This window comes from Flagellimonas allohymeniacidonis (genome assembly GCF_004296335.1).
In the GTDB taxonomy this organism is placed as follows: Bacteria; Bacteroidota; Bacteroidia; order Flavobacteriales; family Flavobacteriaceae; genus Flagellimonas; species Flagellimonas allohymeniacidonis.
Genome location: NZ_SGIU01000002.1, coordinates 648,267 through 704,803 on the forward strand (window position 1 = coordinate 648,267; position 56,537 = coordinate 704,803).

Annotated in this window: 59 protein-coding genes and 1 tRNA gene (1 of these 60 only partly in view); 35 read left to right on the forward strand and 25 right to left on the reverse strand. The window is 41.3% G+C overall.

From position 1 onward, the window contains the following. The 3 genes in view from EW142_RS11230 to mfd are tightly spaced (at most 54 nt apart) and all read left to right on the forward strand, a layout consistent with a single transcriptional unit that may run on beyond the window. Positions 1-1,484 carry the 3' portion of a ligase-associated DNA damage response DEXH box helicase gene (locus tag EW142_RS11230; protein WP_130613883.1) on the forward strand. 979 nt of this gene lie to the left of the window's left edge, so 1,484 of the gene's 2,463 nt are visible here — the last part of the coding sequence; the start codon falls outside the window, past its left edge; it ends in the stop codon at positions 1,482-1,484. Then, positions 1,481-2,113, forward strand: a complete 633-nt coding sequence (pdeM, locus tag EW142_RS11235; RefSeq protein ID WP_130613885.1) for a ligase-associated DNA damage response endonuclease PdeM — start codon at positions 1,481-1,483, stop codon at positions 2,111-2,113. Before EW142_RS11230 ends, pdeM begins: the two co-directional genes overlap by 4 nt. 54 nt (positions 2,114-2,167) lie before the next feature. Continuing rightward, a complete protein-coding gene (mfd, locus tag EW142_RS11240; protein WP_130613887.1) occupies positions 2,168-5,542 on the forward strand; it encodes a transcription-repair coupling factor in 3,375 nt (1,124 codons plus the stop codon). Positions 5,543-5,568: 26 nt separating this feature from the next. Here mfd and EW142_RS11245 read toward each other — a convergent pair whose 3' ends face one another. From EW142_RS11245 to EW142_RS11260, 4 genes are all read right to left on the reverse strand, one after another. Then, a complete protein-coding gene (locus EW142_RS11245; RefSeq protein WP_130613889.1) occupies positions 5,569-6,732 on the reverse strand; it encodes a serine hydrolase domain-containing protein in 1,164 nt (387 codons plus the stop codon). Between the two features lie 91 nt (positions 6,733-6,823). Continuing rightward, on the reverse strand, positions 6,824-8,806 hold the full coding sequence (locus tag EW142_RS11250; RefSeq protein WP_130613891.1) for a DUF3352 domain-containing protein: 1,983 nt from the start codon (positions 8,804-8,806) through the stop codon (positions 6,824-6,826). Positions 8,807-8,865: 59 nt separating this feature from the next. Then, the gene (locus EW142_RS11255) at positions 8,866-9,525 is read right to left on the reverse strand and encodes an aspartate kinase (RefSeq protein ID WP_130613893.1); all 660 of its coding nucleotides are present in this window, start codon (positions 9,523-9,525) and stop codon (positions 8,866-8,868) included. Positions 9,526-9,576: 51 nt separating this feature from the next. Beyond that, positions 9,577-9,936: a YraN family protein gene (locus EW142_RS11260; protein WP_130613895.1), complete on the reverse strand. Its 360-nt coding sequence runs from the start codon at positions 9,934-9,936 to the stop codon at positions 9,577-9,579. A gap of 171 nt (positions 9,937-10,107) precedes the next feature. Between EW142_RS11260 and EW142_RS11265 the strand changes: the two genes are divergently transcribed. From EW142_RS11265 to EW142_RS11290, 6 genes are all read left to right on the forward strand, one after another. After that, positions 10,108-11,616, forward strand: a complete 1,509-nt coding sequence (locus tag EW142_RS11265) for a DUF1800 domain-containing protein (protein WP_130613897.1) — start codon at positions 10,108-10,110, stop codon at positions 11,614-11,616. Positions 11,617-11,627: 11 nt separating this feature from the next. Continuing rightward, positions 11,628-13,343 carry a DUF1501 domain-containing protein gene (locus tag EW142_RS11270; protein WP_130613898.1) on the forward strand — a complete coding sequence of 572 codons (1,716 nt, stop codon included), beginning with the start codon at positions 11,628-11,630 and terminating at the stop codon, positions 13,341-13,343. Positions 13,344-13,497: 154 nt separating this feature from the next. Then, a complete protein-coding gene (gene metG / locus EW142_RS11275) occupies positions 13,498-15,573 on the forward strand; it encodes a methionine--tRNA ligase (protein WP_130613900.1) in 2,076 nt (691 codons plus the stop codon). Further along, positions 15,573-16,475, forward strand: coding sequence for a histone deacetylase family protein (locus EW142_RS11280; RefSeq protein WP_130613902.1), 903 nt, complete (start codon positions 15,573-15,575; stop codon positions 16,473-16,475). The genes metG and EW142_RS11280 overlap by 1 nt, the downstream gene beginning before the upstream one ends. Positions 16,476-16,505: 30 nt before the next feature. Next, positions 16,506-17,345 carry a phosphatase PAP2 family protein gene (locus EW142_RS11285; protein WP_130613904.1) on the forward strand — a complete coding sequence of 280 codons (840 nt, stop codon included), beginning with the start codon at positions 16,506-16,508 and terminating at the stop codon, positions 17,343-17,345. 69 nt (positions 17,346-17,414) lie between these two features. After that, positions 17,415-17,936, forward strand: coding sequence for a ferritin (locus EW142_RS11290; protein ID WP_130613906.1), 522 nt, complete (start codon positions 17,415-17,417; stop codon positions 17,934-17,936). A 257-nt stretch (positions 17,937-18,193) separates the two neighbouring features. Here the strand turns inward: EW142_RS11290 and EW142_RS11295 are convergent, their stop codons facing one another. The 3 genes from EW142_RS11295 to EW142_RS11305 form a co-directional block, all read right to left on the reverse strand. Further along, the gene (locus EW142_RS11295) at positions 18,194-18,616 is read right to left on the reverse strand and encodes a hypothetical protein (protein WP_130613908.1); all 423 of its coding nucleotides are present in this window, start codon (positions 18,614-18,616) and stop codon (positions 18,194-18,196) included. Between the two features lie 133 nt (positions 18,617-18,749). Then, on the reverse strand, positions 18,750-19,082 hold the full coding sequence (locus tag EW142_RS11300) for a single-stranded DNA-binding protein (RefSeq protein ID WP_130613910.1): 333 nt from the start codon (positions 19,080-19,082) through the stop codon (positions 18,750-18,752). 185 nt (positions 19,083-19,267) lie between these two features. Further along, positions 19,268-19,765 (reverse strand): hypothetical protein, encoded by a 498-nt coding sequence (locus EW142_RS11305; RefSeq protein WP_130613912.1) that lies wholly within the window; start codon positions 19,763-19,765, stop codon positions 19,268-19,270. 207 nt (positions 19,766-19,972) lie between these two features. Between EW142_RS11305 and EW142_RS11310 the strand changes: the two genes are divergently transcribed. Next, positions 19,973-20,389, forward strand: coding sequence for a DUF3052 family protein (locus EW142_RS11310; protein ID WP_130613914.1), 417 nt, complete (start codon positions 19,973-19,975; stop codon positions 20,387-20,389). A gap of 21 nt (positions 20,390-20,410) precedes the next feature. Here EW142_RS11310 and EW142_RS11315 read toward each other — a convergent pair whose 3' ends face one another. Next, a complete protein-coding gene (locus EW142_RS11315) occupies positions 20,411-20,803 on the reverse strand; it encodes a VOC family protein (RefSeq protein ID WP_130613916.1) in 393 nt (130 codons plus the stop codon). A gap of 98 nt (positions 20,804-20,901) precedes the next feature. On the opposite strand from EW142_RS11315, the gene EW142_RS11320 reads away from it, so the two are divergent. From EW142_RS11320 to EW142_RS11335, 4 genes are all read left to right on the forward strand, one after another. Further along, entirely contained in the window at positions 20,902-21,498 is a 597-nt protein-coding gene (locus EW142_RS11320) for a GNAT family N-acetyltransferase (RefSeq protein WP_205783260.1), read from the forward strand. A gap of 7 nt (positions 21,499-21,505) precedes the next feature. After that, positions 21,506-22,345, forward strand: coding sequence for a LytTR family DNA-binding domain-containing protein (locus tag EW142_RS11325; RefSeq protein WP_130613918.1), 840 nt, complete (start codon positions 21,506-21,508; stop codon positions 22,343-22,345). 175 nt (positions 22,346-22,520) lie between these two features. Further along, the gene (locus EW142_RS11330; protein WP_130613920.1) at positions 22,521-23,015 is read left to right on the forward strand and encodes a nuclear transport factor 2 family protein; all 495 of its coding nucleotides are present in this window, start codon (positions 22,521-22,523) and stop codon (positions 23,013-23,015) included. Between the two features lie 48 nt (positions 23,016-23,063). Then, complete coding sequence (locus EW142_RS11335; protein ID WP_130613921.1) at positions 23,064-23,459, forward strand: hypothetical protein; 396 nt, start codon at positions 23,064-23,066, stop codon at positions 23,457-23,459. Positions 23,460-23,468: 9 nt separating this feature from the next. On the opposite strand, the gene EW142_RS11340 is transcribed toward EW142_RS11335, so the two are convergent. Genes EW142_RS11340 through EW142_RS11350 form a run of 3 tightly spaced genes read right to left on the reverse strand, consistent with a single transcriptional unit; the run spans position 23,469 to position 27,584 of the window. Next, positions 23,469-24,608, reverse strand: a complete 1,140-nt coding sequence (locus EW142_RS11340; protein WP_130613923.1) for a glycerate kinase — start codon at positions 24,606-24,608, stop codon at positions 23,469-23,471. A gap of 10 nt (positions 24,609-24,618) precedes the next feature. Next, a complete protein-coding gene (locus EW142_RS11345) occupies positions 24,619-26,223 on the reverse strand; it encodes a sodium:solute symporter family protein (RefSeq protein WP_130613925.1) in 1,605 nt (534 codons plus the stop codon). A gap of 47 nt (positions 26,224-26,270) precedes the next feature. Next, on the reverse strand, positions 26,271-27,584 hold the full coding sequence (locus EW142_RS11350; protein WP_130613927.1) for an MGH1-like glycoside hydrolase domain-containing protein: 1,314 nt from the start codon (positions 27,582-27,584) through the stop codon (positions 26,271-26,273). Between the two features lie 140 nt (positions 27,585-27,724). On the opposite strand from EW142_RS11350, the gene EW142_RS11355 reads away from it, so the two are divergent. Next, a complete protein-coding gene (locus EW142_RS11355) occupies positions 27,725-28,423 on the forward strand; it encodes an SIMPL domain-containing protein (protein WP_130613929.1) in 699 nt (232 codons plus the stop codon). A 34-nt stretch (positions 28,424-28,457) separates the two neighbouring features. After that, positions 28,458-28,958 carry a DUF6265 family protein gene (locus EW142_RS11360; RefSeq protein WP_130613931.1) on the forward strand — a complete coding sequence of 167 codons (501 nt, stop codon included), beginning with the start codon at positions 28,458-28,460 and terminating at the stop codon, positions 28,956-28,958. On the opposite strand, the gene EW142_RS11365 is transcribed toward EW142_RS11360, so the two are convergent. The 3 genes from EW142_RS11365 to EW142_RS11375 are packed head-to-tail and all read right to left on the reverse strand — an operon-like array spanning position 28,955 to position 30,767. After that, positions 28,955-29,536 (reverse strand): TetR/AcrR family transcriptional regulator, encoded by a 582-nt coding sequence (locus EW142_RS11365; protein WP_130613933.1) that lies wholly within the window; start codon positions 29,534-29,536, stop codon positions 28,955-28,957. The two genes, EW142_RS11360 and EW142_RS11365, sit on opposite strands and share 4 nt — an antisense overlap. 4 nt (positions 29,537-29,540) lie before the next feature. Then, a complete protein-coding gene (locus EW142_RS11370; protein ID WP_130613935.1) occupies positions 29,541-29,993 on the reverse strand; it encodes an antibiotic biosynthesis monooxygenase family protein in 453 nt (150 codons plus the stop codon). Positions 29,994-30,017: 24 nt separating this feature from the next. Further along, complete coding sequence (locus tag EW142_RS11375; RefSeq protein WP_130613937.1) at positions 30,018-30,767, reverse strand: SDR family NAD(P)-dependent oxidoreductase; 750 nt, start codon at positions 30,765-30,767, stop codon at positions 30,018-30,020. A gap of 156 nt (positions 30,768-30,923) precedes the next feature. Between EW142_RS11375 and EW142_RS11380 the strand changes: the two genes are divergently transcribed. Genes EW142_RS11380 through EW142_RS11390 form a run of 3 tightly spaced genes read left to right on the forward strand, consistent with a single transcriptional unit; the run spans position 30,924 to position 35,017 of the window. Further along, positions 30,924-34,070: a VPS10 domain-containing protein gene (locus EW142_RS11380; RefSeq protein WP_130613939.1), complete on the forward strand. Its 3,147-nt coding sequence runs from the start codon at positions 30,924-30,926 to the stop codon at positions 34,068-34,070. 11 nt (positions 34,071-34,081) lie between these two features. Beyond that, positions 34,082-34,654: a pentapeptide repeat-containing protein gene (locus tag EW142_RS11385; RefSeq protein ID WP_130613941.1), complete on the forward strand. Its 573-nt coding sequence runs from the start codon at positions 34,082-34,084 to the stop codon at positions 34,652-34,654. Positions 34,655-34,663: 9 nt separating this feature from the next. Further along, a complete protein-coding gene (locus EW142_RS11390) occupies positions 34,664-35,017 on the forward strand; it encodes a hypothetical protein (RefSeq protein ID WP_130613942.1) in 354 nt (117 codons plus the stop codon). Positions 35,018-35,024: 7 nt separating this feature from the next. Here the strand turns inward: EW142_RS11390 and EW142_RS11395 are convergent, their stop codons facing one another. Next, positions 35,025-35,495 carry a CBS domain-containing protein gene (locus tag EW142_RS11395; protein ID WP_130613944.1) on the reverse strand — a complete coding sequence of 157 codons (471 nt, stop codon included), beginning with the start codon at positions 35,493-35,495 and terminating at the stop codon, positions 35,025-35,027. A 121-nt stretch (positions 35,496-35,616) separates the two neighbouring features. Between EW142_RS11395 and EW142_RS11400 the strand changes: the two genes are divergently transcribed. The 4 genes from EW142_RS11400 to EW142_RS11415 all read left to right on the forward strand — a co-directional run bounded on the left by EW142_RS11400 (position 35,617) and on the right by EW142_RS11415 (position 39,991). Further along, a complete protein-coding gene (locus EW142_RS11400; protein WP_130613946.1) occupies positions 35,617-37,896 on the forward strand; it encodes a M28 family peptidase in 2,280 nt (759 codons plus the stop codon). Next, positions 37,889-38,698: an SDR family oxidoreductase gene (locus EW142_RS11405; RefSeq protein ID WP_130613948.1), complete on the forward strand. Its 810-nt coding sequence runs from the start codon at positions 37,889-37,891 to the stop codon at positions 38,696-38,698. The genes EW142_RS11400 and EW142_RS11405 overlap by 8 nt, the downstream gene beginning before the upstream one ends. Positions 38,699-38,819: 121 nt before the next feature. Further along, positions 38,820-39,194: a hypothetical protein gene (locus tag EW142_RS11410; RefSeq protein WP_130613950.1), complete on the forward strand. Its 375-nt coding sequence runs from the start codon at positions 38,820-38,822 to the stop codon at positions 39,192-39,194. Positions 39,195-39,295: 101 nt separating this feature from the next. Further along, positions 39,296-39,991, forward strand: a complete 696-nt coding sequence (locus EW142_RS11415) for a hypothetical protein (RefSeq protein ID WP_130613952.1) — start codon at positions 39,296-39,298, stop codon at positions 39,989-39,991. 11 nt (positions 39,992-40,002) lie between these two features. Here the strand turns inward: EW142_RS11415 and EW142_RS11420 are convergent, their stop codons facing one another. Next, entirely contained in the window at positions 40,003-40,497 is a 495-nt protein-coding gene (locus EW142_RS11420; protein ID WP_130613954.1) for a nuclear transport factor 2 family protein, read from the reverse strand. Then, positions 40,487-40,984: a hypothetical protein gene (locus EW142_RS11425; protein WP_130613956.1), complete on the reverse strand. Its 498-nt coding sequence runs from the start codon at positions 40,982-40,984 to the stop codon at positions 40,487-40,489. Before EW142_RS11425 ends, EW142_RS11420 begins: the two co-directional genes overlap by 11 nt. A gap of 65 nt (positions 40,985-41,049) precedes the next feature. Between EW142_RS11425 and EW142_RS11430 the strand changes: the two genes are divergently transcribed. Continuing rightward, positions 41,050-41,994: an NAD-dependent epimerase/dehydratase family protein gene (locus tag EW142_RS11430; protein ID WP_130613958.1), complete on the forward strand. Its 945-nt coding sequence runs from the start codon at positions 41,050-41,052 to the stop codon at positions 41,992-41,994. A 15-nt stretch (positions 41,995-42,009) separates the two neighbouring features. Here EW142_RS11430 and EW142_RS11435 read toward each other — a convergent pair whose 3' ends face one another. The 3 genes from EW142_RS11435 to EW142_RS11445 all read right to left on the reverse strand — a co-directional run bounded on the left by EW142_RS11435 (position 42,010) and on the right by EW142_RS11445 (position 43,260). Continuing rightward, positions 42,010-42,312, reverse strand: a complete 303-nt coding sequence (locus EW142_RS11435) for a hypothetical protein (protein ID WP_130613960.1) — start codon at positions 42,310-42,312, stop codon at positions 42,010-42,012. A gap of 74 nt (positions 42,313-42,386) precedes the next feature. Further along, a complete protein-coding gene (moaC, locus tag EW142_RS11440) occupies positions 42,387-42,815 on the reverse strand; it encodes a cyclic pyranopterin monophosphate synthase MoaC (RefSeq protein WP_130613962.1) in 429 nt (142 codons plus the stop codon). Between the two features lie 4 nt (positions 42,816-42,819). Next, positions 42,820-43,260: a molybdenum cofactor biosynthesis protein MoaE gene (locus tag EW142_RS11445; protein WP_130613963.1), complete on the reverse strand. Its 441-nt coding sequence runs from the start codon at positions 43,258-43,260 to the stop codon at positions 42,820-42,822. Positions 43,261-43,401: 141 nt separating this feature from the next. On the opposite strand from EW142_RS11445, the gene EW142_RS11450 reads away from it, so the two are divergent. Further along, positions 43,402-43,473: transfer RNA gene (locus tag EW142_RS11450), tRNA-Arg, on the forward strand. 191 nt (positions 43,474-43,664) lie between these two features. On the opposite strand, the gene EW142_RS11455 is transcribed toward EW142_RS11450, so the two are convergent. Beyond that, the gene (locus EW142_RS11455) at positions 43,665-44,327 is read right to left on the reverse strand and encodes a collagen-like protein (protein ID WP_130613965.1); all 663 of its coding nucleotides are present in this window, start codon (positions 44,325-44,327) and stop codon (positions 43,665-43,667) included. Between the two features lie 935 nt (positions 44,328-45,262). Here EW142_RS11455 and EW142_RS11460 point away from each other — a divergent pair. From EW142_RS11460 to EW142_RS11490, 7 genes are all read left to right on the forward strand, one after another. Continuing rightward, positions 45,263-45,823: a helix-turn-helix domain-containing protein gene (locus tag EW142_RS11460; protein ID WP_130613967.1), complete on the forward strand. Its 561-nt coding sequence runs from the start codon at positions 45,263-45,265 to the stop codon at positions 45,821-45,823. 709 nt (positions 45,824-46,532) lie between these two features. Then, positions 46,533-46,862 (forward strand): cupin domain-containing protein, encoded by a 330-nt coding sequence (locus EW142_RS11465; RefSeq protein WP_130613969.1) that lies wholly within the window; start codon positions 46,533-46,535, stop codon positions 46,860-46,862. Positions 46,863-47,103: 241 nt separating this feature from the next. Next, positions 47,104-48,183: an N-acetyltransferase DgcN family protein gene (locus EW142_RS11470; protein ID WP_130613971.1), complete on the forward strand. Its 1,080-nt coding sequence runs from the start codon at positions 47,104-47,106 to the stop codon at positions 48,181-48,183. Then, positions 48,180-49,265 carry an alanine/ornithine racemase family PLP-dependent enzyme gene (locus EW142_RS11475; protein WP_130613972.1) on the forward strand — a complete coding sequence of 362 codons (1,086 nt, stop codon included), beginning with the start codon at positions 48,180-48,182 and terminating at the stop codon, positions 49,263-49,265. Before EW142_RS11470 ends, EW142_RS11475 begins: the two co-directional genes overlap by 4 nt. Then, complete coding sequence (locus EW142_RS11480) at positions 49,243-49,917, forward strand: M15 family metallopeptidase (RefSeq protein ID WP_130613974.1); 675 nt, start codon at positions 49,243-49,245, stop codon at positions 49,915-49,917. Before EW142_RS11475 ends, EW142_RS11480 begins: the two co-directional genes overlap by 23 nt. 142 nt (positions 49,918-50,059) lie before the next feature. After that, on the forward strand, positions 50,060-50,908 hold the full coding sequence (locus tag EW142_RS11485; protein WP_130613976.1) for a prohibitin family protein: 849 nt from the start codon (positions 50,060-50,062) through the stop codon (positions 50,906-50,908). Position 50,909: 1 nt separating this feature from the next. Next, entirely contained in the window at positions 50,910-51,158 is a 249-nt protein-coding gene (locus tag EW142_RS11490; RefSeq protein ID WP_130613978.1) for a hypothetical protein, read from the forward strand. 198 nt (positions 51,159-51,356) lie between these two features. Here the strand turns inward: EW142_RS11490 and EW142_RS11495 are convergent, their stop codons facing one another. The 3 genes from EW142_RS11495 to EW142_RS11505 form a co-directional block, all read right to left on the reverse strand. Then, the gene (locus EW142_RS11495) at positions 51,357-51,695 is read right to left on the reverse strand and encodes a hypothetical protein (protein WP_130613980.1); all 339 of its coding nucleotides are present in this window, start codon (positions 51,693-51,695) and stop codon (positions 51,357-51,359) included. A 209-nt stretch (positions 51,696-51,904) separates the two neighbouring features. Further along, positions 51,905-52,096: a cold-shock protein gene (locus EW142_RS11500; protein ID WP_130613982.1), complete on the reverse strand. Its 192-nt coding sequence runs from the start codon at positions 52,094-52,096 to the stop codon at positions 51,905-51,907. 78 nt (positions 52,097-52,174) lie between these two features. Beyond that, a complete protein-coding gene (locus tag EW142_RS11505; protein ID WP_165395265.1) occupies positions 52,175-53,308 on the reverse strand; it encodes a fatty acid desaturase family protein in 1,134 nt (377 codons plus the stop codon). A 694-nt stretch (positions 53,309-54,002) separates the two neighbouring features. Between EW142_RS11505 and EW142_RS11510 the strand changes: the two genes are divergently transcribed. From EW142_RS11510 to EW142_RS11520, 3 genes are read left to right on the forward strand one after another with little or no spacing between them, the layout of a single operon-like run. After that, entirely contained in the window at positions 54,003-54,197 is a 195-nt protein-coding gene (locus tag EW142_RS11510; RefSeq protein WP_130613984.1) for a small ribosomal subunit protein bS21, read from the forward strand. Positions 54,198-54,201: 4 nt separating this feature from the next. After that, on the forward strand, positions 54,202-54,939 hold the full coding sequence (locus tag EW142_RS11515; RefSeq protein ID WP_130613986.1) for an NYN domain-containing protein: 738 nt from the start codon (positions 54,202-54,204) through the stop codon (positions 54,937-54,939). 12 nt (positions 54,940-54,951) lie between these two features. Continuing rightward, positions 54,952-55,818 carry a sigma-70 family RNA polymerase sigma factor gene (locus tag EW142_RS11520; protein WP_130613988.1) on the forward strand — a complete coding sequence of 289 codons (867 nt, stop codon included), beginning with the start codon at positions 54,952-54,954 and terminating at the stop codon, positions 55,816-55,818. Between the two features lie 280 nt (positions 55,819-56,098). On the opposite strand, the gene EW142_RS11525 is transcribed toward EW142_RS11520, so the two are convergent. Beyond that, positions 56,099-56,500 carry a response regulator gene (locus tag EW142_RS11525; RefSeq protein ID WP_130613990.1) on the reverse strand — a complete coding sequence of 134 codons (402 nt, stop codon included), beginning with the start codon at positions 56,498-56,500 and terminating at the stop codon, positions 56,099-56,101. Between the last annotated feature and the right edge of the window lie 37 nt (positions 56,501-56,537).

A 56,537-nucleotide genomic window follows, 5' to 3' on the forward strand; every position in this document is an offset into this window, starting at 1 on the left:
ATTTGGGGGTGGATTTTGCACCTGTGGAAACAGTCATCCAGATTGGTGGACCCAAAGGAGTTGCCCGCTTTTTACAGCGAGCGGGGCGTAGTGGTCATCGACCTGGAAAAGAGAGCGTCATCTACTTTTTGCCCACCCATGCCATGGAACTGATAGAAGCTTCGGCACTCCAAGTAGCAGTCAAGGACAATGCGGTTGAAGATCGCATCCCTTATTTGAACAGTTACGATGTATTGGTGCAGTATTTGACCACCCTGGCAGTCTCCGATGGTTTTTACCCAGAAGAAATCTTTTCAGAAATTAAACAAACCTTCTGCTATCAGGGGATTACTGAAAATGAATGGCAATGGCTGCTCAATTTTCTAGTGATGGGAAGTCAGAGCCTTAAGACCTATGACGAGTACAAAAAGGTGGAAGTGGAACCCGATGGAAAGTTCAAAGTAAACAACAAGGGTATTGCCATGCGCCATCGTTTTCAAATTGGTACTATTGTCGGTGATGCCACGATTACGGTCCGCTATCAAAAAGGAGGATATATCGGTTCCATCGAAGAATACTTTATCTCCAAATTAACTGCAGGGGATGTTTTTACTTTTGCTGGTCGTAACTTGGAATTTATTCGGATAAAGGGCATGCAGGCCCATGTTTGGAACTCCACAAAGCGAACCAATAAAGTACCTTCTTGGATGGGAGGTCGCTTGAGTTTTTCGGCCCAAATGTCAAAGTTGCTTCGGGAAGAGTTGTACACTGCTGAACTGGAGTTTAAAAAGCAATCACAGGAGATTAAATCCTTGGAGCCCATGTTCAACAAACAGCGTGAAGAAAGTATTGTGCCCCAGCCTGGTGAATTTTTGATTGAGACCTTCAAATCACGGGATGGCTATCATCATATTTTCTATCCTTTCGAAGGAAGGGGCGTACATGAAGCCATGAGCAGCTTGCTTTCCTATCGTATTGGCCTGCTTGAGCCTATCACCTGTTCCCTGGCATTCAATGATTATGGTTTTGAAATGCTTTCTGATAAACCCATCGACATTCAGGCGGTGATTGATAACAACCTGTTCACCACCGAATATATGTTGGCGGACCTTCAAAAAAGTTTGAATTCGAACGAAATGGCACGTCGAAAGTTTCGAGACATAGCAGTAATTAGCGGGATGGTTTTTACCGGTTATCCAGAGAAGGGCGTAAAAATGAAGCACCTTCAAAGCAGTTCCCAATTGCTTTTTGATGTTTTTCGGGATTTTGAACCCGATAATCTGATGTTCCAACAAGCCTTTACCGAAACTTTTGAACATCAGCTTGAGGAAGGACGTTTACGAATGGCCCTGGAGCGTATTGCCACCCAAGAAATTGTTTGGAAAGCATGCACAAATGCGACCCCTTTTTCTTTCCCAATAATAACCGATAGATTGCGGGAGAAATTATCGAATGAGAAATTGGCAGACCGCATCAAACGGATGACCAAGATTTTGACGAAATGACGCTTCCGATAGAAATTAAAAATCAACAGTTTTTGCTTCACCCCTTGGGGGGTATTTTTTGGGAGGAAAAATCCTTGTTATTGATAAGTGATGTGCATTTGGGCAAAGTGGCCCATTTTCGGAAATTTGGCGCAGCGGTCCCGCGAAAAGCACTGCACAAAAACTACCTGCTTCTTGACGAGATAGTCGAACACTTTAATCCGTTTCAAATTTGTTTTTTGGGCGACCTATTTCATTCATCCTTAAACAAGGAGTGGGAGCTATTTGAAAATTGGGTAGCAAAAATTCCTTCTGAAATCATTTTGGTTTCAGGAAACCATGATATTATCTCCCCCCATAAATTTGAACAAATCGGCGTGCCCATTTTCCAGGAGCTTATTTTGGAAAACTTCTTGCTCACCCATCATCCCGAAGAACGGGAGGGACTCTTTACCTTTTGCGGACACATTCACCCGGCTGTTCGGCTTCAAGGTTTTGGCCGCCAGAAGTTGCGCCTACCCTGTTTTTTCAAAACCAATGCCCAATTGATTTTACCCGCTTTTGGGGAATTTACGGGCACCCATGTGCTCCAACCCAAAAAAGAAGATGAAGTATTCGCTATTGTTGAAAATGAAATCGTGAAAGTTTAAATTCAACTTGTCAGCCCATGTGCTTCGTTTTATATTTGCCACAAATTTTTTGGATTGACCCCATCATCCATTTCCCAAAGCTTTGAACAGTCTCCTGAACTAAGGAAACTAGGGGAAGCTATTGCCCAATCTGAAAATATCAGTCTAAAAGGTCTTACCGGTTCGGCCCTTTCTTTTGCGTTGGCTTCCACTTTTAAATCTGCAGAGTTGCCATTTCTGTTCTTATTGAATGATAAGGAAGAAGCTGCTTATTATCTAAATGATTTGGAGCAATTGATTGGGGAATATGATGTGCTCTTTTACCCCGGGAGCTATCGAAGACCTTATCAGATTGAGGAGACCGACAACGCCAATGTACTGCTCAGGGCTGAGGTGCTTAATCGCATCAACTCTCGAAAAAAACCGGCAGTGATCGTTACCTATCCCGATGCCCTTTTTGAAAAAGTGGTCACGCGAAAAGAACTCGATAAAAACACGCTCAAAATTAAATTGGAGGATACGCTCTCCTTGGATTTTTTGAACGAAGTGCTTTTTGAGTATCAATTCAAGCGGGTGGATTTTGTGACAGAACCGGGAGAGTTTTCTGTTCGCGGGGGTATTGTGGATGTTTTTTCCTTTTCACATGATGAGCCCTATCGAATCGAATTTTTTGGTGATGAGGTGGACAGCATCCGTACTTTTGATGTGGAGACCCAGTTATCCACGGACAAGGTGAAGCGGATTACCATAATTCCGAATGTTGAAAATAAGTTTCTCCAGGAATCCCGTGAAAGTTTTCTGAAATACATCTCACCGAAAACCGTCATTTATTCAAAGAATTTGGATTTGGTGTACGACCGAATCGATTCTTTTTTCTCAAAGGCCGAGGAAAGTTTTGCCAAGTTGGAAGGGGAACTCAAACATGCCCAGCCCGAAGAGCTTTTTGTTACTTCCGCATTGTTGAAAACCCAATTGAATGATTTCACTCTTGCAGAATTGAATGGAGTCTCCAGAGAATCTTCAGCAGGAATTCAATCCACGGAAATAGCATTCCAAACCAAGCCCCAACCCTCCTTCAATAAAAAGTTTGATTTGTTGATAGAAAACCTCAACGATAATCATGAAGCAGGGTATGCCAACTATATTTTCTGCTCAACCGAGCAACAGGCAAAGCGGTTTCATGACATTTTTGAAGAGATGGAGGAAAAGGTGCATTACAAAACCCTGGTCTTTCCGCTCTATAAAGGTTTTATTGCTGAGAATCTAAAGCTAGCCTGTTATACCGACCATCAGATATTTGAACGATACCATAAATTCAATTTGAAAAATGGCTACGCGAAAAAGCAGGCCATCACGCTAAAGGAACTTACCAAACTTGAAGTTGGGGATTATGTGACCCACATTGACCACGGAATCGGTAAGTTCGGCGGACTTCAAAAAATTGATGTCGAGGGAAAGCAACAAGAAGCCATTAAACTCTTCTATGGGGACCGCGATATTTTGTATGTCAGTATTCACTCCCTTCACAAAATTTCCAAGTATAATGGAAAAGATGGCATGGTTCCCAAAATCTACAAACTGGGGTCAGCGGCTTGGAAAAAACTCAAACAAAAGACTAAAAGTCGGGTCAAGCAAATTGCCTTTGACCTTATCAAAGTCTATGCGAAGCGACGAACGGAAAAAGGGTTTCAATATGCCCCTGACAGTTACCTGCAACATGAGCTTGAGGCCTCGTTCTTGTATGAGGATACTCCGGACCAAGGCAAGGCCACCCAAGATGTAAAAAAGGACATGGAGAGTGAACGCCCCATGGACCGTTTGATATGTGGGGATGTGGGTTTTGGTAAAACCGAAGTGGCCATTCGCGCAGCATTTAAAGCAGTCGACAATGGGAAACAGGTTGCGATTTTGGTCCCAACCACCATTTTGGCCTTTCAACACAACAAGACCTTCAAAAAACGTCTAGGCGAGCTTCCCGTAACTGTGGATTATCTCAACCGCTTTCGAACCGCAAAAGAAAAACGCGATATTTTAGAAGGCCTTGCAAATGGGAAAATAGATATCATTATTGGCACGCACCAATTGGTGAATAAAAATGTGCAATTCAAAGATTTGGGATTGCTCATTGTGGATGAAGAACAAAAATTTGGGGTAGCCGTAAAAGACAAGCTCAAGTCCATTAAGGAAAATGTGGACGTGCTTACGCTTACTGCAACTCCTATACCCCGAACCTTGCAATTTAGTCTGATGGCAGCTAGGGATTTATCCATCATCAATACCCCACCTCCCAACCGCTACCCCATTGAAAGTCGCGTTATTCGACTTAATGAGGAAATGATCCGTGATGCCATTTCGTATGAAATTCAACGAGGAGGACAAGTGTTTTTTATTCATAATCGTATTGAAAACATCAAGGAGGTTGCGGGTATGCTCCAACGTTTGGTGCCAGATGCCAAAATAGGGATTGGCCATGGGCAAATGGAAGGCAAAAAATTGGAGAAGCTTATGCTTGCCTTTATGAATGGGGAATTTGATGTTCTGGTTTCCACCACCATTGTGGAAAGTGGTTTGGATGTTACCAACGCCAATACCATTTTCATCCATAACGCCAACAATTTTGGATTGAGCGACCTGCACCAAATGCGGGGGCGTGTGGGCCGAAGCAATAAGAAGGCCTTTTGTTTCTTCATAACCCCGCCTTATGAAGCAATGACCACCGAGGCCCGTAAGCGAATTGAAGCTTTGGAACAATTCACCGAACTGGGTAGCGGCTTCCATATTGCCATGAAAGATTTGGAAATCAGGGGTGCCGGGGATTTGCTCGGTGGGGAACAAAGTGGTTTTATCAATGAGATTGGGTTTGAGACCTATCAAAAAATTCTTTCGGAAGCCATTGACGAACTGAAAGAAAATGAGTTTAAGGAATTGTATGATGAAGTGGAGGGTGACCGCGAAAAGGTTTATGTGAAGGATACGCAAATTGATACAGATTTTGAGCTTCTATTTCCGGATGACTACATCAACAATATCACTGAACGCTTAAATCTGTACACACAACTCAATGAAGTCCGAGATGAGGAAGGGCTGCAAGAATATGAAACCAAACTGGTGGACCGTTTTGGTGAACTTCCTGAACAAGCTGTTGACCTGTTGAACTCTGTTCGCATTAAATGGATTGCCAATAGTATCGGATTGGAGCGTGTGATTCTTAAGAAAGGTAAGTTTTTGGGCTATTTTATTGCCGACCAACAATCTGATTTTTATCAGAGCCCTGCTTTTACCCAAGTGCTGCAATATGCTCAAAATAATCCAAGGGCCTGTCAATTAAAAGAAAAACAGACGCGAAATGGCTTGCGGTTGTTGTTGGTTTTTGATGGGGTTGATTCCGTTGAGAAAGCACTAAAGGTATTGGAGCCTTTTCACAAAGAACTTCAACCCATTTCTAATTAGGAATAAAGAGTTCTTTTTTTGAAACATTATTGGTCAAGAGCGTCATAAACTTGCCGAACAAACTCCCCAATCTGTTTGGGTTCTAACCAACGAGTAACAATCACCAATCCAGCTTTTTGGTCTACCACAATAAAATTACCTCCAAATCCAGCGGCATAAAAAACGTGTTCAGGAACTCCCTCCCAATGCCGGTTGCCTTTTTGATTCAACCACCACATATAGCCGCAGTTTACGTTGGGTTTTGATGGGGTGGTAGCCTTGCTGATCCATTCCTCGCTCAATAGAGTTTTGTCTTTCCATTGGCCGTTATTGAGAAAAAGTAATCCGAAACGGGCCATGTCTTCTGCGCTAATAAAAATTCCTGCTCCTGAGTGTCCGCCTCCTGTAACCGATTTCATCTTAAGGCCATCAATGGTGGTCCAAGCATGGTCATAGCCATACCAACGCCAAGTGGTTGAGGCCCCAATGGGATCCATGATTTTTTCTTTGAGCACTTTGGGCATGGGGGTTCGCCATAAATGGGTAAGGGAATACGCCAACACATTTACGCGAACATCGTTGTACTCCATGACAGTTCCCGGTTCACGAAGTTCCCGAAACTTCCAATCGTCAAGGCCACCCTCTCTTGGGGGTCGGTCGGCCCAATCTTTCAATCCCCAGAGCTCCCCTGACCAATCCGAGTTTTGTTGCAACAAGTGCTCCCAGGTAATCTTTGAGTTGTGGGCACCATCAAAAGTGCCATCCCAAATGTATTGTCCCACCTTGTCATCCGTGCTAGAAATCAACGCTTTGTCAAACGCCAATCCTGCCATGGTAGACAAGAAACTTTTGGTAACACTAAAGGTCATATCCACCCGTTTGATGTCGCCCCAAGACGTTACCAAATATCCATTTTTTAAAATCATCCCGGCAGGCCCACCCCGTTTCTTGGTCGGGCCTAAGATTTCATGGAAGGGTTCTCTTTGAAATCCCTTTAAGATCGCTTGTCGCAAATCTCGTGACCCTGAATATTCATTTTCCCTGGCAAAGTCAACAGCCAAATTCAGTTTTTCTGTGTCAAAGGTGGATTGCATCTCCCCAGAGGTTTCCCAAGTCGCATTTCGCTCGGGAAAGTAAAACTGTTGCCCCATCAAAATGGATGAGCTTAATACAAACAAAACAGAGAATACAAAGGGTAAAATGGATTTCATGTCAGCAAATTTAGAACTGCATGAAGGTAACAAATGTTCGTGGATTGACTTACACTACTGTTCTAAGGATAATTGGGGATGGACAACGAGTTTAAAATCGCTTCTTCAGCAACAATTTACCCTCCTCATCAAAATAACGCCAGGTGCCTACCTGTTCATCATTGCGAAAACGCCCCGTCATTTTTTCGGTGCCATCCTGATAATATTCAGTATAGCTGCCATGTTTGAGGCCATCCTTCAGCTCAACCTCATACCGTTTTGCCCCATTGATGAAATTTTTGATGAATTTTTTGGCCGTAAGGTCCGTCGGATAAATAGGTCTTAGCCTGAAAATAGCTTCGGTAAGTTCTTGCTTTTTGGAAATTTGATTGTTGGCCGTGCTTGTCCATGGATTTTCTTGAAACTGTAAACTCTTTTTTACCTCTTCAACATTTTTATAGTTTGCAACCAAGCGGCTTTCAAAAAGATTATCTTCCGGGGTAAGCTGAAGCCCAATTTGGGGAAAGCAAATGATAAAATCCTTGTTTTTTCGCAATTGCATCCGAGTCTGGCCATCGGCCAAGGCATACATATTATTATATAAGACGGGAATATTACTGTAAACGAACAAGCTGGATTTTCTTTCAAAGCGTTTGTTGAAGGTTTCAAAATCTTCAGAGGTGGAAAGGGTCTCCTTATCTTCAACCCCATTGATCATACTTTTTAGCGTATTGGGGTTGTTGCTAAAAACAACGAAGTCATCAATAGTTGTGAAATAGGGTTTATCCAACTCATTGAAACGGTTGCCCAACAAAATTTTGAAAAATCCTTTGATGGACAGAAAATTGATTTCATATCCTCTATAGGATACGGCCTTAAACTTAACAGGGGTCTTTTTCTTGATTTGACCTAAGATGAAATCCAAATTGGTTTTGGCATCTTCCCTATTGTTTGTCTTTAACACAAGGGCAAGATCGTTTTTCCCTTTGGTTATTTTTGATTGTATCTGAAGCAGGGCAATTTCATCATCAATCCAGCTTACAAAATTCTCTTTAACATTGATTTTTAGAAACTTTTCGAGTTTCTGAATGCCCTCTTGATATGCTTTAAACTGTTCCGGATTGTCTTTCTGGATTGTTTCAAAGTTTTGGTAGAATTCTGAAAAGCTATCAAAACCATAGCTTATATACAGTGCAGTCCGCTTAGGAGCAATCTGCGGAATGGTCCTTGCAGCCGTCCCAGACTTTTGTAGGGCTTCTAAATAGTTTTCATTTTCGAAACTGATGTTCGTAAAGCCGTTGGCCGTAATTGTACCGTTCCGGTCGAGGTCGAAATGGAATCCTGAGAAAAGAAAGTTTTCGCTCAGGCGCTGTACCCATGGTCCGGGTTGATCCGAAAATCTTCGAAAATAATCATCAAAGTACTCGTATTGCAGATATAGACGGAACAAATCTTCATACCCAATGCGTTGGTTGACCTCCACAAAATTTAAGTCCCGTCCCAATATGGGTTCTTCATATTGATCTATGGAGGCTTCCACCAGTGAATGGGTATATGAGGCCACAAGTTGATTTTTGATAAACGAGAGGAACATGGTTTTTTTGTTCTTCTTATCGTACACTTCCAAAATTTCATGATTGTGATAGTCCCGTCTGCTCAGTGTATAGTTTTCGTTCAGTAGGGTATTGAGGTAGGTTTTCAGAAGCTTTAACTTGGCAATTCGTTTCAGGTCGAGCACATAAAAAAGACCGTAATCTTTTGGGGAAATCATATGAACCGAGATGAACAAGGAACGGCCATCAAGAAACTCAAAAAGCCTGCGTTGATCATTAAAAACGGTATCTACTTTTTGAATACTGCTGGTCAATTCTGAAAAATAGTCATTCTTCAGAAGATGTCCCCAGGCTTCGCTCTCGCTAACTTTCTTCCAACTTTCAACCGGTTGTTCCGACTCAATCACGAAGACCGCATCCTTCGGAATCAAATAAATGGACTGAAGATTGGTTTTGGGAGATAAAACAAGAAGGTAAACCAAATAGCCAATGTATACCAGCATCACTGCCAATACACCGAAAAGTATTCTTTTTTTGGTCATCGTTGAGTAGGTCTTCAACAACAACGAAAATGAAACTTGTTTAGTTTACATTCCTATAATTAAAGTGACTTTAAGTCCTTTATGGTCTTGAAAGCGACATCCACTTGTTCTTCGTTAACCAAAATGGTAAACTCGTTCGTGGTGGAAATCACTTCATATAGAACAATGCCCTCCCAAGCCAAGCGTTGAAAAATGAAGTAATAGATTCCCGGGACCGAGACGTTCTCAGAAGGAAGTTTGACCGTGATGGATGATAGGTTTTCGGCTTTTTGGGTGCAACGCTCATGGGCAAAATACTTTTCCACAACCGAATCCATCGTATTGCTTATCACAATATTGATTTCATTTACTCCACGAGAGGAGGTATAAAACACATCTTGATTGGTATTGACCTCCTCCAGAAGTTTCGCTTGCTGCTGTAATATGGTGTCGGAAGCCAAAAAAGTGTAATCGGTCAAACTCGACCGTACCGTAATCTCGCCAATGTTTTTAAGTACCTTAACAATGCGGTGTGTGGCACGAAATTCCAAATCGTCCGACAACCGTTTTAAGGCCATGACAACTGCACCATCCTTTACATCTTTGCCCAGGGCTTCGGAAATCTCCGGTTTTATCTGACGGGATAGGGAGGTTAAATTGATGATACCTTGCGCCAAGGCACTTTGTAAAAAAGGCTTCTTTTTAATATAATGCTCAACTACTGCCGAAATGGTTTTCATCAGGTTTGGTTTTGAGCAAAAATAACAGTTTGTTATAAATAAAACAAATGGTTAAAAGTGATGGAACGCATCTTCCAAATGTTCTACTTTAAATCCTGATTTCGTTTTGATGACAGTGATTACATCGAATCTGACCTCAACATCGAGGTTATTTTCCTGCACATAGTGATCGGCAGCTTTCACTAACAATTTTATTTTCTTGGGATTAATGAGGTTATTTAAATCCTTTACAAAGCCTTGGGACCTCGATTTTACTTCAACTATGGCCAAAATATCTCCTTTTTGAGCTACAATATCAACCTCAGCTTTTGCGTAGTAATAGTTTTTTTGGAGGATTTTATAGCCTTTTTGGATCAAAAAATTTTCAGCGACTTCCTCTCCAAGCCGCCCAAATTCGTTGTGATTGCCCATATATTTTGAAAAATAGGGAAAAAAGTGTGCATTTCGTCGAAAAATTTGGTGGTTCACCCCTTTCAATACGTTTACATTGTAATTTGTGGGCTCTTTTCGGAACCACACCAACGTTTACCTAGACATATAGTTGCCCCAAAACTATGGACCTAATTAACGCCAAACATTGCTATGGAGTACTTTATCAATTGTAACACTTCAACTTTGGCGCCGTATACAACTCCATTGGACGAGTTACGTGCTGCCCATTTGTATCGAAGGCTAGGTTTCAGCGCTTCGGTGCAGACCATCAACGCCGCTGTGGGACAATCAGCGGATGCCCTAGTGGATTCTTTGGTAGATCAGGCCTTGGCCTTACCTCCCATTCCTGCCCCGGCATGGGCCGATTGGACCAATGCCAACTATCCTGCCGATGACGACTTGGCCCGACAGCTGAGGCGCGCACAGCAGGAAGAATTTACCATTGCCTACGGAAATGCATTACTGGATAACAACTTAAGGGACAGATTGAGCTTCTTTTGGCACAATCACTTCGTAACTGAGTTGGATGTTTATCGTTGTAATTCATTCCTTTATTATTACATCAATTGTTTACAAAGGAATGCTATAGGTAATTTTAGAACCTTTGTTAGTGAAATCGGTTTAACCAGTGCCATGCTCTATTATTTGGATGGTGCCAGAAACCGAGGAAACAATCCTAACGAGAACTATGCCCGTGAGCTTTACGAGTTGTTTACGTTGGGTGAGGGCAACGGTTATACGGAAGAAGATATCATTGAAACCGCCAAGTCGCTCTCTGGTTATACCAACCGAGGTGAGGAAGGTTGTACACAGGTAACCTTTGACCCTACCGATTTTAATACAGACAACAAGACCATTCTGGGTCAGACCGGAAATTGGGGGTATGATGATACCATTGATATTTTGTTCAACCAACGACCCAACGAAATTGCTGGATTCATTTGCCAAAAATTATATGAATATTTTGTGCACCCTGATTCTGATGACGATGACGGAAATGCGCAAACCATCATTGCTGGAATGGCCAGTACTTTTGTCTCCAATAATTTTGAATTAGCACCGGTATTACGCCAGCTGTTCAAAAGCCAGCACTTTTTTGATGAGGACGCCATCGGTGTGATCATCAAAAGTCCATTCGACCTTTATATGGGCATCATCAAGGAAACCAATTTCGCCTATGACGATGCAACCGTGATCAATGTTGTGGACGCGTCACGATTGATCGGACAAGAAATGTTTGATCCTTTTGATGTCGCAGGTTGGCAAAGAGACCGCGAATGGATCAATACAAATTTCATCATTGGTAGATGGTTGACCTCCGAAGTGTTTTTGGAACGCTTTTTTCAAGCAAATCCAGAACAGTTCAGAACATTGGCCATGGATGCTGTGGGCGCCGCCGACAGCAACACCAGTAACCCTGAAATTGTAGTAAGAGCCTTGGTGAACAAGTTTACACCAAAGGGTTTATTGACGGATCAAGATTTTGAAAACGCCATGGATGCTTTCAAAATTGACGATGTACCTGAAATCTATTACTCTCCTGACTATATTCCTGGTGGACAGAGTTTATGGATGCTTGCAGTAAGTATGGAAGTACCTACACAGGTCTACGTGTTATTGCGTCACTTATCAAGAGAACCCGAATTTCAACTTAAATAACCCTTACTACTATGTGCGATACTCATAACAACCACGATACTACTCCATACAAAGGCATCGAACACGAAGGTCATGATTTGGAGCACAAAAATTGGAGCAGAAGGTCTTTTTTACAGGCCTTGGGAATTGCAGGTTCCGGTTCCATGTTTTTGGGAAGTAATTTATTGACAGCATCGGCCCCGTCGGCTTTAACGTCGGCCATCGCAGATGCAGAAACCGATAACATTCTCATATTGATTCGACTCTCGGGAGGTAACGATGGTCTAAGTACTGTTATCCCGATTCAACAATATGACACTTATGCCAATGCCCGTCCCAACATCTACATCCCTGAAAGTAAGATTTTAAAGCTTACGGATGACTTTGGTGTACCCACCTACATGAATGCCCTCGAACCTCTTTGGGGAGATGGTCAGTTTAAAGCTGTACATGGTGTGGGGTATCAAAATCAAAGTCTCTCCCACTTTACGGGATCTGATATTTATGCCAACACGGATTTGACCACCACAGGTTTTGATGGGTTGAACACCGGTTGGATGGGAAGACATTTCGAGCAATGTTATCCCGATTATTTGATAAATCCACCTGAAGCCCCAGCGGCCATCCAAATTGGAAACATCGCCAATCTGGTATTCCAAGGTGAGGAGACGAATTATGCATTCGTTACCAACAACATTGATCAATTGGAGGAGATTGCCCAAACTGGGTTCTTCTACGACATTGAAAATGCTCCTTTTGACAATTGTATGTATGGTGACCAGTTACGTTTCTTAAGAGGTGTGGCCAACACTACTTACGAATATGCTGGAAAAATCCACGAAGCCTATGAAAGAGGTCAAAACCAAGTGGAATACCAAGACAACGGTTTTGCACGACAGTTGGCGCTATTGGCTCGTTTGATCAAAGGTAACCTGGGAACAAAGGTTTATATGATCTCCATGGGAGGTTTTGACACCCACGGTAACCAGCCTTTGGCCCACGAAAGATTGATGTCGAATTTATCCATCGCTGTGAACAACTTCTACGAGGATTTGTCCTTCACAGAACAAGACGAGCAGGTTTTGAGTATGACTTTCTCAGAATTTGGACGAAGAATTTTTGAAAATGGTTCTTTGGGAACCGACCACGGTAAGGCAGCTCCAACCCTATTCTTTGGATCTGGGTTGAACGGTAGTGCTTTCATTGGCGATCATCCATCTTTGGAGGCTCCCAACGGTCGAGGTAACCTTGAGTATACCATGGACTTTAGAGATTTGTATGCCACAGTATTGGCAGAATGGCTCTGCGTGCCCATTCCATTGGTTGAGCAACATTTGCTAGATCACCCATACAATCCTGTTAACCTAGGATTCAATTGTAGTGGCGTTGATTTCCCAGATATTGCCATGGATAATGATCCTCCAACTTTACCCGATACTCCTCCGAGTGATCCTGATGGTATGGACCCAAATCCAGAGTTGGAAAGTGCAATTGTCCACAGACCTTATTATCCAACAGATCGAACTCCGCATATTTATTTGGAAATGCCTTTTGCAGCCCATGTTGATATTGAATTGTTCAATATTTTGGGTCAGAAAGTAGGTACAGTTTTTAACGAAATGATGTTGGAAGGTTCAGCAGAAATAAATATTCGTGAGAGAATGCGAGATAGTCTGTCCACAGGTAAGTATATCTATCGTATACAGGCCGCCGGTCAGAAAATGAGTAAGTCTGTCATGATTATGTAAGAAACTCCAATTAGCAAACATTCCAGAATCCTCCGGTTGTGCGATACCCCACCCCAATTTAGGTAAGCACAATTCGGAGGTTTCCTTTTTTGGGTACATAAGGTCATGGGCTTCTTTCAAAATCTGTATTTTTGGGGCTTAATTTAGCTAATCCATGTCCGAAGATACAGCTCCTTCAAGGTATACCATTACCGCAGCACTTCCTTACACCAATGGTCCTATTCATATTGGGCATTTGGCTGGGGTTTATGTGCCTGCGGATATCTGTGCACGATACCTACGGCTAAAAGGTCATGACGTTGCCTTTATCTGCGGCAGTGATGAGCATGGGGTTGCTATTCCCATGAAAGCCAAAAAAGAAGGTGTTTCTCCCAAGGAAATCATCGACAAATATCACGGAATCATAAAAAAGTCGTTTTCCGATTTTGGAATCAGTTTCGACAATTATTCTCGCACTTCTGCAGAAGTACATCATACGACCGCATCCGATTTCTTCAAAAAACTATACGACCAAGGAGATTTCATTGAAGAGATCACTGAACAACTTTATGATGAAGAGGCGCAACAGTTTTTGGCCGATCGATTTGTAATTGGCACTTGTCCCAGATGTGGATATGAGGAAGCCTATGGAGATCAATGTGAAAATTGCGGTTCTTCGCTCAATGCCACCGATTTGATCAATCCAAAGTCAACCATATCAGGTGCAATACCGACTTTAAAGACTACAAAGCACTGGTTCTTGCCTCTTGATCGCTATGAAGGTTTTCTGAAAGAATGGATTTTGGAAGGACACAAAAACGATTGGAAGCCCAACGTGTATGGGCAATGCAAATCTTGGATTGATGATGGGCTTAAACCCAGAGCGGTAACCCGTGACCTGGACTGGGGCATCCCCGTTCCCGTTGAAGGAGCAGAAGGCAAGGTGTTGTACGTTTGGTTCGATGCGCCCATTGGCTATATTTCATCTACAAAGGAGTGGGCAGAGCTTGAAGGCAAAGACTGGGAGCCTTATTGGAAGGATAAAAACACCAAGTTATTGCACTTTATCGGCAAGGACAACATCGTTTTCCACTGTATCATTTTCCCCAGTATGCTCAAAGCTCATGGGGATTTTGTTCTCCCCGAAAACGTTCCCGCCAATGAGTTTTTGAATCTAGAGGGGAACAAGCTTTCCACCTCAAAAAATTGGGCGGTGTGGTTGCATGAATACCTTGAAGATTTTCCTGATATGCAAGATGTGCTTCGGTACGCACTTACGGCCAATGCTCCGGAGACCAAAGACAACGATTTCACATGGAAAGATTTTCAAGCCCGAAACAACAATGAATTGGTGGCCATTTTTGGCAATTTTATCAATCGTGTTGCGGTCTTAACGCATAAATATTACACTGGTATTGTCCCCGAACCTTCTGCTTTGTTGGAAATCGACCAAGAGACCTTGAAGCAACTTCGAGAATTTCCAGCCAAGCTTTCCAATTCACTGGACCGATATCGCTTCCGCGAGGCCAGTCAAGAGCTGATGAACCTGGCGCGTTTGGGAAACAAATATTTGGCGGATGAAGAACCTTGGAAATTGATAAAAACAGACGAGGAACGGGTAAAGGCCATTATGTATGTGGCCCTTCAAATTGCCACAGGGCTTGCCATTTTAAGCGAACCCTTTTTGCCTTTTACTTCGAACAAACTTAAAAACATTCTCAATATCAGGTCGAGCGAAGTCGAGATCTCATGGAACGCGCTGAGCACTAAAGAAACCCTTCTACCCTCAGGGCATCAAATCAATAACAGTGAGCTATTGTTCCGAAAAATCGAGGACAAGGAAATAGAGCTCCAGTTGGCAAAACTGGAAGCCACAAAAAAAGCCAACGAACAAATGGATAAAGAAATAGAACCTCAAAAGGACATCGTCACTTTTGACGATTTCACCAAATTGGATATGCGGGTCGGAACCATTGTGGAGGCTGAAAAGATGCCTAAGGCGAACAAGCTTTTGGTCTTAAAGGTCGATACAGGTTTAGATATCCGCACCATAGTCTCAGGCATTGCTGAGAGCTTCAAACCCGAAGAAATAATCGGTAATAAAGTGACCGTTTTGGTCAACTTGGCTCCACGAAAACTGCGCGGTGTTGAAAGTGAGGGGATGATTTTGATGACGGAAAATCCAAAGGGAAAACTGGTTTTTGTAAATCCGGATGAAGAAGGGGTTTCTGACGGAGAATCCATCAGTTAATGCTCAAAATCGCTTATCACCCCATTTACAAGCATCCCCTGCCGAAAGGCCATCGGTTCCCCATGGAGAAGTACGAGCTGTTGCCGAGGCAATTGCTTCATGAGGGCACCTGTATCCCAGATAATTTCTTTGAGCCTACACTTCCAGAAGTAAGCGATATTTTGGCCGTACATGATGCCAATTATTATCAAGAACTAACAGAAATGACCCTTAAGCCCAGTGCCACCCGAAAAATAGGATTTCCACTAAGCAAAGAATTGGTACAAAGAGAGCACATCATTGCAGATGGCACCATCAAAGGCTGCTTATCTGCTCTGAAGCATGGCATTGCCATGAACATTGCCGGAGGCACACACCATGCCTATAGCAACCGGGGAGAGGCATTTTGTATGCTGAACGATCAAGCCATAGGGGCACGGTATTTACTGAGAAATAATTTGGCCGAGCATATTTTGATTGTCGATCTTGATGTTCACCAAGGCAATGGTACGGCAGAGATTTTTCAGGATGATGGTTCGGTCTTCACCTTTTCCATGCATGGACGAGGTAATTATCCCTTTAAAAAGGAGACTTCAGATTTGGATATCCCTTTGGAAAAAGGAACCTCTGACGCGACTTATCTTTCCCTGTTGAAAGAGACACTTCCATTACTGTTGGATAAAGTACGTCCCGACTTTATTTTTTACTTATGCGGGGTAGATATTCTTTCCACAGACAAGTTGGGAACTTTGGGTATGAGCATCGAAGGCTGTAAAGAACGAGATCGTTTTGTATTGCAAAGCTGTTTTGAATTGGGCATTCCAGTACAGTGTAGCATGGGAGGAGGATATTCCCCTGAAATCAAGACCATCATTGAAGCCCATGCCAATACCTTCCGTACGGCGCAGGATATTTATGCATAACTTCGCAGGTTCATAAATCAAAAAACTAAAATGAACTTTTTAAGAAACCTCATCATTCTTCTTGTTTTTCTTCCTTTGTCCGGACAGGAAATTCAGATTCAAAAAGAAAAAAACCTTTGGAACGACTTCACCTATGACATGGGTAATGTATTTGGCGGAATAGGGCACGCCTATAGTCGTCCTTTTCATTGGAAAGGGAAAGATTGGGCCAATTTTGGGTATCTCACTGCGGGTACCGCAATGTTGTTCACAGTAGATGATGAATTGGACAATTGGGTCGATGGTTTTCGGGATGATGTTCCTGATTTAATAATCGATTATGGAAATGAGTACGGCAGCCCTGAAAACAACTATATGCTCACGGGAGGTGTATATCTTGCCGGACTTTTTACCAAGAATGAAAAACTACGACGTACGGGGGTGTTGCTCATTGCTTCAGCGACTGCCGGTGGTTTTTTGCAACAAGTGAGCAAGCGGATAATTGGTCGTGCTCGGCCAAAAAGCGGCGATAGCTCCAGCGTTTATGACCCCTTTCATTTAGATCGTGTACGCAACTATGACTCTTTTCCTTCCGGTCATGCGATTCTGGCCTTCAGCAATGCCTATGCCATAGCGAAACAATTTAAAAGTCCTTGGGTAAAAGCAGGAATATACACCGTGGGAATGATTCCCGGTTTTTCAAGAATTATGGATGGTTTTCATTGGGTATCCGATGTGGCTTTCGGTACAGTGCTTAGTATTTTCATTGTGGAATCCATAGATCGCTATTTAGATTCCAAATACGACCAGAAATACAATGCTTCTGAAAAAAAGTTGAGTTGGAATTTGAATTTTGGCCCAGGTACCATGGGTGTTGTAGTGCGTTTTTGACAAAGGTTGTTGCTTTGGGCAGAAGAGTCCACTGCATTTCGTAATTTTACTTGTCAAAAAATTCAAAACATGTTATCAAAACGACTTGAAGAAGCACTCAACAACCAAATACAAATAGAAGCTGAATCCTCCCAAGTATACCTTTCCATGGCCTCATGGGCAGAAGTAAAGGGTTTGGAAGGTATTGCAGGCTTTATGTATGGACATTCCGATGAAGAGCGAATGCACATGCTAAAATTGATCAAGTATGTCAACGAACGTGGAGGGCATGCCCAAATCTCCGAGCTAAAGGCACCTAAAACGGAATTTGGTTCTTTTCAGAAGATGTTTGAGGAGCTATATGAGCATGAGATTTTTGTATCCAACAGTATTAATGATCTCGTTCATGTGACCTTAGAAGAAAAGGACTATGCCACCCATAATTTTCTACAATGGTATGTGGCCGAGCAAATTGAAGAGGAGGCATTGGCCCGAACCATTCTGGATAAGATCAACCTTATCGGAAATGACAAAGGCGGACTGTACCTGTTTGACCGCGATGTACAGCAAATAACCGTAGAAAGTGCTGCATCTGACACGGCCGGTGAATAATTGTTGATAAGTCGTTTATTTAGATTAATTTAAAATAATTATCTTTGGCCCCATCTGCATTTGGCAATGGGAAAAAAGAAGAACGATTCTAAGAAAAAGAAAAAGGCCGTATTGAGGGAACTTCCTCCGGCGAACTGCAAGATCAAATGCTGTAAGAAGTTCAAAAAAGGAGAAAACAAACGCTGTAAGCGTTGCCCTTGCTATGATTTGCTCAAAAAAGTAGCATAAAAAAACCGCCGATTGGCGGTTTTTTCATTTTAGTTTCTTTTTTTCAAACGGGTGGATTGAACCAATTTGCTTGGATACACCTCAAAAATATCTGTGGAATCGGGAATTGATAAATATTCCCTTGCCCTGCTCCAGTAATGTATGCTATGCGAGCAAGAATTGTCGCAGTTTTGCAAGTGGTGTTTATAAGCTTCTTTTTTACCCTTCATATACACTAAATAAAAGGTAAAGTTTGATTTCCCCAGCTGGCGCTCATAATCGCGTTGATCGTTCCAATAGTCCATTTCGTCTTGGGCATTGGAAGATCCCAAAACCTGCTCATACTGGGCATCCCTTGCAGCCAATTTCTCATAAAACTTAAGCCGAAGTGTGGACGAAGTGGTCTCTTGCGCCAAAGTGGGCACATTGAAGGCCAGTAAGGCCAAAACCAAGAAGAAACCACCATATTTCATCTTCTACACTTTATCTATTAGACGAAATAGCTTAAAAAACGTTGCTACCTTCTTTATTAATTTACCGTTAAACCTTGGATTTAAAAAAGAAAAGGGGCCAATGGCCCCTCTTTGTCGACAACCTGTCAATGATTTATTTTCCCAGCATCAAAAGCTCAGTACACCGTATTTCGGTGATAAAGCGTTTTTCACCTTCTTTGGTTTCATAACTCCTAGAAGTAAGTCTTCCTTCAATGGCCACTTCCTTTCCCTTTGTTAAGTAGTTTTCCACAATCTCGGCGGTCTTTCCCCAAGCGACCACATTGTGCCACTGGGTATCGGTTACCTTCTCCCCTTTTGCATTTTTGTAGGTTTCATTGGTGGCAACGGAGAATTTTGCCAGCTTGGTCCCATTTTCCATGAGAATGACCTCTGGGTCGTTTCCTAAATTTCCAATCAACTGTACTTTGTTTTTCAGTGCGTTCATGATTTAAATTTTTGCGTTAAACAGTTAATACTATCGAACTCTTATGTTTCGACAGGGCAAACCTAAGACCCCGCAAAAATCAAAATCGGTAATCAATCATTTGTTTTCGTTTGTAAATGGATGTAGTCGTTTGTTATTTATATGATTCTGGGAACTATATGCAAATCGGTTTTAAAAACCGTTCATCAAACGCGATCAAATCTAAGGATTACAAAAGCTTCATCATCAGAGCCGTCATCATCCACATCAAACTCTACGGGGCCCGTAATGGTGAGCACATCATTGTTCAAGGAACCTGCTAAGGTTTCAGGTTCGTTGGGCGCATCATCGTAGCGAACCGTAAACAAGCCCTCACAAAAAGCCAAATCACCTGTAGTGGTTTCACTGGGCGAGCCATTCGGGGTAATGACCAGAGTAAATCCTCCATTGGATTGCACATTAAGGGTCACTGTTCCACCATCGGCCACAATATCTACCTGTAATGTAGTCCCCGGAATATCAAAATTTGCTTGGGTCGCCACCCAATTACCGGATATATCGGAAATGGAAAAATTAGGTCCAGTTAATGAACAGGATGAAAAATCTATGTTTTCATCATCCTCATCATCACTGCTGCTGCAAGAAAAAAATAAGGGGGCTAGGACAAAAAATAGGGAAACAAGAAATGCTCTTTTAAACAACATAACTATACATTTTTAAATAGACGTTTGGAAATTTCTTCAATCCGACAACCAATGATCTTCCTAGGGGGAATGGATGAAACGGCTTCAGCTAGGGACAGTGCAAAACTTATGTAATGCTTTGATAGTCAGCTTTAAGTTACAAAAAAAGTTTTTCAAATTTCCCAACTTAAAGCTTTTTGGTACCTTATTTGCAAAAATTCGGCATCTGTGAGCACCTCTGGCTATTCCGGAACCCCATTGGCTAAGAAATTGGGTATTAAACCTGAATTCATAGTTCAGGTTTTTAATGCCCCTAAACCGTATTTGAGTTTTTTTCGAGAATTTCCTGATGGCGTACTACTACTTGACGCTTCCGATACTGCAGAAGTGGATCTCATCCATATTTTTGCAACGACCCATGCCGAGCTAACGTCCGCTTTTGCGAAAGCCCAACCCAATCTGAAAAAAAATGGTATGCTGTGGGTGAGTTGGCCCAAGAAAACTTCCAAAATCCCAACAGAAATAGACAAATTCGACGTGATGAAATGTGGTAAAGAGCAAGGTCTGGTAGATACGAAGGTGGCCGCTATCGACGATCAATGGAGTGGGCACAAGTTTATGTACCGCGTTAAAGACAGGAAATAAACTTTATGCTTGAAGCTCACTTTACTTTTTTAGCTCCAGCAAATCCCATCGGTTTCCGTACAAATCTTCAAAAACCACTACGGTTCCGTAGGGTTCCTCCCGTGGTTCTTCCAGAAAATTGACCTCATGGTCCCTCATTCGCTGGTAGTCCCTTTTGAAATTATCCGTATGTAAAAAAAGAAAGACCCGGCCCCCGGTCTGATCTCCTACCCGCTGTTTTTGTTCAAAAATGGCTGCCTTTGCCAAAAGAAGTGAAGTCCCCTTGGAACCCTTGGGTTTGACCAGCACCCATCTTTTTTCATCATTCACTTGAGTATCTTCAACTAAATCAAAGCCCAATTTTTGCGTATAAAACCCAATGGCCTCATCGTAATCGGCTACCACTAGGGTAACCAAAGCTATGTTTTGTTCCATTTGTGTTGATTATTGGTTGGACATCTAAGGTACAACTCAAAATCTTACCTTCAGTTGATAGGGAAATCCCATTATATTTGAATTTCAAAATGATGCACATGAAAAATTGGTTGGAACCCATCGAATTAGAAGGGGATTTGGTAAAGCTGATTCCCTTAAGGGAATCGCACAAACCTGATATGCTGGCAGCCACATCAGACGGAAATCTTTGGGAACTTTGGTACACCTCCGTACCCTCAAAGGAAACCCTCGATGCGTATGTAGACTTTGCCATAAGTGAAGCGGAAGAAGGTCGTGCCCTGCCCTTTGTTATTTTGGAAAAAACCACCAACCATGTTGTGGGTTCTACTCGTTTCTGCACTGTTGACGCTCCAAATAGAAGGGTTGAAATTGGATATACGTGGTATTCCAAAAGCGTTCAGCGTACCGGAATCAACACGGAATGTAAATATCTTTTATTACAACATGCCTTTGAGGTTCGGGATGCCATCGCCGTTGAATTCAAAACCAATTTTTTTAACTTTCCCTCTCGGAATGCCATTCTTCGCTTGGGAGCAAAACAAGACGGTATCATACGAAACCATCGTATTGACAAACAAGGGAACATTCGCGATACGGTTATCTTTTCTATTTTAAACAGTGAATGGCCCACGGTGAAGACTTCCTTGGAGTATAAAATGAAGAGAACCTATTGATCAGCATATGACCGCGGTACGACTTAATTTTACCAGAGCCAAGAAATATTTGCCGCATATTATATTGATTGGGGTGGGGATAGGAACGGCCAATTATTTTATGAATCCCAATCTCAATTGGATTCAATGGGTAATCCAGTCCATCTCAAACAGCTTCATTATCGGGTATACCTTGGTTTTAATCGCTTCAAACAAGTCATGGTTCAAAACCCGCATTAATCCCATATGGAAATTGTATTTCGTTCTTTTTGTGGCTTTTTTTCTAGTTGGTTCCCTAGCTTCTGAGGTAGAAAGAATTATTGGCCCGGTCTTCTTTAATGATGAAGGCTATCAACCATTTTCTGCCGGAAAAATGTATGCCTTCAATGGGGTGATTTCAATGGTCTTGGGTTTTAGCTTTTTTTTAAACGACCGGCTTTTCCCGAGCGAAGACCCTATGGCGGATAGAGGTTTAGAGTCCCCCCAAAATCAGAAAAACATTGATGAGAAGACTTTGGAAAACGTGGAAACCATTAGTCAAGTCCCTGTCAAGAAAGGAGATACTATTTTTTTGGTTCCAGTGGAAGAGATAGCTTACTTAGAAGCTTATGACAACTACTCCTTTTTATTTGACGTGAAGGGAGAAAAAAAACTTTGTGACTACTCCTTACTTTTTCTGGAAAAACGCCTTGGAAATGCATTTTTGAGAGTTCATCGAAAATACATGGTCAATGTGGGTCAAATTAAACAGTTCAAACCCCATATGAATGGTCGTTACGTCATTCACTTTAATTCTTCTGAAATTAATCCCATTATGAGTAGCAAGGGCTATTCCAATGTGATTCGTAAACTGATAAAACTCCGGTAACGCGAACAGTTTTCAATCAAACACCTTCCTAGCTCGGTCTTTTTCGCTTCTCCCATCTATAACTCACCCTAACAGGAACACCTTTCACTTGCTATTAGGTCCACTCGCCAAATACAGCTTTCTTAAGTGATTGAATATCGTCTACTTGCGAACAAATCACAGAAATCTTTTTACTATGAAAACAAAACAAACGCTGGGCATAGTCGTATTAATCTTGCTAAACCTTAGTGCCTGTAATCCGTCCAGAAATGCTAAAAAAGAGCAACTATCCTCAGAAAAGGACCATCCTGTTAAGGAGGTCTTCCTATCTGGAATAGAAGCTTTCAATCAAGGAAATCTTGACGCGTTCGTGTCAAACTTTTCCAAAGAAATCACCATGTACGGAACCGATGGGAACTATGAGGGAAAGGAAGCATTACGCACACGTTTTGCCACCTTGTTTCAACAATTCCCGAACATGAAGATGGAAATTCCCAGCCTGAAGGTTGAGGTCCTTTCCGAAGCGGTGGTACTGGTGGACTTTGGGTGGAAATTATATCCCATTGGCCAGGGTCCTGCTTATAGTGGAGTAGGTTCGGGAATCTATGTGAATCGGCAAGACACATGGATTGAAATTCTTGAAGTGGAACGGACCACTCATGTCGATCCTGAGTTGATACCGAGGAATTAAGAGTTCATTTCTATACGTAAATCAAAATCTGTACGTAAATTGTGCATTATGACCGATTTGGAGTTCGAACATCAATTCGCGGCGGGAGAATTATCTCCTGCCCTTTTCACCCACGAGGCGCACTTGCGTTTGGCCTGGATTCATGTGACTCAATACGGCGTCGAAACAGCCGTTAAAAATGTGACCCGACAAATCAAGAGCTACACCCAAAAGCTCAATGCCGCGGACAAATACAACCACACCCTAACGGTGGCTGCTATAAAGGCAGTTTATCATTTTGTGCTAAAAGCAAAATCAGATAATTTCCAAGATTTCCTTAAAGAATTTCCGAGGTTGAAGTTCAATTTCAAGGAACTGATGGCTTATCATTACGGATTCGATATTTATACTTCCCCAAAAGCTAAAAAAACCTTTTTGGAGCCTGATTTACTGCCGTTTGATTAAGGGTTTCAACTACTTGGCTTTTGTATCCTGCAAGAGTTTCGCAAAATTGTAGCTGGCCATTTCCAAGTTTTTAAAGCTTTCCTTTTTAGCCTCTTCCAGCGAGCCCACCTGATTCAAAATTGAGGTCACATATTGCAGTCCGGTGGCTTCAAGCTCGTCCATGGATAAGGTGACGGATCCGCATAAAGCCGCAACAGGAATGTTTCTATCCCTTGCAGCTTTTAGAACACCTGCTATGGTCTTTCCGGATAGGGTTTGTTGGTCCAATTGCCCTTCTCCTGTTATGATCCAATCAGCATCCTTCATAACCTCGTCAAAATTGGCCATTTCCATAATCAAATCAATTCCAGAGATTAAGGAAGCATTCAAAAAGACCACTGCTCCTGCTCCCATTCCACCTGCAGCGCCGGCTCCAGGAATATGTTGCACATCCATTCCAAAGGTCTTCTGAACTACCTGGGCAAAATTTTGAAGTCCCTTGTCCAAAGCAACAACGTCTTCGGGAGAAGCTCCTTTTTGTGGACCATAGACATGGGCAGCTCCATCTTTTCCATAAAGAGGGTTCTTTACGTCACAAGCCACCTTGAACGTAGTTTGCTTTAGTTTGGGATGAACATTCTTGGTGATTATTTGGGTGATCCTGGACAAATTTTGACCAATCGGGGACAGCACATCCCCATTTCCATCCAAAAATTGATAGCCTAAGGCTGTTGCCATTCCTATCCCCCCATCATTAGTGGCACTTCCTCCAATTCCTAAAATAATTTCTTTTGCCCCTTGATCTAGGGCATGCGCGATCAATTCTCCGGTTCCCAGCGAAGTGGCTTCCATGCAATGCAGCTCTTCCTTGGAAAGTAGTTTGTACCCAGAGGCTTCCGACATTTCAATAAAGGCAACTCCCTTTTCGTTTGAAAAAAGATAGCCTGCACGAATATCCCGAAAGATGGGGTCTTTGACCGTAGTCTCTATTTCAACTGCATTTAAATAGTGCTTGACCACCTCAATGGTACCGTCTCCCCCATCGGCCAAAGGTTTTTTTACGATTTCTGCAGAAGGAAAGACTTTTAATATCCCCATTCCCACAGCCTCACAGAACTGTTGTCCTGTTAAGGAGCCTTTGTATTTATCTGGGGCGACAACGAACTTCATCGAATCAATTTTACGATAACAGGGATGGCATGGCCAAGCTCAACAGAATAATAAATACAAAGAAGCCCAACAATATGGCCACTTCCTTTTTGGAAACGGAATACACCACTTCCAATCCTTCATTGGCTTTTCTTTTGATGACATAGCTTACCACCATGGCCACCACTACCGTAACCAAACAACCTATGGCATTCCACCAGAACCAGAACACCTCCGGCACGTACAACCACAAATACATATTGAAGAGTACACCAATCACAATTCCGATATTGGCACCAAGTGCATGGGTCTTTTTCGTCATAATGGCCAACATAAAGCCTGCTAAAATAGGTCCGTAGAATACCGAGCTTACCTTATTGATCACCTCAATCACCGTTCCTTCGATATTCCCTGCGAAGAAAGCGAAGAACAAACACACCAATCCCCAAAACAAGGACAGTATTCTTGAGGTCATCACATATTTCTTATCGCTCATGTCCGGTTTGAAACGCTTTACAAAATCTTCCATGGTTACCGCTGAAAGCGAATTGACCGTTGAGCTCAGGGAGGACATTGCCGCCGACATAATCGCAACTATCAAAATGCCAATAATTCCATTGGGTAGATAATTGATGATAAAGACTGGAACCATCAAATCTGCTTTTTTACCTTCCAAGGAATCAATATTTGCTTGATACACCGATTCCATCATATCTTGAAACTCTACATCCTGAAACAATAAGGTTCCCAAGACCAAGCCCATAATACAATAGGTCAAGGTCAGTGGAAATCGGAAAAGCCCATTGGCCAACAATAATTTTTTGATGGTGGGCATCCCTTTTGCAGACAACAACCGCTGGGATTGGGTTTGATCGGTTCCGTAGTAGGAGGCATACAAAAAGAAACCCCCAATCACCATGGGCCAAAACCCGAATTCGTCATTTTTATCTGCATTATTAAAACCCCACTTGCTAAAATCCACTGCGGTAATTCGGTCCTTGTCCACATTGGTCAGGAAATTTTCGAAGCCGCCCAGCTCACTAATCCCATAAAACAGGCAAATCACAATGCCCAAGAAAAGAATAATCATTTGAATCACATCACCCCAAATAACGGCTTTCATGCCCCCTTGAAAGGAATAGACCAGGGTAATCACCCCAATTATCAAGACAGAAATCCAGAAATCCACCCCAACGGTTGCTTGAAGAATCAAGGCCATTGTGTAGACCATGACCCCAGTTGCCACCGAACGGCTAATCTGGAACACAAAACTAATGAGCAGTCGGGATGAGGCGTCAAAGCGTTTTTCCAAGTACTCGTAAACGCTCACTATGCCTGATTTATAAAGCGTTGGAATCAAAGCGACCATCAAAAACGCCATCGCCAAAGGTACTCCAAATTCATAGGTCAGCCATTGTAACCCTCCCCCTTCTTTCAACCCCACAAAAGCAGGGGCCGATATAAAACTAATGGCCGAAAGCTGTGTGGCCATGGTGGAGAGGCTTAGAGGGAGCCAGCCCATACTTCGCCCTCCCAAAAAGTAATCCCCCGAACTTTTGTTTTCCTTAAAGAAGTAACCTATTCCCAAAAAACCAATGAGGTAGACAATAATAATGATGTAATCGATGTAATTCATCTTTCGGTATTAGTTGGTTATTTGATTAATGTGCTTGCCAAACCCGCTCAATCTTCATTCAAAAAATCAATCAAAAGCGAAGCGGTCCATGAAAAGTTGTTCCCCCCATATGCATTGCTATCCCCATCTGGATTTACTTTTCTGCAATCAAAATACTCATAGAAACTGTGCTTTGCAACTAGCTCAATGGATTCATTCTTGACGCGGGTCGCTAAATCTTCAAACCCATATCGCTTCAAGCCTTGATAAATAATCCAATTCATATTGATCCAAACCGGTCCACGCCAGTATTTTTTTGGATTGAATTTTTCATGGGTAGGGTCAAAGGAGGCACACAGATACTTATCCTCACCCCCAAACTTTTCTTTTAAGGTCTGTATTAACTGCTGGGCTCGTTCCCCGGAAGGCACTCCAGCGTACAAAGGTGCAAAGGAAGATGAAGAAATATAGGGGAGCAAGGTGTTGCTGCGAAGGTCGAAATGCAAGTAAGCTCCAGAGGATTCATGATACAGCTTGGTATTCATACCTTGGACACCCAAGGCGTGCTTTTCCTTCAAATATTGGGCTTTGCCTTCTCCTCTTTTCAACAAACCATATAGTTTTATTAAGGCTTCATTGGAACGTAATAGCATAGCATTGAACAAAGGGTCCAACACCAAAAAAGGGGAATGCTGTGCTATTTTGGCATCATCATAATTGTATTGTTTAGCAATTTCTATGATATACAGGTAGTGGTCGTATTCTCTTTTCGTAGGGCGTTGCGAAGGGTCCACATGAGTAGTATCCTTGCGTTCGAATTCGTATTCAGGCGGATTCATTGTAGGCCATATGTCGTCCCACATCGGGGAATTATCGGTTCCTGATTCCCAATTGTGGTAGATGTATACCAAGCCTTCGTTATTGATGTCCCGATTCTCGTAGAAATAGACATGATTCTCGTATACCTTGTCAATTTGATCATCAATAAAACCCAGTACGGTAGGGTTCCTATTGGAAACCTCATAGAGCTTTTCCAACACAAAGCCCAGCACAGGGGGTTGGACCAATCCGGTTGACCTAAGCTTTTTTGAAGCCAAAGGGTGCAGTTGTGATCGATGAAAATCAGGTCCGGGGAAATAGGTATCACTGTCATAATGGAAAACAATATGGGGGATGAAACCATTGCCCCATTGAGCATTCAGCAAACTGGCCAGCTCTTGCATGGCTTTACCCATATCATAATGGGCATAACCTATGGCAATAAAGCCCGAATCCCATTTCCATTGAAAGGGGTACAATCCTTGGGCAGGAATGGTGAATCCCCCATCTTGATGGTTGTTTTCCAAAACTTCAATGGCCTGCTTGACTAAGCTTTCCTTCATAATGACGATTTTGATTCTTGGGTGATGCAAGTGAAAAGAAACGAACTTAATGATTTTTTGGATGTTTTTGCTTCTGGCACAAACTTTGCCCTCTATGCTGTACCTTAGCAATAAAGAGTTTCACCCTAAACCTGACCCTAATGAAAAAGTTTGCTGTTACCGTTTTTCTCATCTTCTTATCCTATGTATCTTTTGGACAAACCAAAAACTTTCTTGATGTTCCCTATTTGGAAACATCGGCACGTGTGGACACTCTGGTTACTCCGGATAAAATCTATTTGAATATCACGATAACCGAGAAGGATTCCAGAGGGAAAAAGTCCGTCGAGGAACAAGAAAATAAAATGGCACAGGCATTTCGCTCGTTGGGTATTGACCTGGACAAGCAGTTGTTCATTAAGGACCTCAGCAGTAATTTCAAGAAATACTTTTTGCGCCAAAAAGATGTTTTGAAAAGCAAACGATATTCCCTTCTGGTCTATTCTGGAAAACAAGCTGGGGAAGCTTTGGCAGCCTTGGAAAAACTGAAGATTGCCAATGTCTATTTGGAGAAAACGGAATATTCCAAAATGGATGCGCTGGAATTGGCCTTAAAATCCAAGGCCATAAAGAAGGCATTGAAAAAGGCAGAAGCTTTGACCGCTCCCCTGAATCAAAAAGTTGGAAAGGCCATTCATATTATGGATACCTCCACACCGTATTACCCGAGATACCAAGCTCCGCGAATGGAAATGAAAACCATGGCCATGGATGCGGCTGAACCTGCACCTCTGGATATCGATTTTGAACAGATCAAGGTGGAAACTTCGGTCAATGTGAAGTTCGCTTTGTCCAATTGATCACTTTTCATTCGTCTTTTAAAAAAAGACCACAATGAAACCTATTTTCTTTTTTATTCTGTTTACGACCTATGGGCTCTTTGCTCAAAAAACCCTTCAATTGGTTGAGGATATGGAATCGCCAAAAGCATCCTTAAAGGATGTGTCCTGGATTCAAGGACACTGGAAAGGTGATGCCTTTGGCGGGACAGCGGAAGAAATCTGGAGCCCACCAATGGGAGGTTCCATGATGTTTGTTTTCAAACTGGTCAATGACGGTGCTGTTTCATTTTACGAAGTTGGGCATATCCGAGAAATCAACGAAACCCTGCTGCTTCAATTAAAGCACTTTCACGGGGATTTGAAGGGATGGGAAACCAAAGATCAAACCGTAGATTTCAAATTGGTCAAGATTGAAAACAAGCGTGTTTTCTTTGAAGGGTTTACCATCGAAAAAATAAGTGGGGACGAAATCAATATGCACGTATTGCTCGGGGAAAAGGAAGAAAAAAATGAAGTGACGTTTGCCTACCAGAGAGTAAACAGCACAAATTAATCCAATACCGAAAGAGCAGCTTGGACCATATCTTTTAGTTTATCGGGGTCAGTGTCAATTTTCGACACTACCCTTAACCCATTGTAAAAAGCAAAGAGCATAAGGCCAATATCTCTGGCATTTTTTGAGGCATTGATTTCCCCTTGATTTATCCCTTTTTGAATATGGGTAGAGAATAGCTCCGCCACTTGATCCATATTTCCACGAAGAATGTCATGAATATTAGGGTCTCCAGGGATGAGTTCAGTGGTGGTGTTCACCACAAAACACCCTTTCCGAGCGTCATCTTTAACAGCTTCTTCAATAGCAAAATCAAATAACTTTTCGAACCCTTGCTTCACAGAAACTTCACCTGCAAGCAGTCCTTTTACCATATCACCCGACTCATTTCGATACTCTTGAAATGCCCTATTAAAAAGTTTTTCCTTACCTCCAAAAGTATCGTACAGACTCGCTCGGTTGATTCCCAAATGGGAAACCAACTCCTGCATTGAAGTGGCATGGAACCCTTTTTCCCAAAAGAGTTCCATAGCCTTGTTCAATACTTCCTTTTCATCAAATTGTTTGGTGCGCGGCATGGACTTACTTTCTATTAGCTGCTAAATTTACTGAAACCACATCATATGGATGATATTCGGGGGTTGAATTGCTAAAAACATATAGCATGTTCGGAGCGCCTCCCGACTCTATTAATTTTACAGCATTTTGTAATGATTCTTGATCTCTCCATTGGGCATAGACAATAATGTGGTCGCTATCCAGACTCTTATGGATACTGGCCGATATAAAACCGTCTTGATACCGCATAGTGTCCGTTAGTCCTTTCTGAAGGTTCTCAACAATATCCTGTTGTTGACCTTTATTTGGAGTAATGACATTTACCACTGTAAGAATGTCTATTTCGGAATCCACTATGGCCTTGTGGGTCTTTACTTGCCCTACAATCTGGCCTAATCCGGAAACAAACATAATTCCCAAAAGAAACATAAACCGAGAGCTAACCTTCTTTGGATTTGGTATAAATGTAGTTTTCATGACTTTCTTTAAAGTTGAACTTGCTTATACCTGGGCAAAACCTCCATCCACAGGAATTTCGGCCCCGGTTATGTAACTGCTATCCGAAGAAGCCAAAAACAGTGCTGTTGCGGCAATTTCATCCGCATTTCCAAATCTTCCAAGCGAAACCATGGAAGGAAAATTAGAAGCCATTTGGTCAATATTCTCTTGGGGAACGTTGTGTTTTCCATAAATAGGGGTGTCAATAGGCCCAGGTGCAATGGCGTTAACTCGAATGCCTTTTGGCCCAAACTCTGAAGCCAAGGTACGTACAATGGAACGTAAAGCCGCTTTGCTAGAGGCGTAAGCCGTCATTCCTCCAAACCCTTTCACGTTTACCACGGAGGTATTGAAGATAATACTTGCTCCCTCGTTCAAATAATTATATGCGGCTTGAACTGTAAAAACAGGACCTCTGACATTGATGTTATGGACCTCGTCAAAAATCTCCTCGGTCAAACCATCAATGGTTTCAAGTCTAAAAATTCCTGCGTTCAAGAAGAGAATGTCAATTTTTCCGAAATGATCAACCGTTTTCGCAATTAGTTCTTTGCTGTCAGCTGTGCTTGAAGCTTCTGCTTTCAATAAGAGATAGTCTCCTGACAATTGCCCTTTTAAGGCATCCAACTTTTCTTGACTTCTGCCTGTTAAAACCACTTTGGCACCTTCTTCAAGGTATTTTTTTGCGGTTTGCAAACCCATTCCGCTAGTAGCTCCGGTTACAATGGCTACCCTGTTTTCTAATTTTTTCATGATATAAATTTTATCTGTTGTTTTTATTTTGGAACGTTCATTCCGATACAAACATAATCATATTGGAATGGTTGTTCCAAATAAATTCGACTTTTTATCTTTTCGTTAACAGATTGGTCATGGTTTTGTATCTTTCTAGGGACTAATTCAACCACTATGAAATTCATACAACTCCTTCTTGCTCTTGCCTTGCTATTTCCCTTAACCGGTGACGCTCAGCGCAGAAAAAGAAACCAACCTGAACCTCAAACCGAATTACAGGACTCCCTTTTCCATGGTTTAAAATGGCGTAACATCGGACCCTTTCGAGGAGGACGAAGTGTGGCATCCACCGGAGTGGTAGGTCAACCAATGACCTATTATATGGGAACCACTGGTGGTGGTATTTGGAAAACCGTGGATGATGGTATTACCTGGAAAAACATTTCTGATGGCCAATTGAAAACAGGAACGGTCGGTGCCATTACCGTATCGGAAAGCAATCCGAACATTGTTGTAGCGGGTATGGGCGAACACGCAGCACGCGGGGTCATGACCTCAATGGGTGATGGGGTTTACAAATCCACTGACGCGGGAAAGACCTGGAAGCATGTTGGATTGGATGAAACCCGTCACATATCGGATGTGCTTATCCACCCAAAAAATCCGGATATCATTTTTGTAGCTGCACAAGGTGCCCAATATGGGCCCACCCAAGACCGTGGAGTATATCGTTCTACGGACGGAGGCTCTACATGGGAGAAAGTACTTTTTGTTGACAACCTTACCGGTGCCTCTTCCCTTTCAATGGATATGAACAATCCCTTGATTCTTTACGCCGCCATGTGGCAACACCGTCGTTATGCCTGGAAAATGGAATCTGGCGGACCTAGTTCTGGCCTCTACAAATCAATGGATGGAGGAACGACATGGAAACCTATGACAGAAGGTCTCCCCAAGGAGTTTGGAAAAGCCGGAATTTCGGTTTCCCGAGCCAATCCTGAACTTGTCTTTGCTGTTATCGAGGCGGAAGGCAAAGAAGGTGGTGTATATCGAAGTGACGACGCAGGTAAAAAATGGAAACAAATCAATTCCGACCGCATCAATATTGCCCGTTCGTGGTATTACATGGAGATATTCGCCGACCCACAGAATGAAAATGTTGTTTACGTTTTGAACGCACCCGTAACGAAGTCCATCGACGGTGGTAAATCTTTCAAACCGCTTCCCACGCCCCACGGAGATAACCATCATTTATGGATACATCCCCACGACAATTCAAAAATGATCAACTCCAATGATGGTGGCGCCAATGTCTCCAACAATGGAGGGAAAAGCTGGAGTACCCAGAAAAATCAGGCCACCTCCCAATTTTACAGAGTAATCACGGACAATTTGGTTCCCTATAATGTTTATGGAGGCCAACAAGATAATTCTGCGATTGCCATTGCAAGCCGTACCAACGATAATGGAATTGATTGGAAGGATTGGTACTCCGTAGCCGGCTGTGAAAGTGCCTATTTGGCTTTTGACCCTGATAATCCCGAAGTAGTTTACGGAGGATGTTACCAAGGTATCATTGAAAAATGGGTCAAAGCATCCAACGAAGGAAAACCAATCAAGGAATACCCCGAATTGGGTCTTGGCAAAGTTCCAAAGGATTTCAAATACCGATACAATTGGAACGCGCCCATTATCAGCTCTCCATATGATCGCAATACCATTTACCACGCCGGAAATGTAGTTTTTAAGACACAAGATGGTGGCCATAACTGGGAAGTTGTCAGTCCGGATTTGACCAGAAATGAAGTGGAAAAACAAGGCCCAGGCGGTGGTCCTTACACAAACGAGGCAGCTGGCGGGGAAAACTATAATACCATTATGTATTTAGTGGAATCTTCGCATGAACAGGGAGTCCTCTACGCAGGAACCGATGATGGGTTGGTACATATTACCAAAAACGGTGGAAACAACTGGGAAAATATCACCCCTCCCAACCTTGGCGAAGGCATCATCAACAGTATTGAAGTCTCTCCGCACGACCCTGCCACTGCGTACATTGCTGTAATGCGGTACAAGTTTATGGATTTAAACCCTTACATTTTTAAGACTACAAACTATGGGCAAACCTGGACCAAAATCACGAACGGCTTTGAAGATAAGCACACCTTTGTCCGTGTGGTGCGAGAGGACAAAAAGCGAAAAGGGCTTTTATATGCCGGAACAGAGACAGGCCTGTACCTTTCCTTCGATGATGGTCTGAATTGGCAGCAATTTCAACTGAATCTTCCTGTAGTTCCCATTAACGATCTCATTATTCAGGACAATGATTTGGTTGCCGCAACGGCTGGGCGATCTTTCTGGATTTTGGATGATTTATCCACCCTTCAAAATACTTCTGGCAACGAAACAACACTTACTTTGTTCGAACCAAAGAATACCTATCGCATTTTCGGCAGTAGCCCAGAAAAGCCTGTTCCAGGGTTGGGGCAAAATCCAAAATCGGGGGTGATTTTTGATTACTACCTTCCCAAAGATTCCGATTCTCTTGACCTAAAGCTCGAGGTCCTTCAAAATGGCAAAATCATCCGAACCTTGACCAACAAAAAACCTGAAGACTTTAAGTCTTGGCCCGGTGGACCGCCCAAACCGGTTGTATTGCCTTCAAAAAAAGGGTATAACCGTTTCAACTGGAATTTGAGGAAAGATCCTATCCCATCTATTGACAAGGTCTTCGTTTTTGGAAATTACAATGGGTCGCGTGTGGCCCCAGGCACTTACACCCTTCGCCTAACTTTGGAAAATGAAACTGTGGAAACCAATGCCACCGTTCTGGCCAATCCAAAGATCAGGGCAACAAACTCAGATTATGCAGATCAGCAACAGGTATTGAACCAAATTGAAAATGCCATTCATTCCATGCACGAAGCGGTCAACCAAATGCGCTCTGCCAAAGCGCAGCTTAAGGGGTATGATAAGCTGCTAAAAGAAAATGAAAATGCAGCGGAACTTTTACAAATTGGAGATTCGCTAGTAAAACGAATTAAGGTCTGGGAGGAGAATCTTATCCAGCCTAATCAGAAAACATTTCAAGATGTCATCAACTTCCATAACCAGTTGAATGCTGATTTCATGCATCTCAAAGGATTTGTGGATACAGCAGAACCCAAAGTAACTGAAGGGGCTAAGGAACGTCTACGGGACCTGCTGACCAAATGGCGCACTTTTGAAACCGAAAAGAAGGCCATCGTAGAAACCGAAATGGCCAAATACAATGCACTTTATGAATCACTGAATCTACCGGCCATAATACTAAAAGAATAGAGAGAAAATTAATGCAGAGACCCTTCATTTGCGATGAGACTTATAAAGGAAATGATTATACTCAAAACCCTTTACCCAAAGCGGAGTATGAAAACTGTGTGTTTCAAAATTGCAGGTTTTCAGAGGGGTATTTGGACAACCAAAATTTTATGGATTGTGAGTTTATCGAATGTGACCTCACCAATGCCAACATAAAGCACGCTGTTTTTAAGGATTGTTTCTTCAAGGATTCCAAACTCATAGGGTTACACTTCGAGGATTGTGACAAAATGTTGTTTTCGGTAAATTTTGACACTTGTAATCTAAGCTTTGCTTCCTTTTTTGAACTATCACTGTCAGAGACAAAGTTGGTGGACTGTATTTTAAAGGAAACTGATTTTACAGATTGTTATCTGACTTCGGCAGTATTTAGGAATTGTGATTTGGAGAAGGCAATTTTTTCCAACACCAATCTCGAAAAAGTAAACTTCAGCAGCAGTTTTAATTTTGACATCAATCCTGAAGAAAACCGAATGAAGGGAGCCAAGTTCAGCAAGGACAACCTGATTGGTTTACTGAAAAAATACGATATTGTAGTTACCTAAGTCTTAGTCATGTCCGAGAGAAATTGTTTGGAGTGCGGTGATGCGCTGGTTGGTCGAATCGATAAAAAGTTTTGTTCAGACCATTGCAGGAATAGCTATAATAATCGTTTGAACAAAGACAGCAAGAACTTGCTTCGAAACATCAACAACAAACTCAGAAAGAATTATCGCATATTGGGCAGTTTCCCACTAAAAGATGGGAAAACCACCACTACAAAAATGAGATTGATGGACAAAGGGTTCGATTTTGACTATATCACTAACTTATATACCACAAAAAAAGGAAGTACTTACTACTTCCTTTATGATCTGGGTTATTTGCCTTTGGACAATGACCGTTACATGATAGTAAAACGGGAGTGATTTCTAATCATTTCCAGTTTTGCGCACTTAGTTTCAAAGCTGCAACAACAATGTCTTTTCGGCTAATTTGGCCTACGAGAATGTCATTTTTCATCACGGGCAGCCTACGTCTATTGTGCTTATCAAAAACACCCGCAGCATCAAAAATGCTCATGTCGTGCGGAATGGTTTCCACATTTTTCGTCATGTAGCGCTCCACACTTTTATCGAGTATGGGTTGATTGAAATATCTACTTTCAGAAATCTGCTTCATGCAATCCGCCTCGGAAATAATCCCTACCAAAAAGCCATTTTTATCCATCACAGGACCACCGGAAATATGATGTTTGGCAAATGCCTCCATAACCGCCAAAATGGATTGTTCTGGAGAAAACGTAATCAACTTCTTGGTCATATAATCTTCAACAAGTATGGGGGCATTGTACTTTTTCTTTGAAGACTCCTTCGATCTAACCCCTTGGAAACTCTTGATAGCCATATAGTTGATATTAAGGTTGAATAAGGAATATAAGAAAATTCCTCGAGTTATTTTAATTTTCCAAGGCTAAATACCACATCGATTCATAATTTCATAAATTTAGGGACCAACGTAACTCAATATGAAATTTTCCAAATCGTTAGCCCTTTTGCTTCTTCTTCTGGCCGTGTATTGGAGCTTCAAGTCCCTGATGCCGACCTACCAGCCCGATGCCAATAGTGATGCAAACGAATTTTCCACAGATCGTGCCCTGATACATGTGAAAAATCTTTCAAATGAACCCCATGGGGTAGGCTTTCCAGGGCACCAAAGAGCCAGGGGTTATATTATTTCTGAACTTAAAAAACTTGGCCTTGAAACTACTACCCAAGAGGGTTATACCACCGGGGATTGGGGCAACCTAAGCAAAGCAACCAATATTTTGGCTCGAATAAAGGGCACGGAACCCGGAAAAGCCTTGGTGCTCATGTCCCATTATGATAGTTCCCCCCACTCTTCGTTTGGCGCAAGCGATGCTGGAAGCGGCGTGGCCACAATACTGGAAGGTATACGCGCTTTTTTAGAGGCCAACAAGACCCCAAAAAATGACATTATCATTTTGATTACCGATGCCGAGGAATTGGGGCTGAACGGAGCTGACCTTTTTGTAAAAAACCATCCCTGGGCCAAAGATATTGGGCTTGTTTTGAACTTTGAGGCAAGAGGAAGCGGAGGTCCGAGCTATATGCTGATTGAGACCAATCGGGGCAACGCTACGTTGATCGAAGAATTTAAAAAGGCCAGTCCAAAGTATCCTGTCGCCAATTCGCTCGCTTACAGCATTTACAAAATGTTGCCCAACGATACCGATCTAACCGTTTTTCGGGAAGATGGCGATATTGAAGGCTTTAACTTTGCCTTTATCGATGATCATTTCGATTACCACACGGCTTTGGATTCTTATGAACGCCTCGATAAAAAAACTTTAGCGCATCAAGGCTCCTATCTTATGCCGCTTTTGAGTCATTTTAGCGATGCTGATTTGGAAAATTTGAAGAGCCTCAGCGATTTGGTCTATGTAAACCTACCTTTTTTTGGTTTGATTTCATATCCGTATGAATGGATCATGCCCATGTTAATTCTCGCTGGCCTGGTTTTCTTAGGTCTGCTTCTTTTCGGAATTAAGAAGAAAAAACTAAACGGGGTTGAAATTCTAAAAGGGGCTGTTCCTGCCCTGATTACTTTGATTCTTACTGGCTTATTGGGCTATTTCAGCTGGACCGCCATTACGTGGTGGTATCCCGGATTTAAGGATATGCTCCATGGCTTCACTTATAACGGGCACACCTATATTCTTATATACACACTGCTTTCGATTGCCATATGTTTTTGGACCTACCACAAATTTAGAAAAGTAAGCACGCAAAATCTTTTAGTGGTTCCCACTTTGCTTTGGTTATTGATATGTGGCGCTGTAGCTATGTATTTAAAGGGTGCCAGCTTTTTTGTCATTCCTCTTTTTGGATTATTGGCAGCCCTTTGGGTCACCATCAATCAAGAAGACGCCAGTCCTTTTCTTTTAGTATTCTTGGCCTTGCCCGCCATTTTTATCTACGCTCCTTTTATTAAAATGTTTCCTGTGGGATTGGGGCTTAAGATGTTGATTGCAGCAACCGTATTTACAACACTCCTTTTTTTCCTCGTTCTTCCATTTATCAGCCAGCTAAAAAACAAGGACCGCTTCGCATATTTGGCGCTTTTTCTTTTTATCGTATTCAGTATTTCCGGACACATTCAATCCGATTTTAGTGAAGAGCGGCCCAAACCAAGCAGTTTGCTTTATGTATATGACAGTGATAACAACAGTGCTATTTGGGCAACTTACGACCATGTGCTTGTGGATTGGAACGGTCAGTTTTTGGGCTCCGAAAAACGCGTTCCCCAAACTGATGAATATAAAATGATTCCCAGCAAGTACCGAAGCGAGTTCACCTATGTAAAGGAGGCACAAAAAAAGGAAATTCCACTTCCGCAAATAGATACCGTCAATGATACCGTGATTGGAAACGAGCGTATTTTGGAAATTTGTCTGACACCTAAAAGAGCTATCAATCGTGTAGACATTTACACCAACCCCATAAAGTTGAATTCCGCCAAAGTGAACCGCATAGCGCTTTCCGAGTATTTCCTAGAAAACAGGAGGGAGCGGTTGATCACCCATTACGTGAGCAACAACGAATACACGGAGTTGGAGCTCAGCTTTCCAAAGGATTCCACTTTGGAACTCACTTTTTATGAAGCCAGCAACGACCTTTTGTCAAATAGCCTGTTCACCGTTCCTAAAAGGCCAGAAAGTAGTATTCCCATGCCCTTTGTCTTGAACGATGCCATTTTGGTGGTCAAAACTTTGAAGTTTGATTAGAAAGATCGGGGTAATTGGATGTGGATGGTTGGGACTCCCTTTGGCCAAAAACTTGGTGAAGCACAAATATGAGGTGCACGGCAGCTCCACTTCCCCAGAAAAATTGCCCGTACTTCAAAATGCCGGTATCATACCTTACCATCTCGTATTAAAACCTGATCGTATCGAAGGGAAGGTTCAGGAACTTCTTTCCCAGATTCATGTGCTAATCATCAATGTTCCTCCAAAGCTTCGTAGTGGCAATTCGGAAAGTTATTTGGAGAAAATGACCCGATTACACGCGCAAATCAAAAAAAGTGGGGTTACCAGAATCATTTTTGTAAGCAGTACCTCCGTTTATGGAAATGTTAACGGAACTGTGACCGAAAAGACCCAACCTAGGCCCATAACCGAATCTGGTAATCAGCTTTTGGCTTCTGAATCATTGTTCACCAATGATTCAAATTTATTGACCACGGTCATTAGGTTTGGAGGCTTAATAGGCCCAAATAGGCATCCTATTACCATGTTGTCAAAAAAAACCAATCTTTCCAACGGAAGCGATCCCGTCAATCTCATCCATTTAGACGATTGCATCTTAATGATTCGTACAATCCTGAAAAACAACTATTGGGGAGAAATCTTTAACGGGGTATATCCTCTCCATCCCTCAAAAGAGGAATATTATACCCAAGAAGCTAGAAAAAGAGGGTTAAATCCGCCCCAGTATGCACCTGGCACCAAAGAAAAAGAGGGCAAAGTGATAGAAAGTAAGAGTTTTCTTGGTAAATCCCATGAATTCCACACCTCAATCATGTCTTAATTGACCACTCTCCAGAGCAGTTTCACAACAATTAAGATAAAATTAAGTTAATTAAAATCTTGATTTTAAACATGTTACAAGCTTCAACGTTATCTTTACAATGGATAAAGTTGCTAATTTCATGGGAAATTCAAGATTGACGACGAAAATCTTGATGGAGATGGAGAATTTGATTACAAAAAGTAGTACAAGCGAAAACATAACCTCAAGATTTCAAGACTTGCATAAGTCTATACTTAGAAAACATTACAACGCAGCCGATGTGGAAATTGATTATAACAGACATCGGATAAAAATGGATGTGGTTTTAGATGACCAAGAGTATAACCCGATGACCATTAATACCGTGGTCTCCACAGTACCGGTCAATTTATTTTACAAAAAGCTGGATTCATTTTTAAAGTCATGCCTGTCCAACGATGTCAAAAGTCTTGCATTCTATGCGAGCTTGCTTCGGAGGTACACGGATCGGGACGTCGCACTTTTTGCTCTTTAAAAAGGGTATGTTCCTCATAAATAATCTTTGCTTCTTATAGCTTTCTTTAACAGCATTGTACCAAGAATTTTTTTAGTTTTGGCCCACTAATCTCGGGACACATGAAAAAGATTACCTTGCTGTTGGTCGCTTTCGTTAGCTTAAATGCTGCCAGCCAATCCACAAATGAACTTGTAGATCACTATCGCGAATTTTATAAGGAAATGCGACTACAGGGTGATGTCAGCGGTGTTATCAACGCATTGACCCACCTAAACGTGCTATCGCCTTCCCAACAACGAAAGGATACTTTGGCTTTTGTTTACATGAACAACAATCAGCACTTACAGGCGCTGAATACCATAGGCATTGAGAAAAATGAAGCAGACTCGGATTTGGCCGTTCAAGTAAAGGCAGTTTCACTTAAAGCACTGAGCCAGCCCAAAAGAGCATTGGAACATTTTGAGGTATTGTTTTCTCGAAAACCCTCGGCCTACCTGGCTTATGAACTGGCAGATCTAAAAATTCAGGTTGGGGACAATGAAGGGGCCAGTGTTCATATTGATTATGGTATAGCCAACTCACAAGATGACATGAAGTATGCCTTTTATGAAAGGCAACAACCCTATCAAGTTCCCTTGAAGGCGGCCTTTTATCATCTAGAAGGTTTGGTGGCTTATAACATTGACAAGAAAAATATTGATGGGGCCATTGCATCCATTGATGAGGCACTTAAAATTGATCCCAATTTCAACTTGGCCAGTTTGAGTAAACAGGCGCTTCAATCAAGAAAAGAAAAACCAGAAGGCCAGGATTAATTCTTTCGGTTTTATTGTTTCAACTGAAGCAGCAGCAAACTGTCCTTTTCCTTTTTAAGTTGCACCAATTCGGCTACGTTCTCATTGGGTACAGCTATGGAAAGAACATAATGGGCTATTCTCCACACGCCATCTACTTTTTGTAATACCCCTGAACCTCTGCACAGTTTCATTTGGGTGTCCAAAAGTTCGTCGAACCAGGCAAAGTCACTTTCATCATTCAAGTACACATTCCTTTCCACGGCACTGAAACTCCAAGCTTTTCCTCGGTCAAAATAAGGTTTGGAAAATTCACGAAAGGCGTCATTTTGCCAATTTTCGGTAGCATCCGTGCCCAAAAAGACCCCCTTATCGGTCATTTTTGAGAAATAACTGTCGAAATCAGCCTCAGCAGCTGCTTTGTGCCAGGCATCAAGAACAGTATTAATTTCGTCCAGTTCGGGTGACTGTGCCTGAACAGCTGACCAGCCTAAAACCAAAATAAAAAAACATATTTTATTCCGCATCCAATATCAATTTAGTGTCCAGTTGACTGTTCATGATTATATTAAATTGTTTTCTTATAATATTGAAAGCTTCAATCATTTCAATAGTCGGTTGGGTGGTATCCGTTTTGTTGATGATACTGGCCTTCACCTTGAGCATACAGGTTCTTAGGACCCGTTGCCTGCTCTTCACTTGAAATGTATCAAATATTTCCGGATAGGTTCCTTTGCCCCACTCCTTTTCTTTTTCCAAAAGGTCGTCGATGGCCAGGCTCAAATCTTCGTTGTTGGTTGCCCGATATAACACATCAAGGCTGTTGGAGAACGCCTTGAATTCTTCCCACTCTTCCAAAATAGCTGCCACTTCTGGGTTGATTTCCAACTTTTTTGGCATCTTTTGATACTCAAAATACACTGTGTCGGAAGTGTTTTCAACAGTGGTTTGCTTCTTATCCTTGCACCCCACAAAAAGAGCCAAAGCGAAAATCAGGCATGTCAATTTTTGCATAAGCGAATGTACAAATTTTAAGAAAGGCTATCTTTACGCCCGAATGCAATTAACTTCTTTTTTTGATGCAAAAACCCATTCTAATTCTTGGTGCCTGTGGGCAAATAGGTACGGAACTCACCTTTGAACTCAGATCCAAATTTGGTGGAGAAAACGTCATTGCAAGTGATATTCGAGAAGGCGGCGAAAACCTTATGCAAGCAGGCCCTTTTGAGCTTTTGGATGCTACGAATTATGAGGCCATTGAAGATGTTATCATGCATTATGAGATTGAAGAGGTGTACCTAATGGCCGCCATGTTGAGTGCCACTGCGGAAAAATTTCCAATGAGGGCCTGGAACCTGAACATGAACTCTTTGTTCAATGTGCTGAACCTTGCGAAAGAAGGCAAAATCGGAAAGATATTTTGGCCATCGAGTATTGCTGTATTCGGGCCAAACACCCCCAAAGAAAACACGCCACAAAATACGGTGATGGAGCCAAGCACCGTGTATGGAATAAGCAAACAGGCTGGGGAACGTTGGTGCGAATATTATTTTAAAAAGTTTGGGGTCGATGTACGAAGTGTCCGATATCCAGGGCTGATCAGCTGGAAGACCATGCCTGGAGGAGGCACCACTGATTATGCGGTTGAAATTTACCATGCCGCCATTGAATCTGGGAGATATACCTGTTTTTTGGAAAAGAATACAAAATTGCCCATGATGTTCATGGATGATGCCGTAAAAGCTACCATATCACTTATGGAAAGCCCTAGCGAAAAACTTGGCACAAGATCTTCCTATAACTTAGGGAGTATGAGTTTTTGTCCCGAAGAACTCGCCAAAAGTATTCAGAAACATATTCCTGAATTTGAAATCTCCTACAAACCCGATTTTAGGCAACAAATTGCAGATACCTGGCCAAAAAGCATTGACGATTCCCTCGCCCGCCAAGATTGGAATTGGTCCCCAGAGTTTGATTTGGATAAAACGACTTCCTCCATGCTGGAAAATTTAAAAAAGGGGTAATCACAATAAGGAAATTTATTCCTCTTCTGCGGTCGAAAACTCAGAATCCGGTATTTGTTCCAAGTCGTCGGTACTGAGAACTCCATCTTCGGACTCATCAAAATTAGCCATGCTCCTTTCGAGTTTTGAACTTATTTTGACTAGATATTTGGTATCATCCGTACTGACTTCTACAGCATCTATAGACTCTCCATTAATATTTTTGAAGCTTATCACATCATCATCACCATATCCGTCAGGGTACCTATCCACCAAAAGTTTGAGTACTTCAGGGGTCAGTTTCTTGTAGTCGACAATAACACGCTTGAGGTTATCCATTGTGAAAGCCTATCATCAAACCAACTTAAAATTATGACAAAAAGCTTTTGCTTGGTAAATTTATTTGTAAAAACTTACTCCCTTAAAATATCCGATTTCCCTCCTGTCTTTTTCAAGAGTTTTATGGTATGAATTTCAACACCCTTGTCGATAGGTTTCAGCATGTCATACATGTTCAGTGCAACAATACTGGCGCCATGCATGGCCTCTACCTCAACACCTGTTTTGTAGAAAGTCTTGACCAGTACTTTTATTTGAATCTCCAAGCCTTGAACCGTAAAATCGATGGCACAATGCTCTACAGGCAACGGGTGACAATCGGGAAGCAAATCTGCGGTTTTCTTTACGCCAAGAAACCCAGCTGCACGGCTCATTGAAAAAACATCGCCCTTAGGAACTTTGCCCTGTTCAATGGCTCGAATCGTCTCCTCCGAGCTCACCCGAACGATAGCTTGGGCCACCGCGGTTCTAAGAGTGGATTGTTTTTGGGTAATATCTACCATGATATCATGTATTTACTTTCCACTGGTAGGAATCATCCTCGAAAAGCTCTTTTCCGAAAACGGGTACTTCGGCCTTTATAGCCTCCACCACAAATTGAAGCGCATCAAAGGCAGTTTTGCGGTGTGGGGAGGAAACAAAAACAAAAAGGCATATTTCCCCAACATTCACACGCCCCAGACTATGGTAGATGTGCATGCATGTGATGTCAAATTTTTCGAAGGTCTGTTCTTTAATCTCATGGAATTTCAAGTTGGCCATCTCTTCATAGGCCGTATATTCAATGGCACCAACCGTTTTTCCATCGATGGTATCGGCCCGTACCTGTCCCAAAAAAATATCATGGGCACCTATTTGCGTCTTTGATTGGTGTTTTGCAATCGAGTTCGCTATAAAATCGGGTTGAATAGCTCCCTGGACAAAAACTTGTCTAACTTTCTTTTCCACGGAAAAAGTGTTTTTGCTAAGGTAATCAAGAATTGGAAATACATGTTTCGGCGTGCAGTAAAAAATATTATTTTTGCTCTCCTTCTATGGCCCGTAGTTCAATGGATAGAATAGAAGCCTGCCTGCTTACCAAAGAAATTAGGCCTCATAGTTCAAGGGATAGAATAGAAGTTTCCTAAACTTTAGATCCAGGTTCGAGTCCTGGTGAGGCCACTTCGGCAGGTAGGTTTCCTAAACTTTAGATGCAAGCCTGCCTGTCGGCAGACAGGTTCGATTCTTGCCGGGGCTACTTTTAAAAGATTCATTTATACATATAAATGGCTGACAACTTTTTACCCTGTCCGCCACCTATCCTAAACAATGCAATTTCTTATGTTAAAGCATTCTTGAAGGATTTTAAAAACCTATTGGATCCCCAAATAAGCGAGCACCTCTTCGTAGGTCATTTTCCTTAGGTTTTCCATTTCTTTTTTTCCCATGGTCGAAGGGGGTACCAAAACATACCTGAGGCTTACATCACTATCTTCAGATTTCGCAACGGAAACACTCTTGTCACCATCATCCCCGGCCAACAGTAAGATTTCGGAATAAAAGCTAATTTTAATTCCACCTTCCAAAAAAGAGTAGGTCCAGATATCCTTTTGGGAGAAGTCACCTTCAACAGGTTCGCCTTCAATTCCACTTATATCGTATACAACCTGTTGGGGAAGTTGCATCACCTGGTCAAAAGTAGGTACTGTTGGAAGATCAAAATTAGAATACAGTCTGATTTGGGCGTAGACCAGAACCATGCCTCCATCGACAATATCCGCGGTGAGCTCAGGAACTTCCCAATCAAATTCATATAGAGGAAGCTCTTCGTCAAGAACAAAAAGTTCTTCTCCGATACTAACCTCATGTATCCATTCTCCTGAAATTAAGTTCATATTACCATCTGCGCCTTGTTCGCCCTGTTCTCCTTGTGGGCCAGCAGGCCCTTGTTCACCTTCAGGCCCTTGCGCACCTTGGGGACCAATGGCCCCGTCAATACCATCCTCTACAGAACAGGAATTTAATACCAGTGCCATCGAAAAAAGGACCGTAATTATTAGTTTAGTATTTGCTTTCATGAGCATACCAAGTCTTAAAGTTATGGTCAAAGAACGCAGAGTATTAGTAATTATTAGGATAATTCTTACAAATGTTGTGATTTTAAACTTTCTGTTTGCGTATGTATAGTTTTGGTAGATTTGCTCGCTCCAGAAAAAAAGCTGATTGCCTTATTCTAGGGCTGGAAAAAGTATTATAAACGCGAGTTCAATTCTCGCCGGGGCTACTTTTTAACTTTTAAAGAAACCTCAAGAGTAAAAAATAGTTGATTTGTTTTGATTTACGATTTTTTGGTTTCAGATAATCTTGTTTGAAACCATTCATTTGAGTTCACAAATCGTCAACATTTTCTACTAAGCGTTTTCGTATTTTTAAGCTGTTCGCTTTCACGCTGTTAAATGAACGGCCTGTAGATGATTTGACTTTCGTCTCAAACTAAGTTTAATTTAAAGACGAATTTTATGCTCACTTCTTCCACCTTTTCCATCTTATTTTGGATGTACGCCAAATTACTAGAAAAAAAGTGTGCGATGACATGAGAGTGCTAAGAGAAAAATTGGAAAAGTCCTAAAAATCGTTCCTTTATTAAAACGAGTTTGTTATTGGGATGACATCAGAGCCATTCAAGAATTTCAACATGGCAGTTTTAGGGCTATTATTTTATTGGGATGTTATTTTAAACCAACTAGTTTTAAAGGGGTTCCGTATAAATAGCCCATTTCTACGAAGAACTTTTTTCAAGATATCCATCATAATGATCTTAATTTTCCTTTACCCATTCCCTTCAAACAGCAAAGCACCATATATTGACTATCTTTAAAAAGGACAATTTCAATTTTTCAGGATTTTGGAAATAAGGTTCTTTTTTTATGAACTCTTAGTTGCTGGCCTACCGAAGGATTTAATCGAAAACATGAAATTATACATTAAATATATGGTAAGTCAGCGCTGCAAAATATTGGTGAGCCAGGAATTACAAAAGTTAGACCTGGATTATACGGCTTTAGATCTTGGAATGGTCCAAATTAACGGGGATATTACGCCAGAAAAGCGAACCTTGTTTGGGCAAAATCTTCTTAAGTCGGGACTCGAGCTCCTTGATGATACCAAAAACATCTTAATCGAGCGGATAAAGACGGCCATCATAGAAATGATTCATCATACGAAAGAAATTCCAAAGACCAATTATTCTGGTTATTTAAGCGAAAAACTGGGATATGACTACACCTACTTGTCGAACACATTTTCCGAAGTGAAAGGAATCACCATACAACAATATATCATCAATCATAAGATTGAAAAGGTAAAAGAGTTGTTGCTATATGATGAGCTCAATCTGACCGAGATTTCACATAGGCTTCATTATAGCAGTCCATCCCACTTGTCAAATCAATTTAAAAAGGTGACGGGTCTTACACCTTCCTATTTCAAAAAAATGAAGAAAAAAAGACAGCAAAATTTGGAGAACCTGTGATATATGTAAGGTTTACAACTATTTATATAGTAAAAATCCAGCTGTTCTGTCTGATCTTTATAGTCTGTTAAGATTTTTATTATTTATTCAAAATATCAATTCTATGCACTTAGTTGAAAAGAACTATTTGGTTCAAAGCATTCTAAAAAAAATGAGGGATGCTCTCCTAACAATATTTGAAAGTGGAAACCCAGAAAATGTAAGGGAGAATGAATTACAGAAAAACCTAAAACCCTATTTGATCAGAATCAAAAAATGAGGTTTCTCACGGTCATTAAAATGACCGGCGCGATACTAGGAGAAAGAGAATTTAATTTTGTTTATTGATAAGCGCTTTTAGACTATCTAAAAGCCAAAAGAAGAGCAGTAATTAAAAAATACTGCTCTTTTTTCGTCAAAAGGCAAAAGGGCTGTTAATTCAATGACCATTGTTTCTGCGAAGCAGGTTTTTATAGCAAGCTACAATGACAAAACAAACGCCATGAGAAAATGCGCTATCTGTTTTATCCTTTTGATAGCAATGTTGGTAATCGCTATTTGCCTACAATAAATCAGAAAAAAATAGAACTATGTCGAGAGAAAAAGAAGGAAAACAAAAATCAGGAAAAACAGCGCCCTCTAGAACGCCTAAAGAGAAAAAGGCCGCCAAAAGGGCAAAAAAGGATGCTAAAAGAAGAGCGGAATGAAGCAATAAGTTACAGACTTGACTATGGAACCAGGTGAATTTGAAGAATTAAAAACGTTTAATCTGGTAGATGTATTGGAATACAGTTCCAATGCCATAGTAGTTAAAAACATAATGGTTCAGAACAATTGTGTCATACAGGCGTTTGTATTTGATTTTGGCAAGGTACAATCTTTTGAAAAATCTCCTTACTCTCGCTTCATTCACATAATTGAGGGTAAAGCTGAAATGGTAATCAACAAGAATTCCACTTTCATGCAAATGGGAGATTCCATTATTGTTCCTGCTTACACTTTTAGTTCTATCGAAGCAAATCATAAGTTCAAGATGATTTGTACTACCATTAAGGACTAATTATGGGGAAAGAACGTATGATTGGGAATTGACACAATGGTAAAATGGGCTAAAGTACGAAACGCGACATGTGCCAAGTATAAGCTCTCCGTTATGCGTATTTAACAATTGTATCGTCATAGAATCGATTTTCGTTCCCTCCAGAACGGAGTTGTAGTTAATGAACGGATCTATACTATGACGGGAATTAAAACTATGTGAAGTTATCACTGTTGATTTGGACAACTTACTATAAGAACTAATGAAAGCTAAAGCTTTGGTTTATTGTGAAAATGAATTTGGCCGTATAGACGGTAAAGTGGCCAATGGACTTATTCGGCAATCGGAGACCTATGATATCGTTGGTGTCATTGATAGTTCTAAGGCTGGTCAGGATGCGGGAGAATATCTTGATGGTGTAAAAAATTCAATTCCCATTTTCGAAAGTATCGCATTGGCCTTAGAAGAATTAAAAGCTATACCTGAATATTTTATCTACGGTATCGCCCCACTTGCTTCCTTCTTAAGTGATGAACAAAGGGAAATTATTTTTAGTGCTATGAAGCGTGGAATGAATATAGTTAACGGTCTTCCTGAGTTTTTTAGCGAGAATTCTCAATTTGCCCGTATGGCCCGTAATTATGGAGTAACTATACTGGATGTTAGAAAACCTCCAAAACGTGAAAACCTCCATAATTTTTCAGGACGTATTCAAGAGGTAAAGGTTCCGATAATTACTGTTATGGGCACTGATTGTGCGGTGGGCAAAAGAACTACAGCATTGCTATTAGTGGAAGCATTACGGAATGAAGGTCTGAACGCTGTCTTTGTGACCACTGGTCAGACAGGCTTGCTCCAAGGCTCCAAATACGGAGTGGCCATAGATGTATTAACATCGGGGTTTGCCACTGGAGAAGTTGAAAACGCTATCTTAAATGCTTATGAGCAAGAACAACCAGACATCATTGTTGTGGAAGGCCAGGGCGCTCTAAGCCACCCTGCATTTACCTCTTCAAGTGCCATTCTACGCGGGGCAATGCCAGATGCGATTATTATACAACATCCTCCCAAACGAAAAAGTTATTGTGACTATCCCAAAATTCCAATGTTGGACTTGGTAGACGAGATTGAAATGATAGAGATATTCTCCAAATCAACGGTCATAGCAATAACCATTAACCATGAAAACATGACTCATGTTGAAGTGAATCATATGATAGGTCAGTATGAATCAGAATTTAATCTACCCGTTACAGATGCCCTACTACATGGGTGCGATAAACTGGTAAAGGAGTTGATCAAAACATTTCCAGAGTTAAAAAGAGAGTCGGTGTTGGTTTGAATCTTCCCAGAATCGATATTGATTTAGGAAAGATTGCCCACAACACCCGACGGTTGAAAAAACTGTATGGCTCTCAAGACATTAATATAATAGGGGTGACCAAGGTAATCGCAGGCAATCCAATAATTGCCGACATCTTGGTCAAAAATGGTATTGAAATTCTTGCAGACTCTAGAATTTCGAATATTATAAAAATGCGAAAAGCGGGTATTAGGGCGCAATACCTATTGCTCAGAACACCTGCGCTCAGCCAAGTGGAAGAGGTAGTAATTCATGCGCACATAAGTCTAAATTCTGAATTGGCAGTTCTAAAAAAACTTTCGGAATATGCCTTAAGAAACCATATGATACACAAAGTTGTCCTGATGGTGGAACTTGGGGACCTGCGTGAAGGAATCATGCCATCTGAAATGAATGCAATTGTAAAGGAGGTGCTCAACTTGGATGGCCTGGCCTTGATAGGCATTGGAACAAATCTTGCATGCTTTGGCGGAATAAGTCCTGATGCGGACAAAATGAACGAGTTGTCTTCAATAGCAATCCGTTTGGAAGAAAAATTCAAAATCACGCTGGCTATGGTGTCCGGTGGAAACTCTGCGAATTATAACTGGTTTACATCTTCAAAAAATACGGGTAGAATAAACAGCTTACGATTGGGAGAATCTATTTTTTTAGGTAGGGAAGCCCTTTGTAGAAGACCGATACCAGGACTTTTTACCGATATCTTTACTTTACTGGCAGAGGTTATCGAAGCAAAACGAAAACCATCACAACCCTATGGAGAAGTATATCAAAATGCGAATGGCGATATCCCCAGGTTTAAGAACAAAGGCTTGATGAATAGGGCGGTTCTTGCGATTGGAACGCAGGATGTCATGGTTTCAGGAATCACTCCAAAACAAAAAATAACTGTGCTTGGTGCTAGCAGTGATCACTTGTTGATAGACAATGGCAAAACAAGTCTAAAAGTTGGGGATACCGTAGCGTTCGACCTGAATTATAGCGCATTGTTAAGAGTGTTTAACACCCCCTGCATTGCAAAAAACACAATCAATCAATATGAATGTGAAAGCATATTGTAATGCGGTCGAGACAAAAGACCTTCAGCATAAACTTTTAGCCCCCACCATTTGGATTCGAGAAAATCATTCACCGCTAATGAGTTTGATGGACACTAATTTTAATTTGATTTTTGAACCTTCTATTTTGGAAGATTATCAATATTTAATCAGGGAGGATTTAATTGAAAAAATTGGCCGAATCAGCAAACAATTGGATAGGCAAAATAAAATTTTGATTGTTCGTTCTGCCTGGAGATCCTCCGAACATCAAAAGCTTTTATGGGATTCCAAATTTGCATACTACCAGAAAAAAAATCCCAAAAAATCAATCGGTGAAATCAAAGAAATATTAAGCTATTTTATCGCTCCCCCGACCATGTCCATGCATGCGACAGGTGGAGCAGTAGATGCCTTGATTTATGACAGACTTGAAGATGGTGTGATGGATTTTGGAACCAACAATGGTTTGGAAATCGACCTTTCAAAAAAATGTTATCCCTACCATCCAGATATTAGTGCTAAAGCCAAAAAAAATAGGGCCTTGTTGATTGGTCTATTTGAAGACGAAGATTTTGTGTGTGATTTGAAGGAATATTGGCATTTTGATTATGGCAATGTTGTTTGGGCCATTGAAAAAGAAAAGGAATATGCAATTTATGGGCCCACAACTTAGTTTCGACAAACTTTTAACTAATCGGACATATATATAGCCCCTTACTCTACATGATAATATGTGATTTATATAAGATTGGCTTGCATTAGTGCAAGGTATAAGGGAATCGGAAATCCTATCTTTATAATTAAACTTGATTACTATGGATAATGACCCTATGGGTGAGCTGAAAAACGTATTGAAAAAAGGGCGAGGGAGAAATCTAATCATTATTGCCACATTGGTGGTGTTACTGTTTGCATTTAAACCATGGGTTCAAGTCGGTGCAGGTGAGCGAGGAGTTGTCCAGAATTTTGGTGCCGTACAGGACAACGTGTTAAATGAAGGAATCCATTTCAAAATACCAATTGTGCAGACCGTCATCTTAATGGACGTAAAAATTCAAAAAGCGATGACCGATGCTGCTTCTTCATCCTCTGACTTGCAAGATGTGGATTTATCAGTAGCTCTTAATTATCACATCATACCCGATAAAGCAAATTTGGTTTATCAAACTATTGGTGTGGAATTCAAGGAGCGTATTATTGACCCCGCCATTCAAGAAGTCATGAAAGCTGTGTCAGCCCGATACACTGCAGAGGAATTGATCACAAAAAGACCAGCTGTGAGTACCGAGATGCAGGAAGCCCTTACTTCAAGATTGCTCGCTTCGAACATATCGGTCGATGCTTTTTCGATTATCTCATTTAGCTTTTCCCAAACCTTTACAGATGCCATTGAAGCAAAACAGACCGCCGAGCAAAACGCACTGAAGGCAAAAAGGGACCTGGACCGGATTAGGGTCGAAGCCGAACAGACCATTGCTGCGGCAACAGCCGAGGCCGAAGCACTACGGTTACAAAAAATGAACATTTCACCTGATCTTATAGAGCTAAGAAAGATAGAAGCAAACCTTAAGGCCATAGAAAAATGGAACGGGATTCTACCTGAGGTTACGGGTGCAGGCGCAATTCCTTTTATTGGCATAGGAGATGCAATTAAGAACAAATAATATGAGAATATCCTTGGATTTTCATACAGAATCCATAATTGTGGTATTATTCTTCGTCCACTTAATATTAGGCGGTATCCGAGGGCTCTACAGATATCGAATGATTGAAAAATATCAATACAATTACTATGCCGACCCTCCCATGAATATTTTTGGCAAACTTGCACACAATTGGTTGGCCGGTACGTTTAGCTCGACCACTTTTTTCCTTTCAGCTTCCATTACGGTAATGCTTTTTTTATTCTTTTGAAAGATGAGATAAAACCAAAAGGAAGAAGTTATTCTTGGAATTCAATCCTTTATTGGACTAGAGATTTTGTCGGCAACCATCCCAAACCACATGTCATTTAAACCCTAAGGATTTTTTCTTTCTATTTTTTGGTGAGATTGGGAAATTCGTGAAATTTAGGATCTATGGTGGAAAAGTTGATGCCCCAATTTTGAAACATCACTCTTGAAGATGTTGCCCCGGCATAAGCTTTTGTAAGCGTATTACCGTTGATGTTTCCTCGCCACCATCTTCCCAAACTCGCTCATTCTCGATAAACGAGATGATGAAATTTCCCCCAATGTGTTTATCCTCATGTAGTGGATACTTTTCAAGTATAACCGACAGAATCTCATCGAAAACAACTATTTCCTCCATACCCATTGTTGTTTTGCCACAAAATGAATACCCATCCTCAACACGCCCAAGAAAAATCCCTTCTACCTTTTTTATTTGACTTGTTCCTTGGGGAGGGAAAATGGCCAATGTGGTCAAAAATATAAAGAATAATATTCGCATAGTAATTTTTATGTCCCTTAATGGGAAGTTAAATTGGTGGGGGTGAAGTTCAAGTAATTTTCTGTCTTTAAGATGTCTGGTTTATTTTGGAATACTTGTCTTCAATAAGAGAAGTATGATTTGGGCATTGACAAAGAAGACAATAAATAAGACGTAAAATGCCATCTTTTAGAGATGGCATTTTTACTGATACGGAAGTATGAGATTTTTTAAACCAATTCCACATTTACCGCGTTCATTCCCTTTTGGCCTTTTTCCACGGTGAACTTGACATTGTCATTTTCACGAATCTCATCGATTAGGCCGCTTTGGTGCACGAAGACATCCTCATCGGAATCTGTGGGTTTGATAAAACCAAATCCTTTGGCACTATTGAAAAATTTTACTGTTCCTTCTTTCATTACTTTATATTTATTATTTACTATTTTGTTCAATACTTGTTTTATAATATTCATCTTATTTTTTGTCTTAAAATTTAGTTATTGCCGCACCACGATAGTCTGCAGCTTTCCCAATTTGCGCAAAATGCTAGCATGGTCTCTAATGGCACTAACGAATGTTCGTTTTGTATTATAGGGCATCCCATATTCCCTGGCGGTTTCCGCCACGATATTTGATATTTTTTTATAGTGTACGTGACAGATGTTGGGAAGTAGATGATGTTCTATTTGATAGTTAAGCCCCCCGATCAACCAGGAAAAAAATCTGCTTCTGGGCGCAAAATTGGTGGTGGTGGCCAATTGGTGCGCAAACCAATCGCCTTCGACCACTCCGTCTTTATCAGGTAGGGGAAACTCCAAATCAGGCATAATGTGTGCCACCTGAAATATACTACTGATGAGCAGTCCAGTGACAAAGTGCATGCTCAGGAAGGCCAAGATAATAATCCACGGGGCCAAGGGTACCATTAGCAAAGGTATGATCAGGGCATACGAGTAGTAAAGCAACTTCCAACCAATTATCTTCATAACCTCATCCCTGAATTCATTCTTTTTGTTCAGATATCCCATCTTCCTGTAGCGTTCAAGTCGAACAAAGTCCTTGGCCGTGACCCATGAAATGGTAGATAAGCCATAAAAGAACCACACATACCAATGTTGGAATCTATGAAGCGCATTTTTCTTTGCATTTGGAGAAAACCTAAGGAAAAAAGGGGCATTTATATCATCATCTGCTCCTTCTATATTTGTATAGGTATGGTGCAGTACATTGTGTTGGATTTTCCAAACCGTGGCGTTCGCACCTATGAGGTTCATGGTATAACCAAGGTATTTGTTCACTTTTTGATTTTTGGAGTACGAACCATGAATGGCATCGTGCATGATACCCATGCCAATTCCGGCCATACCAATTCCACTGGATATATATAGGCCAAAAAGCAGCCATGGAGACGCAATGGCGCCAATATTGATAAAAACAAGGGGGACAAAGAACACTGTTAACATCAGAATGGTCTTACCGACCATGCTTTTGTTCGCATGCTTGCTGATATTGTTTGTTTTGAAATATTGGTTTACCCTTTTTCTTACTGTTTTAGAGAAATCAGAGTTTGTTCTTTTTGAGAATTTTGGCCTATTGATGCCGTCAATTGTGGTTTGATCTTTTTTCCACATGTGATTTAAAGGATACTAGCAAGCGCAACATGTTTATGATATGTTGAACGATTATACTGTCCTGGTACCACTTAATATTAGTACATCATGACGGCAAGCTTCAACACCCTGAACGTTGGGCTTAGAATGTTATTTAATAATTACCTTAAAAAGAAGAGAGCTGAAAATAAATCGAGAATTGGGTAAGACTAAATGAATCTGGGCTTTCTGATTTTTAACACGGTAAAGGTACGACTAGTTTGAGTAGTATTTCCAAATAGCGTGTTAAATGTTGAAAATTAGCGTTTTAAGTTCTTACGCAGAAGCCGGCACCCTAAAATAACTTACATAATAGAAAGACCGATTGCCCTAAAACCATATTAGAAATGTTCCTGAAAAAAATAAAGAGGATAAAATATTTTGGTTCCGATTTAAATCCTTTCCTTTACAAATATCATGGATCATGGACAACTATTGTTCCAATCCTTAAATAAAAAAGATAGTCCTCTTCATTACCTGTATTCAATTTCCTAGGACCGCTTCTTAGTTATTTTCTGCTTGTACCAATATTTTCAATTTCAAACGCCGTAAAGACCAAAGGCCAAAACTTGGGTTTTCATGGAAAGTCTATTTCCCGGGCGTTCCGGGAAGAATCTCGAAAACATGGCCCTTTTAAAATAGCTTGATCTATTGATGACGATAAACGAGAGAAGATATGCTGATAATCAAAAGAGTTTCTGATGAGAACATTGAAAGAGCTCTGAAAAGGTATAGGAACAAAGTGCGGAAAACCCAACAGTTGAAACATATCAGGGACAACCAGGAGTTTACCAAAAAATCCAAGCGAAAAAGGGATGGTCTGGCCAAAGCAGTCTATCGAAACCAGTACTTGAAAAACCAAGAGGAATAATTTTATGGATAAAGATCTAAACCTTGCGGTTTTAATAGACGGCGACAATATTCCCTCCAAATATGTCAAGGAGATGTTGGAGGAGATTGCCAAATATGGAAATCCGACTATTAAGAGAATCTATGGGGATTGGACAAAACCAAGTTTGGTGAAATGGAAGGATGTTCTCCTGAAAAATGCGATTACACCGGTCCAACAATACGGATATACCACGGGCAAGAATGCAACCGACAGTGCGATGATCATAGATGCGATGGACATACTGTATTCCGGTAAGGTAAATGGCTTTTCGTTGGTCTCCAGTGACAGTGATTTTACCCGATTGGCCATACGGCTAAGAGAGGCAGGCATGACCGTTTTTGGCATAGGAGAGAAAAAGACCCCCGACCCTTTTATCGTTTCTTGCGACAAGTTCATATACCTTGAGATTCTGCAAAAAAACCAAGTCGGGAAATCCAGTACCCCTAAGAAAAGTGATAAAGGCAAAGTCGATACTTTAACCCCAAAAGCCATTGAGCTTATACTTTCCACTATTTCTGACGTGGAGGATGAGGAAGGTTGGGCATTCTTGGGTGAAGTGGGGAAGTTGATACAAAAGAAGCAGCCCAATTTTGATCCAAGGAACTACGGATTTCGTAAACTGACGCCTCTGGTCAAATCCTTAGATCAAATGGAAATTGAATCCAGAAAAAATCCAAAAGGCAGCGGAAACCTGATATATGTAAAAACTAAATCCCGATAAAATAGGAATACAATGAGACCCCTTGCAATATCAAAGCAAATTACAAATAGGGATAGTCCATCTCTCACCAAATATCTTAGCGATATTGGCCGAATTCCCATGGTATCCCTTGATGAAGAGGTCGATTTGGCGGTTCGTGTCCGTCAAGGAGACGCTGAAGCTTTGGAAAGATTGGTCTCGGCCAACTTAAGGTTTGTCGTATCCGTTGCGAAACAATACCAATTTAGAGGTCTAAACCTACACGATTTGATTAATGAAGGTAACCTTGGACTGGTCAGGGCGGCAACCAAATTTGATGAGACCCGAGGGTTCAAGTTCATCTCCTATGCGGTATGGTGGATCCGCCAGGGAATAGTACAGGCACTGACCGAAAAGTCAAGGATGGTCAGATTGCCCCTGAACAAGATTAATGTGATCAATAAAATCAGTAAAATTTCTTCCCATTTCGAACAAGTACATCAAAGAGCACCTATTGCGGAAGAAATATCAGAGTTAATCGATTCTTCATTGTCGGAAATTCAATTTTGTTTAAAGCATTCGTCCTGGCCCAGATCAATGGATGAATCATTTAATGTTGGTGACGGTACGCTAAATATGTACGATATCATACCATCTGATGCTTCCAGCAACCCAGAAAAAAAACTTTTCAAGGACTCGTTGGAATCTGATATCGAAGAGATACTGAATATTCTCCCATCTCGTGAAGCTTATGTGATCAAAATGTACTTCGGCATTGGTGTAATTGATTCTTTGAGTCTGGATGAAATTGGGAGTAATTTAGATATTACAAAAGAAAGGACAAGACAAATCAAATTCACAGCTCTGGAACGCTTAAGACAATCTTCATCATCTGAAATTCTTAAGGACTACATAGAATAGACACATTTCAAAAAACATTTTATAAAAGGACGATCACCTGGTATATCCTAATTACGTGTCTTTTTAAGACACTTATTCAAGTCCATAATCATCTAGAATGATGGGATGCAAAGTCTGCGCGTCATTTTTGGAAGTGCTGAAAATCAAGGTTTCAGTTTATTGGGCAATTCAGAAGCAAAACAGGCACAAGAAGCATTACTTAAAAAAATAGAAGAAGCTCCTTAATGAGCTTTAAATAAAGGAGTTTAAGGAAAAGGTTGGATTCTTGCCGGGGCTACTTTCAAACGCTGTTCCCGTTTTTCACAAATATCTTTTCCAAGGCGTTTCTAGATAACGGCTTATCAAAATAGCCGGAAATCAGTTTGTGTTCTTTGGCAATGGCCCGGTCTTTCGCATTTACAAAGGCAGAAAGCACGTAAATCTTAGGGAAATTATGCTTTTTGGCTAGGTGATTTAGGTTATCCACAAAGGCCCAACCATCCATTTCTTCCATTATGAGGTCCAAGAAGATGATATCAGGCAACCTTTTTTGGCTTTCCAACAATTCAGAACATACGACCAACCCTTCCTCAGCGCTCGTACAGGTGATGATTTCAAAATCATCTTGATATTGTTGAATACAATACCTAGTCGCAAACTGGGACACCAAATCATCATCAATAATACAAATGGTTTGCCGCATTGGAGGTTTAAAGTAGGGGTTATCGGTCGTAAAGCTA

What these genes read in the sequence shown, in the direction of transcription:
- EW142_RS11300 (WP_130613910.1), bottom strand. Translation starts at nt 19,082, where the DNA reads ATGAACGCACTGAAAAACAAAGTACAGTTGATTGGAAATTTAGGAAAC.
- EW142_RS11285 (WP_130613904.1), top strand. Translation starts at nt 16,506, where the DNA reads ATGAACTTTTTAAGAAACCTCATCATTCTTCTTGTTTTTCTTCCTTTG.
- EW142_RS11415 (WP_130613952.1), top strand. Translation starts at nt 39,296, where the DNA reads ATGAAAAAGATTACCTTGCTGTTGGTCGCTTTCGTTAGCTTAAATGCT.
- EW142_RS11505 (WP_165395265.1), bottom strand. Translation starts at nt 53,308, where the DNA reads ATGTGGAAAAAAGATCAAACCACAATTGACGGCATCAATAGGCCAAAA.
- EW142_RS11340 (WP_130613923.1), bottom strand. Translation starts at nt 24,608, where the DNA reads ATGAAGTTCGTTGTCGCCCCAGATAAATACAAAGGCTCCTTAACAGGA.
- EW142_RS11270 (WP_130613898.1), top strand. Translation starts at nt 11,628, where the DNA reads ATGTGCGATACTCATAACAACCACGATACTACTCCATACAAAGGCATC.
- EW142_RS11425 (WP_130613956.1), bottom strand. Translation starts at nt 40,984, where the DNA reads ATGCAAAAATTGACATGCCTGATTTTCGCTTTGGCTCTTTTTGTGGGG.
- EW142_RS11245 (WP_130613889.1), bottom strand. Translation starts at nt 6,732, where the DNA reads ATGAAATCCATTTTACCCTTTGTATTCTCTGTTTTGTTTGTATTAAGC.
- EW142_RS11480 (WP_130613974.1), top strand. Translation starts at nt 49,243, where the DNA reads ATGAATGTGAAAGCATATTGTAATGCGGTCGAGACAAAAGACCTTCAG.
- EW142_RS11315 (WP_130613916.1), bottom strand. Translation starts at nt 20,803, where the DNA reads ATGGAACAAAACATAGCTTTGGTTACCCTAGTGGTAGCCGATTACGAT.
- EW142_RS11370 (WP_130613935.1), bottom strand. Translation starts at nt 29,993, where the DNA reads ATGAAAACTACATTTATACCAAATCCAAAGAAGGTTAGCTCTCGGTTT.
- EW142_RS11295 (WP_130613908.1), bottom strand. Translation starts at nt 18,616, where the DNA reads ATGAAATATGGTGGTTTCTTCTTGGTTTTGGCCTTACTGGCCTTCAAT.
- EW142_RS11495 (WP_130613980.1), bottom strand. Translation starts at nt 51,695, where the DNA reads ATGCGAATATTATTCTTTATATTTTTGACCACATTGGCCATTTTCCCT.
- EW142_RS11420 (WP_130613954.1), bottom strand. Translation starts at nt 40,497, where the DNA reads ATGCGGAATAAAATATGTTTTTTTATTTTGGTTTTAGGCTGGTCAGCT.
- EW142_RS11430 (WP_130613958.1), top strand. Translation starts at nt 41,050, where the DNA reads ATGCAAAAACCCATTCTAATTCTTGGTGCCTGTGGGCAAATAGGTACG.
- EW142_RS11465 (WP_130613969.1), top strand. Translation starts at nt 46,533, where the DNA reads ATGGAACCAGGTGAATTTGAAGAATTAAAAACGTTTAATCTGGTAGAT.
- EW142_RS11500 (WP_130613982.1), bottom strand. Translation starts at nt 52,096, where the DNA reads ATGAAAGAAGGAACAGTAAAATTTTTCAATAGTGCCAAAGGATTTGGT.
- EW142_RS11400 (WP_130613946.1), top strand. Translation starts at nt 35,617, where the DNA reads ATGAAATTTTCCAAATCGTTAGCCCTTTTGCTTCTTCTTCTGGCCGTG.
- EW142_RS11290 (WP_130613906.1), top strand. Translation starts at nt 17,415, where the DNA reads ATGTTATCAAAACGACTTGAAGAAGCACTCAACAACCAAATACAAATA.
- EW142_RS11375 (WP_130613937.1), bottom strand. Translation starts at nt 30,767, where the DNA reads ATGAAAAAATTAGAAAACAGGGTAGCCATTGTAACCGGAGCTACTAGC.
- EW142_RS11435 (WP_130613960.1), bottom strand. Translation starts at nt 42,312, where the DNA reads ATGGATAACCTCAAGCGTGTTATTGTCGACTACAAGAAACTGACCCCT.
- EW142_RS11470 (WP_130613971.1), top strand. Translation starts at nt 47,104, where the DNA reads ATGAAAGCTAAAGCTTTGGTTTATTGTGAAAATGAATTTGGCCGTATA.
- EW142_RS11260 (WP_130613895.1), bottom strand. Translation starts at nt 9,936, where the DNA reads ATGGGCAATCACAACGAATTTGGGCGGCTTGGAGAGGAAGTCGCTGAA.
- metG (WP_130613900.1), top strand. Translation starts at nt 13,498, where the DNA reads ATGTCCGAAGATACAGCTCCTTCAAGGTATACCATTACCGCAGCACTT.
- EW142_RS11510 (WP_130613984.1), top strand. Translation starts at nt 54,003, where the DNA reads ATGCTGATAATCAAAAGAGTTTCTGATGAGAACATTGAAAGAGCTCTG.
- EW142_RS11365 (WP_130613933.1), bottom strand. Translation starts at nt 29,536, where the DNA reads ATGCCGCGCACCAAACAATTTGATGAAAAGGAAGTATTGAACAAGGCT.
- EW142_RS11265 (WP_130613897.1), top strand. Translation starts at nt 10,108, where the DNA reads ATGGAGTACTTTATCAATTGTAACACTTCAACTTTGGCGCCGTATACA.
- EW142_RS11380 (WP_130613939.1), top strand. Translation starts at nt 30,924, where the DNA reads ATGAAATTCATACAACTCCTTCTTGCTCTTGCCTTGCTATTTCCCTTA.
- EW142_RS11335 (WP_130613921.1), top strand. Translation starts at nt 23,064, where the DNA reads ATGACCGATTTGGAGTTCGAACATCAATTCGCGGCGGGAGAATTATCT.
- EW142_RS11455 (WP_130613965.1), bottom strand. Translation starts at nt 44,327, where the DNA reads ATGGCACTGGTATTAAATTCCTGTTCTGTAGAGGATGGTATTGACGGG.
- EW142_RS11390 (WP_130613942.1), top strand. Translation starts at nt 34,664, where the DNA reads ATGTCCGAGAGAAATTGTTTGGAGTGCGGTGATGCGCTGGTTGGTCGA.
- EW142_RS11330 (WP_130613920.1), top strand. Translation starts at nt 22,521, where the DNA reads ATGAAAACAAAACAAACGCTGGGCATAGTCGTATTAATCTTGCTAAAC.
- EW142_RS11305 (WP_130613912.1), bottom strand. Translation starts at nt 19,765, where the DNA reads ATGTTGTTTAAAAGAGCATTTCTTGTTTCCCTATTTTTTGTCCTAGCC.
- EW142_RS11460 (WP_130613967.1), top strand. Translation starts at nt 45,263, where the DNA reads ATGAAATTATACATTAAATATATGGTAAGTCAGCGCTGCAAAATATTG.
- EW142_RS11320 (WP_205783260.1), top strand. Translation starts at nt 20,902, where the DNA reads ATGAAAAATTGGTTGGAACCCATCGAATTAGAAGGGGATTTGGTAAAG.
- EW142_RS11350 (WP_130613927.1), bottom strand. Translation starts at nt 27,584, where the DNA reads ATGAAGGAAAGCTTAGTCAAGCAGGCCATTGAAGTTTTGGAAAACAAC.
- moaC (WP_130613962.1), bottom strand. Translation starts at nt 42,815, where the DNA reads ATGGTAGATATTACCCAAAAACAATCCACTCTTAGAACCGCGGTGGCC.
- EW142_RS11255 (WP_130613893.1), bottom strand. Translation starts at nt 9,525, where the DNA reads ATGAAAACCATTTCGGCAGTAGTTGAGCATTATATTAAAAAGAAGCCT.
- EW142_RS11385 (WP_130613941.1), top strand. Translation starts at nt 34,082, where the DNA reads ATGCAGAGACCCTTCATTTGCGATGAGACTTATAAAGGAAATGATTAT.
- pdeM (WP_130613885.1), top strand. Translation starts at nt 1,481, where the DNA reads ATGACGCTTCCGATAGAAATTAAAAATCAACAGTTTTTGCTTCACCCC.
- EW142_RS11355 (WP_130613929.1), top strand. Translation starts at nt 27,725, where the DNA reads ATGAAAAAGTTTGCTGTTACCGTTTTTCTCATCTTCTTATCCTATGTA.
- EW142_RS11525 (WP_130613990.1), bottom strand. Translation starts at nt 56,500, where the DNA reads ATGCGGCAAACCATTTGTATTATTGATGATGATTTGGTGTCCCAGTTT.
- EW142_RS11515 (WP_130613986.1), top strand. Translation starts at nt 54,202, where the DNA reads ATGGATAAAGATCTAAACCTTGCGGTTTTAATAGACGGCGACAATATT.
- EW142_RS11345 (WP_130613925.1), bottom strand. Translation starts at nt 26,223, where the DNA reads ATGAATTACATCGATTACATCATTATTATTGTCTACCTCATTGGTTTT.
- EW142_RS11325 (WP_130613918.1), top strand. Translation starts at nt 21,506, where the DNA reads ATGACCGCGGTACGACTTAATTTTACCAGAGCCAAGAAATATTTGCCG.
- EW142_RS11280 (WP_130613902.1), top strand. Translation starts at nt 15,573, where the DNA reads ATGCTCAAAATCGCTTATCACCCCATTTACAAGCATCCCCTGCCGAAA.
- EW142_RS11490 (WP_130613978.1), top strand. Translation starts at nt 50,910, where the DNA reads ATGAGAATATCCTTGGATTTTCATACAGAATCCATAATTGTGGTATTA.
- EW142_RS11360 (WP_130613931.1), top strand. Translation starts at nt 28,458, where the DNA reads ATGAAACCTATTTTCTTTTTTATTCTGTTTACGACCTATGGGCTCTTT.
- EW142_RS11520 (WP_130613988.1), top strand. Translation starts at nt 54,952, where the DNA reads ATGAGACCCCTTGCAATATCAAAGCAAATTACAAATAGGGATAGTCCA.
- EW142_RS11485 (WP_130613976.1), top strand. Translation starts at nt 50,060, where the DNA reads ATGGATAATGACCCTATGGGTGAGCTGAAAAACGTATTGAAAAAAGGG.
- EW142_RS11395 (WP_130613944.1), bottom strand. Translation starts at nt 35,495, where the DNA reads ATGGCTATCAAGAGTTTCCAAGGGGTTAGATCGAAGGAGTCTTCAAAG.
- EW142_RS11410 (WP_130613950.1), top strand. Translation starts at nt 38,820, where the DNA reads ATGGGAAATTCAAGATTGACGACGAAAATCTTGATGGAGATGGAGAAT.
- EW142_RS11250 (WP_130613891.1), bottom strand. Translation starts at nt 8,806, where the DNA reads ATGACCAAAAAAAGAATACTTTTCGGTGTATTGGCAGTGATGCTGGTA.